Annotated in this window: 48 protein-coding genes (1 of these 48 running past the window's edge); 22 read left to right on the forward strand and 26 right to left on the reverse strand. The window is 44.5% G+C overall.

The annotated features are described in order from the left end of the window. Window positions 1-291 precede the first annotated feature (291 nt). The gene (locus tag D104_RS33280; protein WP_024025001.1) at window positions 292-1,554 is read left to right on the forward strand and encodes an MFS transporter; all 1,263 of its coding nucleotides are present in this window, start codon (window positions 292-294) and stop codon (window positions 1,552-1,554) included. Window positions 1,555-1,601: 47 nt separating this feature from the next. Here D104_RS33280 and D104_RS33285 read toward each other — a convergent pair whose 3' ends face one another. From D104_RS33285 to gap, 6 genes are all read right to left on the reverse strand, one after another. Continuing rightward, complete coding sequence (locus D104_RS33285; RefSeq protein WP_024025002.1) at window positions 1,602-2,075, reverse strand: Lrp/AsnC family transcriptional regulator; 474 nt, start codon at window positions 2,073-2,075, stop codon at window positions 1,602-1,604. A gap of 271 nt (window positions 2,076-2,346) precedes the next feature. Next, window positions 2,347-3,411: a 5-(carboxyamino)imidazole ribonucleotide synthase gene (gene purK, locus D104_RS33290; protein ID WP_024025003.1), complete on the reverse strand. Its 1,065-nt coding sequence runs from the start codon at window positions 3,409-3,411 to the stop codon at window positions 2,347-2,349. A 3-nt stretch (window positions 3,412-3,414) separates the two neighbouring features. Further along, window positions 3,415-3,906, reverse strand: a complete 492-nt coding sequence (gene purE / locus D104_RS33295; protein WP_031215233.1) for a 5-(carboxyamino)imidazole ribonucleotide mutase — start codon at window positions 3,904-3,906, stop codon at window positions 3,415-3,417. A 208-nt stretch (window positions 3,907-4,114) separates the two neighbouring features. Next, entirely contained in the window at window positions 4,115-4,585 is a 471-nt protein-coding gene (locus tag D104_RS33300; RefSeq protein ID WP_024025005.1) for a methylglyoxal synthase, read from the reverse strand. Between the two features lie 5 nt (window positions 4,586-4,590). Next, window positions 4,591-6,039: a pyruvate kinase gene (pyk, locus tag D104_RS33305; RefSeq protein WP_024025006.1), complete on the reverse strand. Its 1,449-nt coding sequence runs from the start codon at window positions 6,037-6,039 to the stop codon at window positions 4,591-4,593. Window positions 6,040-6,120: 81 nt separating this feature from the next. Beyond that, window positions 6,121-7,134: a type I glyceraldehyde-3-phosphate dehydrogenase gene (gene gap, locus D104_RS33310; protein ID WP_031215236.1), complete on the reverse strand. Its 1,014-nt coding sequence runs from the start codon at window positions 7,132-7,134 to the stop codon at window positions 6,121-6,123. A gap of 392 nt (window positions 7,135-7,526) precedes the next feature. Between gap and edd the strand changes: the two genes are divergently transcribed. Continuing rightward, complete coding sequence (gene edd / locus D104_RS33315; RefSeq protein ID WP_024025008.1) at window positions 7,527-9,341, forward strand: phosphogluconate dehydratase; 1,815 nt, start codon at window positions 7,527-7,529, stop codon at window positions 9,339-9,341. 183 nt (window positions 9,342-9,524) lie between these two features. Here edd and putP read toward each other — a convergent pair whose 3' ends face one another. Both putP and hexR read right to left on the reverse strand, forming a co-directional pair. Beyond that, window positions 9,525-11,021 (reverse strand): sodium/proline symporter PutP, encoded by a 1,497-nt coding sequence (gene putP / locus D104_RS33320; RefSeq protein ID WP_024025009.1) that lies wholly within the window; start codon window positions 11,019-11,021, stop codon window positions 9,525-9,527. A 438-nt stretch (window positions 11,022-11,459) separates the two neighbouring features. Then, entirely contained in the window at window positions 11,460-12,326 is an 867-nt protein-coding gene (gene hexR, locus D104_RS33325) for a transcriptional regulator HexR (protein WP_024025010.1), read from the reverse strand. A gap of 88 nt (window positions 12,327-12,414) precedes the next feature. On the opposite strand from hexR, the gene D104_RS33330 reads away from it, so the two are divergent. Beyond that, window positions 12,415-13,290 carry a phosphotransferase gene (locus D104_RS33330; protein WP_024025011.1) on the forward strand — a complete coding sequence of 292 codons (876 nt, stop codon included), beginning with the start codon at window positions 12,415-12,417 and terminating at the stop codon, window positions 13,288-13,290. A 33-nt stretch (window positions 13,291-13,323) separates the two neighbouring features. Continuing rightward, window positions 13,324-14,073, forward strand: a complete 750-nt coding sequence (gene ung, locus D104_RS33335) for a uracil-DNA glycosylase (protein WP_024025012.1) — start codon at window positions 13,324-13,326, stop codon at window positions 14,071-14,073. A gap of 58 nt (window positions 14,074-14,131) precedes the next feature. Here the strand turns inward: ung and ygfZ are convergent, their stop codons facing one another. From ygfZ to D104_RS33350, 3 genes are all read right to left on the reverse strand, one after another. Continuing rightward, window positions 14,132-15,049 (reverse strand): CAF17-like 4Fe-4S cluster assembly/insertion protein YgfZ, encoded by a 918-nt coding sequence (ygfZ, locus tag D104_RS33340; protein ID WP_024025013.1) that lies wholly within the window; start codon window positions 15,047-15,049, stop codon window positions 14,132-14,134. A 110-nt stretch (window positions 15,050-15,159) separates the two neighbouring features. After that, window positions 15,160-16,167 carry a response regulator gene (locus D104_RS33345; RefSeq protein ID WP_024025014.1) on the reverse strand — a complete coding sequence of 336 codons (1,008 nt, stop codon included), beginning with the start codon at window positions 16,165-16,167 and terminating at the stop codon, window positions 15,160-15,162. Continuing rightward, window positions 16,164-19,478 (reverse strand): MHYT domain-containing protein, encoded by a 3,315-nt coding sequence (locus D104_RS33350; RefSeq protein WP_235075948.1) that lies wholly within the window; start codon window positions 19,476-19,478, stop codon window positions 16,164-16,166. Before D104_RS33350 ends, D104_RS33345 begins: the two co-directional genes overlap by 4 nt. Window positions 19,479-19,798: 320 nt before the next feature. On the opposite strand from D104_RS33350, the gene xylB reads away from it, so the two are divergent. Continuing rightward, window positions 19,799-21,301 carry a xylulokinase gene (xylB, locus tag D104_RS33355; RefSeq protein ID WP_235075949.1) on the forward strand — a complete coding sequence of 501 codons (1,503 nt, stop codon included), beginning with the start codon at window positions 19,799-19,801 and terminating at the stop codon, window positions 21,299-21,301. 100 nt (window positions 21,302-21,401) lie between these two features. On the opposite strand, the gene D104_RS33360 is transcribed toward xylB, so the two are convergent. The 6 genes from D104_RS33360 to D104_RS33385 form a co-directional block, all read right to left on the reverse strand. Beyond that, window positions 21,402-22,298: an AraC family transcriptional regulator gene (locus tag D104_RS33360; protein ID WP_024025017.1), complete on the reverse strand. Its 897-nt coding sequence runs from the start codon at window positions 22,296-22,298 to the stop codon at window positions 21,402-21,404. A 136-nt stretch (window positions 22,299-22,434) separates the two neighbouring features. Continuing rightward, complete coding sequence (locus tag D104_RS33365) at window positions 22,435-23,865, reverse strand: mannitol dehydrogenase family protein (protein ID WP_024025018.1); 1,431 nt, start codon at window positions 23,863-23,865, stop codon at window positions 22,435-22,437. 1 nt (window position 23,866) lies between these two features. Beyond that, a complete protein-coding gene (locus tag D104_RS33370; RefSeq protein ID WP_024025019.1) occupies window positions 23,867-24,961 on the reverse strand; it encodes an ABC transporter ATP-binding protein in 1,095 nt (364 codons plus the stop codon). An 18-nt stretch (window positions 24,962-24,979) separates the two neighbouring features. Then, complete coding sequence (locus D104_RS33375; protein ID WP_024025020.1) at window positions 24,980-25,810, reverse strand: carbohydrate ABC transporter permease; 831 nt, start codon at window positions 25,808-25,810, stop codon at window positions 24,980-24,982. 10 nt (window positions 25,811-25,820) lie between these two features. Beyond that, window positions 25,821-26,681 carry a carbohydrate ABC transporter permease gene (locus tag D104_RS33380; protein ID WP_024025021.1) on the reverse strand — a complete coding sequence of 287 codons (861 nt, stop codon included), beginning with the start codon at window positions 26,679-26,681 and terminating at the stop codon, window positions 25,821-25,823. Window positions 26,682-26,779: 98 nt separating this feature from the next. Then, a complete protein-coding gene (locus D104_RS33385; protein WP_024025022.1) occupies window positions 26,780-28,099 on the reverse strand; it encodes an ABC transporter substrate-binding protein in 1,320 nt (439 codons plus the stop codon). A 323-nt stretch (window positions 28,100-28,422) separates the two neighbouring features. Here D104_RS33385 and D104_RS33390 point away from each other — a divergent pair, with 323 nt between their 5' ends. Next, window positions 28,423-28,698, forward strand: a complete 276-nt coding sequence (locus tag D104_RS33390) for an FAD assembly factor SdhE (RefSeq protein WP_024025023.1) — start codon at window positions 28,423-28,425, stop codon at window positions 28,696-28,698. Beyond that, window positions 28,670-29,131 (forward strand): hypothetical protein, encoded by a 462-nt coding sequence (locus D104_RS33395; RefSeq protein WP_024025024.1) that lies wholly within the window; start codon window positions 28,670-28,672, stop codon window positions 29,129-29,131. Before D104_RS33390 ends, D104_RS33395 begins: the two co-directional genes overlap by 29 nt. On the opposite strand, the gene nadB is transcribed toward D104_RS33395, so the two are convergent. Beyond that, complete coding sequence (gene nadB, locus D104_RS33400) at window positions 29,128-30,723, reverse strand: L-aspartate oxidase (protein WP_024025025.1); 1,596 nt, start codon at window positions 30,721-30,723, stop codon at window positions 29,128-29,130. The genes D104_RS33395 and nadB overlap by 4 nt on opposite strands. Window positions 30,724-30,953: 230 nt before the next feature. Between nadB and rpoE the strand changes: the two genes are divergently transcribed. The 5 genes from rpoE (at window position 30,954) to D104_RS33425 (ending at window position 35,073) form a co-directional block, all read left to right on the forward strand. Beyond that, window positions 30,954-31,541, forward strand: a complete 588-nt coding sequence (gene rpoE / locus D104_RS33405) for an RNA polymerase sigma factor RpoE (RefSeq protein WP_024025026.1) — start codon at window positions 30,954-30,956, stop codon at window positions 31,539-31,541. Between the two features lie 2 nt (window positions 31,542-31,543). Then, window positions 31,544-32,164, forward strand: coding sequence for a sigma-E factor negative regulatory protein (locus tag D104_RS33410; RefSeq protein ID WP_024025027.1), 621 nt, complete (start codon window positions 31,544-31,546; stop codon window positions 32,162-32,164). A 3-nt stretch (window positions 32,165-32,167) separates the two neighbouring features. After that, window positions 32,168-33,142, forward strand: a complete 975-nt coding sequence (locus tag D104_RS33415; protein WP_024025028.1) for a MucB/RseB C-terminal domain-containing protein — start codon at window positions 32,168-32,170, stop codon at window positions 33,140-33,142. Then, complete coding sequence (locus D104_RS33420) at window positions 33,135-33,602, forward strand: SoxR reducing system RseC family protein (RefSeq protein ID WP_024025029.1); 468 nt, start codon at window positions 33,135-33,137, stop codon at window positions 33,600-33,602. The genes D104_RS33415 and D104_RS33420 overlap by 8 nt, the downstream gene beginning before the upstream one ends. A 61-nt stretch (window positions 33,603-33,663) precedes the next feature. Next, the gene (locus tag D104_RS33425; RefSeq protein ID WP_024025030.1) at window positions 33,664-35,073 is read left to right on the forward strand and encodes a DegQ family serine endoprotease; all 1,410 of its coding nucleotides are present in this window, start codon (window positions 33,664-33,666) and stop codon (window positions 35,071-35,073) included. A gap of 75 nt (window positions 35,074-35,148) precedes the next feature. Here the strand turns inward: D104_RS33425 and argA are convergent, their stop codons facing one another. Then, window positions 35,149-36,471 carry an amino-acid N-acetyltransferase gene (gene argA, locus D104_RS33430; protein WP_024025031.1) on the reverse strand — a complete coding sequence of 441 codons (1,323 nt, stop codon included), beginning with the start codon at window positions 36,469-36,471 and terminating at the stop codon, window positions 35,149-35,151. Next, window positions 36,452-37,636, reverse strand: a complete 1,185-nt coding sequence (gene argE, locus D104_RS33435) for an acetylornithine deacetylase (protein WP_024025032.1) — start codon at window positions 37,634-37,636, stop codon at window positions 36,452-36,454. Before argE ends, argA begins: the two co-directional genes overlap by 20 nt. 124 nt (window positions 37,637-37,760) lie before the next feature. On the opposite strand from argE, the gene D104_RS33440 reads away from it, so the two are divergent. From D104_RS33440 to D104_RS33450, 3 genes are all read left to right on the forward strand, one after another. Further along, entirely contained in the window at window positions 37,761-38,711 is a 951-nt protein-coding gene (locus D104_RS33440; protein WP_024025033.1) for a CYTH domain-containing protein, read from the forward strand. Window positions 38,712-38,772: 61 nt separating this feature from the next. Next, window positions 38,773-41,703 (forward strand): bifunctional [glutamate--ammonia ligase]-adenylyl-L-tyrosine phosphorylase/[glutamate--ammonia-ligase] adenylyltransferase, encoded by a 2,931-nt coding sequence (gene glnE / locus D104_RS33445; protein ID WP_024025034.1) that lies wholly within the window; start codon window positions 38,773-38,775, stop codon window positions 41,701-41,703. Between the two features lie 150 nt (window positions 41,704-41,853). Then, window positions 41,854-42,063, forward strand: a complete 210-nt coding sequence (locus D104_RS33450) for a hypothetical protein (protein WP_024025035.1) — start codon at window positions 41,854-41,856, stop codon at window positions 42,061-42,063. A 107-nt stretch (window positions 42,064-42,170) separates the two neighbouring features. Here D104_RS33450 and sbmA read toward each other — a convergent pair whose 3' ends face one another. Then, window positions 42,171-43,439: a peptide antibiotic transporter SbmA gene (sbmA, locus tag D104_RS33455; protein WP_024025036.1), complete on the reverse strand. Its 1,269-nt coding sequence runs from the start codon at window positions 43,437-43,439 to the stop codon at window positions 42,171-42,173. A gap of 218 nt (window positions 43,440-43,657) precedes the next feature. Between sbmA and D104_RS33460 the strand changes: the two genes are divergently transcribed. Continuing rightward, window positions 43,658-44,518 (forward strand): PhzF family phenazine biosynthesis protein, encoded by an 861-nt coding sequence (locus D104_RS33460; RefSeq protein WP_024025038.1) that lies wholly within the window; start codon window positions 43,658-43,660, stop codon window positions 44,516-44,518. Window positions 44,519-44,591: 73 nt separating this feature from the next. On the opposite strand, the gene D104_RS33465 is transcribed toward D104_RS33460, so the two are convergent. Beyond that, entirely contained in the window at window positions 44,592-45,815 is a 1,224-nt protein-coding gene (locus D104_RS33465; protein WP_024025039.1) for an aspartate aminotransferase family protein, read from the reverse strand. 50 nt (window positions 45,816-45,865) lie between these two features. After that, a complete protein-coding gene (locus D104_RS33470; protein WP_024025040.1) occupies window positions 45,866-50,683 on the reverse strand; it encodes an NAD-glutamate dehydrogenase in 4,818 nt (1,605 codons plus the stop codon). Window positions 50,684-50,978: 295 nt separating this feature from the next. Between D104_RS33470 and D104_RS33475 the strand changes: the two genes are divergently transcribed. The 5 genes from D104_RS33475 to D104_RS33495 all read left to right on the forward strand — a co-directional run bounded on the left by D104_RS33475 (window position 50,979) and on the right by D104_RS33495 (window position 55,227). After that, window positions 50,979-51,998 (forward strand): GlxA family transcriptional regulator, encoded by a 1,020-nt coding sequence (locus tag D104_RS33475; RefSeq protein WP_024025041.1) that lies wholly within the window; start codon window positions 50,979-50,981, stop codon window positions 51,996-51,998. 143 nt (window positions 51,999-52,141) lie between these two features. After that, a complete protein-coding gene (locus D104_RS33480; RefSeq protein ID WP_024025042.1) occupies window positions 52,142-52,909 on the forward strand; it encodes an ABC transporter ATP-binding protein in 768 nt (255 codons plus the stop codon). Between the two features lie 81 nt (window positions 52,910-52,990). Next, window positions 52,991-53,749, forward strand: a complete 759-nt coding sequence (locus tag D104_RS33485) for a transporter substrate-binding domain-containing protein (RefSeq protein WP_024025043.1) — start codon at window positions 52,991-52,993, stop codon at window positions 53,747-53,749. 74 nt (window positions 53,750-53,823) lie between these two features. Beyond that, complete coding sequence (locus D104_RS33490) at window positions 53,824-54,513, forward strand: ABC transporter permease (RefSeq protein WP_024025044.1); 690 nt, start codon at window positions 53,824-53,826, stop codon at window positions 54,511-54,513. A 3-nt stretch (window positions 54,514-54,516) separates the two neighbouring features. Next, the gene (locus D104_RS33495) at window positions 54,517-55,227 is read left to right on the forward strand and encodes an ABC transporter permease (RefSeq protein WP_024025045.1); all 711 of its coding nucleotides are present in this window, start codon (window positions 54,517-54,519) and stop codon (window positions 55,225-55,227) included. A gap of 88 nt (window positions 55,228-55,315) precedes the next feature. Here the strand turns inward: D104_RS33495 and D104_RS33500 are convergent, their stop codons facing one another. After that, on the reverse strand, window positions 55,316-55,654 hold the full coding sequence (locus D104_RS33500) for a P-II family nitrogen regulator (RefSeq protein WP_024025046.1): 339 nt from the start codon (window positions 55,652-55,654) through the stop codon (window positions 55,316-55,318). A 140-nt stretch (window positions 55,655-55,794) separates the two neighbouring features. On the opposite strand from D104_RS33500, the gene D104_RS33505 reads away from it, so the two are divergent. Further along, window positions 55,795-56,163: a hypothetical protein gene (locus D104_RS33505; RefSeq protein ID WP_024025047.1), complete on the forward strand. Its 369-nt coding sequence runs from the start codon at window positions 55,795-55,797 to the stop codon at window positions 56,161-56,163. 82 nt (window positions 56,164-56,245) lie between these two features. Here the strand turns inward: D104_RS33505 and hemE are convergent, their stop codons facing one another. Both hemE and D104_RS33515 read right to left on the reverse strand, forming a co-directional pair. After that, a complete protein-coding gene (gene hemE / locus D104_RS33510) occupies window positions 56,246-57,346 on the reverse strand; it encodes a uroporphyrinogen decarboxylase (RefSeq protein ID WP_024025048.1) in 1,101 nt (366 codons plus the stop codon). A 155-nt stretch (window positions 57,347-57,501) separates the two neighbouring features. Beyond that, on the reverse strand, window positions 57,502-57,671 hold the 3' portion of the coding sequence (locus D104_RS33515; protein ID WP_024025049.1) for a DUF2927 domain-containing protein. Its footprint extends 610 nt past the window's final position; the window shows 170 of its 780 coding nt (coding positions 611-780); its start codon lies beyond the right edge, outside the window; the stop codon is at window positions 57,502-57,504.

The following is a 57,671-nucleotide window of genomic DNA, read 5'->3' on the forward strand; positions in this document are numbered from 1 at the left end:
TGTCAGGGCTTTTTTACGTCTGAAATAAGGGTCTGAAAGCTGGATCAGAAAAGATCCATAAGCACTTATGACGAATTGAATGAGGTATTGGCCCAGTTTTTATAGTTTATCCAAACGAAATATGAGAAACCTTGATGGCACAGCCATCAAGGTTTTTTTGTTTTAGGGCTATGAAGGTCGGTATATGTGGCATGAAAGTAAATTGATCAATAGATTATCAAAGGCTTGGTTTCCTTGTGTATGATTGTACTATTTTGATTTGTAGGCCTAGCTGGTATTTTGGATGTTTGAATGTATAAAGACAATGCGGATACGTTGAAGAAAGAAGATCAATCTGAGGTAGATAAAACCAATATTCTTAAGTTAGTTATCTCTCAATTCTTCATCAATTTAGGTGATGCTTTGATTAATCCAAAAGTAACGTTGCCATGGATTATGCAAAGCGTGGGTGCGCCTCTTTATCTATTAGGGTGGTTGGTTCCAATTCGGGAGTCGGGGTCGCTGCTTCCTCAATTAATAATTGCTCATTTTATTTATAAGATAAAAACCAGAAAATGGGTTTGGGTTGCAGGAAGTATTTTTCAGTCTTTTTGTGTCGTGGTTATTGGCTATGCAGCTTTATTTCTGAAGGGTGCGAATGCTGGCTGGGTAATCATTGCAGCTTTAATTTTCTTTAGTGTGGCGAGAGGATTTAATTCGGTAGCTTCGAAAGATGTTTTAGGTAAAACCGTTGTTAAATCACAGCGCGGCCGAGTTGCCGGTTGGTCTTCAAGTATGGCTGGCTTCATCACGATTGGTATTGCTGTTGTGGTGTTGTCTTCCAATACAGACCTTTCTGGTCAAAGCTATTTCTATGTTTGGGGTGTTGTTGGAGCGGCGTTAATTTGGTTGTTTGCCGCTGGCATATACTCTTTGATAAAAGAACCTTTAAGCGAAGTTAGGGATAAGAGTGCACCTTTTCTGGGTGTGTTTAACGAATTGGCTCTCCTGCAAACAGATTCTGTATTCCGCAACTTTGTTATAGCTCGGTCATTATTTTTGTGTGCTGCATTGAGTGCGCCCTATTATGTTGTTATTGCACAGCATAAATTCGATAACCGTATTTGGGTTTTAGGTGTATTTGTATTGGCAAGTGGTTTGGCTTCTTTGCTCTCATCACCATTTTGGGGCTTGTTTTCCGATTACTCTAGTCGAAAGGTCATGATGGTGTCCTCATTGTTGAGTGCGTTGGTTGGGTGCGCTTTATTTCTTAGTGTGACATTTCTCTCTGACGATCTTTTTAGCCTGTGGCTTATTCCTATTTTGTATTTTTTACTTAGCATTGCTCATCAAGGGATGAGGATTGGTCGTAAGACGTATCTGGTTAATTTAGGAGAAGGGAATCAACGTACGAGTTATGTTTCGGTTAGTAACACGATTATTGGCTTTATTCTATTGGGCATGAGTAGTATTGGTTTACTGACTTATGCGATTTCCTTTGAGCTTCTTGTTCTAATATTTTCGATAATTACTGTGATTGGCGTTGTGATGGTTGTTCGTTTACCAGAGGTGTGATCAGAGGCGACACAATCGACGAGGACGCTCGGTGCCGCGATTTTAGGTTAGTTAGGAAGAGGTATTGATGGCGCGTGTTTTACACGGTTTAAAACGACGGTAGAAGTGAGGTCTCGTACACAAGGAAGACTGGCAAGTGATTCACCTAGAAAAGTAGATAAAGACGGTAAGTTTTCGCTGATGACTCGTAACCAGTAGTCTGCGTCTCCGCTTACGGAATAACATTCTAAAATCTGAGGAATGGCTTCTATGGCTTCTTTGAATTGTTTTTCAGAATTTTTGATGGTTTTATCGAGGGTGATGCTAACAAAAGCGGTGATTTGATAGCCTAATTCATTAGCATTGAGTTGTGTGAAATACGCTTCAATTAAATTGTTTTGTTCTAATCTTTGTAGGCGTCTTGAGCATTGAGATGGTGATAGGTTTACTTGTTCGGATAATGCGACGTTGGTCAGCCTTGCGTTCGTTTGAAGCGCTTTGAGTAAACGCCAATCATAGCTGTCTAGTTCGATATTGTTCATTCAAGGTTCCTTGTCAGTATCTTATATGTACTGCTTTTTTTATAGTAATTAAGCTGTTTTCAACTTGAGCATTTAGAATAAGGAGTTTTATAAAGTAAACAAGTTCAAAAACATGGTTTTTGCTAATTTCTAGACATTTTTTTGCATGATTGGTTATTTATTGTCTGTTTTTATGAAATTAATTGAAATGGATACGGCACATATAAAAAATGCCGCTAATCATTGCAGATAGCGGCATTTAATTGGTGCTTGATATTCGACGCGGTGCTGATTACTTAGGTAGGTTTTTAGCTAACCATGCCAATGCTTCTGGGTAAGGTTGAGGCAACGTTATCTCAGTTAAGGCATTTTGCAATACATCAATCTCTCCAGAGCAAAAATTCAAGTGACCAACTTTTCTTCCAGGTCGTACTTCTTTTTTATACCAATAAAGTTCTAAACCTTTGATGCTAAGCCATTGGTAGTCTAGGTCGACACCGATTAGGTTAATCATCATGCTTTGGTTTTTAACCTCTGCAGCGGCTAATGGTAAGCCTGTAACGGCACGAACGTGGTTTTGGAATTGGCAAACGCTTGCGCCGGCTTGAGTCCAATGACCACTGTTATGGACACGGGGAGCAAGCTCATTGATAAGTAGGTCATCGCCGATTCTAAAGCATTCCATCGCCATAACACCAACATAGTCTAAAGCGCCCATAAGTTTGCTGAGCATCGATTCTGCTTTGCTTTGTAAGGGCTTAAGGCGATCTAAGGGCGAAATGGAAGCATATAAGATACCATTAATATGCAGGTTAAGCGTCAAAGGGTAAAAATGCGTTTCGCCATTTTTTCCTCGCACACCAACTAATGAGACTTCTTCATCGAAGTTGATGGCTTGTTCCGCAATCGCATAGCCTTTCCAGTCATCAGGAATTTGTGTTGCTTCTGATTGCTTCAACCAATATTGGCCTTTGCCATCGTAGCCACCACGACGACGTTTCATTAGTACACGTTCGCCCAGTGCTTGATAAGCCTGCTGAGCACTTGAGTCACTTTCTACTGGAAACCATGGTGCCGTTGATAGCTCAAGGCGATCAATCCATTGTTTTTGAGTTAGGCGATCTGCAAGTTGGGGGAAGGTGCCTAAATTAACGAAATTATTGTGTGTTGCGAGCTGTTTGGTCGCGACCGTTTCTGGCCACTCTTCTCTTTCTGCTGTAACAACATCGGTTGGCTTTAGTGGTAACGTCTCTGTTGACTCTATATCAACAGGGCGAACATCAATGCCAAGAGGTGTACCTGCTTGTTTAAGCATTGCGCCAAGTTGTCCTGCACCTAATACCCATAAGACTGACATAGATTAAGCCTCTCTAGGGTCTGGGTTCGCTAAAACCGTTTCTGTCTGTTTTGCTCTAAACGCTTCAATTTTGTTTGCCAGTTCCGCATTGGTAATGGCTAAGATTTGGCATGCTAGGAGACCCGCATTGAACGCACCAGCGGTACCAATTGCTAATGTACCTACCGCAACGCCTTTTGGCATTTGAGCAATAGACAGCAAACTATCCATACCATTTAGCGCCTTACTTTGTACTGGCACACCAAGAACAGGTAGACGTGTATGTGCGGCCACCATACCTGGTAAGTGTGCTGCACCGCCAGCGCCACCAATAATGACTTTGAAGCCTTTATCTACGGCGCTTTCTGCAAACTCTGCAAGTTTGACGGGAGTTCTATGAGCAGAAACCACTTCTACATGATAGCTGACGCCTAGAGCGTCCATGATTTCAGCGGCGCCTTCCATTGTAGCCCAGTCACTTTTTGAACCCATTATTAGGGCAACTTCTGCTTGCAAAACATTTCTCCTGTCGGTGGCAATCAACGTGGTGCTAAGGGGCATAATACGTTGAGTAGATAAGTAATTCGTCTGGAATAACTGAGGCCTAACACAGTGATGCCAGAGAGATAATGGGCGCTAATATAGCCGATTTTGAAGAAAACAGCGAGTGTTCAGGTGATTTGAGCAGGGTTGAATGCGTAATAGTGAGATAAAAGAAGAGCGACTAAAGTCGCTCTTGAAGATATTTTTCATAATCAGGAATTTGTCTTTCAAACTCTGTCTCAAAAAGAGGAGACGAGACGAGAAAATTCGCAGAGGAAACGCTGCAAGCGATAGGGATGTTCCAGACGGCCGCAACACGAAGTAATGCTTTAATATCTGGATCATGTGGCATAGGTTCAAAGGGATCCCAGAAAAAGATCAAGACATCTATTTTTCCTTCTGCGATTAACCCACCTAATTGTTGATCGCCACCAAGCGGACCACTGATAAGCGACTTTACAGGCACATTTAATTGCTTCTGCATTAAATGGCCAGTTGTCCCGGTCGCCATTAGATTGTGTTTGATAAGCTTTTCTTTGTGCTTCTCTGCCCAATCTATCAGCGCTGGTTTCATGTTATCGTGCGCTACCAGAGCGACGTTTTTACGCTCTGGAGTCGTGATGGTCTTTTGCTGCAACGTTTTACTCTTCACTGGGCTTATTCCTCGGCAGCGCCGACTTTTACAACCTTCATCATGTTGGTTGTGCCGTAGCTCACTAAATGATCGCCTTTCGTCACAATGACAAGGTCGCCATTATTGATTAGGCCAAGTGATTTAACGTGTTCAACCAAACCAGTAACAATGGTGTCCACATTGAATTCTTGTGAAGAGAAAGCCACTGGTGTTACGCCGCGGTAAAGATTTACTTTGTTTAGCGTTGCTTGATTTGGAGACAATGCATAAATCGGCAAACCAGAGCTAATACGAGACATTAGAAGCGGTGTTGTGCCAGACTCTGTCAAACTGATGATCGCTTTTACGCCTTCTAAATGGTTCGCTGCATACATTGCAGACATGGCAATGGTTTCGTCTACACTGGTGAAAGTAACGTCGATACGGTGTTTTGAACGATTGATTGCAGGTTGCTTTTCAGCGCCCAAACAAACTCGATTCATCGTATGGATAACTTCTTCAGGGTATTTTCCGGCCGCCGTTTCAGCAGACAACATAACCGCATCGGTGCCATCAAGAACTGCATTGGCGACGTCAAACACTTCTGCGCGCGTTGGCATTGCACTGGTAATCATGGTTTCCATCATTTGTGTTGCCGTGATAACCGGACGGTTCAACTGGCGGCAGCGCTTGATCATGTGCTTTTGAACGCCAATCAATTCTGCGTCACCAATTTCAACGCCCAAATCACCACGAGCAACCATGACTGCATCGGAGGCAAGAATGATCGCATCCAGTGTTTCGTTGTCGGCAACAGCTTCGGCACGTTCTACTTTAGAAACGATTCCAGCTTTAAGGCCAGCGGCTTCCGCTAAAGCGCGAGCTTCATGGAGATCTGCGGCACTGCGAGGAAACGAAACAGCAAGGTAATCGGCTTTTAATGCTGCCGCTGTTTTGATGTCTTCTTTGTCTTTTTCTGTCAATGCTGCAGCAGAAAGTCCACCGCCTTGGCGGTTGATGCCTTTGTTATTCGACAGCGGGCCACCAACAAGGACTTTGGTAATGACTTCTGTGCCTTTTACTTCAAGGACTTCAAGAACCACACGACCGTCATCTAGAAGTAGTACGTTTCCAGGTTGAGAGTCTGATGCTAGTTGAGGGTAATCAATACCAACGCGACTTTCGTCACCTGCGTTTTTATCAAAGCCCACATCTAGGATAAATGTCGCGCCATCTTGAAGTTCAACTTTCGTCTCTTTAAAACGAGCAATTCGTATCTTAGGGCCTTGCAGGTCGCCAAGAATAGCGACATGGCGGTTGTTCTTTTTCGCCATCGCTCGAACAACTTCTGCTCGATTAATGTGGTCTTCTGGTTGACCATGAGAGAAATTTAATCGAAAGACATTGGCGCCAGCCAGAATCAATTTTTCAATCATTTCTGGAGTGCTAGAAGCGGGGCCTAAAGTAGCAACAATTTTAGTTCTACGAGTCATTTTATTTACCAAAGATTAGAAAGCTTGAAGTGAAGTATAAGAGACGACGAAGGCTGCGTCAGCAGCCTTCGTGTATTTTGACTATTTAGCAGTCATTAATGCGATAGTATTGTCGAGCATTCGGTTTGAGAATCCCCATTCGTTGTCATACCAAGCCATAATTTTCACTAGTTTGCCCTGAACACGAGTTTGCGTAGCGTCAAAGTTTGAAGTGAAAGCGCTGTGGTTGAAATCAGAAGACACTAAAGGCTCGTGATTAACGTGCAACACTTCAGCAAGAATTGGGTCTGCTTTAATGGCGTCTTCGATGATTTTGTTTACTTCTTCAGCCGTTGTTTCACGCGGTGCTAAGAAGGTCAAATCGACTAAAGAAACGTTGATCGTTGGTACGCGAACAGCCATACCATCAAACTTACCTTGAAGCTCAGGAACCACTAAACCAACTGCGGCCGCGGCACCGGTTTTGCTTGGAATCATGTTCATGGCAGCAGCACGAGCACGATAAAGGTCTTCATGGTATACATCTGACAGACGTTGGTCGTTTGTGTAAGCATGAATCGTTGTCATTAGGCCACTTTCAATGCCCAATTTGTCGCTCAATGGTTTTGCAACAGGCGCTAAGCAGTTTGTTGTACAAGATGCATTGGAAATAACCGTCATAGCAGACGTTAATACATTTTGGTTAACACCGTAAACAACGGTTGCATCAACATCTTTACCTGGTGCTGAAATGATAACTTTTTTAGCGCCCGCAGTAATGTGTGCGCTGGCTTTTTCTTTTGTAGTGAAAAAGCCAGTGCATTCGTAAACAACATCTACACCTAGCTCTGCCCAAGGAAGGTCAGCAGGGTTACGTTCTGAGAATGTGCGGATTTTATCTTTGTTGATATACAGCGCTTCATCATCAAAGGTGACTTCTTCGTTAAAACGACCATGGACCGTATCGTATTTTGTTAAATGAGCATTGGTTTTTGAGTCGCCAAGATCATTAATTGCAACTATTTGAATTTGGTCGCGCTTACCTGATTCGTATAGCGCTCTAAGTGTGTTGCGTCCAATGCGTCCATAACCGTTGATAGCTACCTTAATCGTCATACTCACCTCTAAAATAGTGCGGGAATTACAAAGTGTTCGAATTCGAACACTTTGCGTTCAATAATGTTCTTTGATGTAAAAATACTACATAAGTAAATTTCTAAGCAAGGATTAGTAACAAATCCATCTTAATATGGCTAAGTTTTGATCAAATAATGATCGTTGTCTAATATTGTACAGAGATATGTTACAAACGTTCGATTATTTTAACTGAAATAGTGGCTCTTTCGAATCTTTTATGTAAAAAAATTACAAGAAAGCGGTTTTTTATCACTTTACCTGCGTTTTAAGCGTGAAATAAATTAAAAATGTAGTAATATTACATAAATTATTATATTCAACTGCACAGTCAGGCAGCTGAATAAAAAAACGAATAAGCAGTGGAGAGAAGCATGAACCCGATTGTTGCTAAGGTAACGAACGACATAATTGAACGAAGCAAAGTGTTGCGCGATCAATACCTTAAAGATATGAAAAAAGCGCAAGAGCAAGGTCCACATAGGGGAACATTGTCTTGTGGTAACTTGGCTCATGGCTTCGCGGCATGCAAACCTCAAGACAAACAAAAGCTGACAATGATGGAAGAGGCCAATATTGGTATTGTATCTTCTTACAATGATATGTTGTCGGCGCATCAACCATACGAACATTATCCAGATAAAATTCGTGCGGCGGTCCAAGAAATGGGTTCCATTGCGCAATTCGCAGGCGGTGTGCCAGCGATGTGTGATGGCGTTACTCAAGGGCAAGATGGCATGGAACTGAGTTTGTTCAGTCGTGACAATATTGCACAGGGTGCCGCAATTGCTCTTTCCCATAACATGTTCGACTCAGCTATCTATCTCGGAATTTGTGACAAGATAGTGCCTGGGTTATTGATTGCCGCTTTACGCTTTGGCCATTTGCCTGCTTTGTTTATTCCAGCAGGGCCTATGCGTTCCGGTATCACGAATGCGGCAAAGTCAGCTGTTCGCCAACGTTTTGCTCAAGGTAAAGCATCACGTGATGAATTGCTTGAAGCCGAGTCTGCTTCTTATCACAGTGCAGGTACTTGTACTTTTTATGGAACGGCCAACTCAAATCAGCTTTTGGTTGAGATAATGGGTCTTCAATTGCCCGGTTCGTCCTTTGTTAACCCAGATGATCCATTGCGTGACGCACTAACAAAATACGCGGCTCAGTTATCGACGAAAATCACCGCATTGGGTCGAGATTATCGTCCTCTTTATGAGATTGTCGATGAGAAAAGCATTGTAAACTCGATCGTTGGTTTGTTGGCGACAGGTGGTTCGACGAACCATACGATGCATATTGTCGCGTACGCACGAGCGGCGGGAATTATTGTCAATTGGGATGATTTTTCTGCGCTATCGAAAGTAGTGCCTTCAATGACGCGTATCTACCCTAACGGGCAAGCAGATATTAACCACTTTCATGCCGCTGGCGGTATGACATTTTTGGTTAAGCAGCTGCTGAAAGGCGGTTTGCTGCATGAAGACGTAAATACAATTGTCGGCAAAGGCTTGTCTCATTACACGAAAGAACCTTTTCTAGATGGCGATACATTGATTTGGCGTGATGGTCCGGAAGAAAGCCTGGATTTGGATGTTGTACGTCCAATTGAAAACCCTTTCAGTAAAGAAGGCGGCCTGTCTTTATTGAAAGGCAATCTTGGTCGTTCTGTTATTAAAGTTTCTGCGGTAGCCGAAGAGAATCGTATTGTAGAAGCGCCAGCGGTTATTTTCCACAGCCAGAACGCTCTAGCTGAAGCGATTGCGAGCGGTGAACTTAAGCGAGATTGTGTTGCGGTCGTACGTTTTCAAGGTCCAAAAGCGTTAGGTATGCCAGAACTGCATAAATTGACCCCGTACCTGATTAATTTACAGGATCAGGGTTATAAAGTGGCATTGGTAACCGATGGCCGTATGTCTGGAGCGTCAGGTAAAGTGCCTGCGGCGATTCATCTTACTCCGGAAGCGTTGGCTGGCGGTTTGATTGCCAAATTGAAAGACGGTGATATGGTTCGGCTTGATGCGGTTGAAGGCACGTTGTCTGCGCTTATTTCTGATGAAGAGTTAAACAGTCGCGAAGCAGCACAGCACGATTTAACAGATTCCCACCAAGGTATGGGGCGCGAGCTGTTTAGTGCTCAACGTATTTTAGTAAGTGGCGCCGAGCAAGGTGCTTGCAGTTTGTTCAATGATTAAACCTTTCCTCTGACTACTAACGTTTGTTAGTAAATGGTGTTTGGGGGCTTGTTTCAAGCCCCATTTTTTTGCCTGAAATTTGTTTTTATGGACATAAAAAAGCCGGAATCTATTGCAAGATTCCGGCTTTTTTAGTGATGCATTCGATGTGTTTACACCGAGTACATAAGATACAAGGGATTATTAATCCATGGTATCTAGGGCTTTCTCGTATTCATCAAATGATTCTGTCACTGCGTCTTCTGGTGCGCCAGAAGCAATACTGACAACAATGATTGAGATAGTCGCAAGAATGAAACCAGGTACGATTTCATAAACATCGAACCACCCACCACTGAGTTGTTTCCAGATGACAACCGTTACACCACCGACAATGATACCTGCAAGGGCACCGTTTCGATTCATGTTACGCCAGAACAAGCTAAGTAGAATAGCCGGTCCGAATGCCGCGCCAAAACCAGCCCAAGCGTAAGACACTAGGCCAAGTACAGAGCTTTTTGGGTTCAGTGCGAGAATCAACGCAAGGATAGAGATAGCAACAACCGCGAAACGACCAACGTTAACGATTTGTTTTTGAGTCGCTTCTTTGTTGAATAACGTTTTGTAAAAATCTTCCGCTAGAGCAGAGGATGAAACAAGCAGTTGAGAATCTGCTGTACTCATAATCGCCGCAAGAATAGCCGCAAGTAGAATGCCGGCAACCACAGGGTGGAAGATGGCGTTTACAAGAACCATGAAGATTTTTTCACCGTCGGCTAGGTTTCCAGCCAGGTTGTTATCAACATAAACAATACCGACTAAACCAATTAGCAATGCGCCCGTCATCGAAATGAAAGTCCATGCAACTGCGATGCGGCGAGCCGTTGTGATGTCTTTGTTTGAGCGAGATGCTTTGAAACGCGCCAATATATGAGGCTGACCAAAATAACCCAAGCCCCATGCCACTAAAGAGATAATACCAATTGTGCTTAATGGTTGGCCTTTTACATCATTCCAAATGGTCAGTAGTTCAGGGTTCTTTGCCGCTAATGTGTCTGAAAGTTGAGACCAGCCACCGTCCATTGCTACCAAAGGAACAATGATCAATGCCGCTGACATCATCAAGCCTTGAATTAAATCCGTCCAAGCAACCGCAAGGAAGCCACCAAACAAGGTGTAAGACACAACACAAACGGTACCAATGATGACCGCGTAGGTGTAATCCAAACCGAAAACGGTTTCAAACAATTTACCGCCAGCCACTAAACCAGAGCTTGTGTAGAACAAGAAGAACAGCAAGATGAACAAAGCCGCAATCGTTTGAATAAGTTTGGAGTTGTCGTTAAAGCGAGCAGAAAGGAAGCCCGGTAACGTCAGGGAGTTGTTGGCTTTGATGCTATAAGTACGCAAACGTTTTGCGCAAATCAGCCAGTTCAACCAGGTACCAACAAGCAGGCCACCAGCCAACCAAATCGATTCAAGGCCTGCGGCAAAAGCATAACCAGGAAGACCAAGTAGCAACCAGCCGCTCATATCGGAAGCGCCTGCTGATAATGCAGTAGGCCAAGGGCCTAAAGAGCGTCCGCCTAAGAAATAATCTTCTGAACTTGATGTGTTTTTGTAAGCGTATAGACCAATTCCTAGCATCACTACTAAGTAGGCTAGGAACGTAAAGCTAATCGCGTAACTGCTTTCTATCATTATTATTGTCCTCTCGTTGAAAAATCTGGATGAAGTAACCGTGGCCTTAAAGTCAGCAGGAGTTCAGTTTCGATGGATGTTTCTCCAACAGATTGCTGGAGCGATCCTATCGATAGACTTAAAAACAGCGCTTAAATAAAGTGGCGGTTAGTTCGTATCCGAACGTATTTGTATTTATTAAATTTTTACTGTGAAGGTCTTAGAGTTTAGGTGTGAAAAAACACATAGTCGTAAAGAGAATGAATCTTATTTGACTTATTTCAAGACTTGATCCGATTCTAAGTGGCTAAGGTGGGATAATCTTTCAAAATACTCTTACAAAATTACAAAAAAATCTGATGCTCTTACAAAACGTAGCGGATTGGTTGATTAAGTTTTCTTTCAGTGGGGGTGGAAAGAAGGAAGACGAATACCTAAGGCCTTCCTTCTGTCGAGATGCTATTTCTTTTCTACTTTAGGCAAACGAGTGTCTTGCACGCTTTGCTTAAGTTTTTTTAGATGCGCATTAAACTCTGGGCCACGCTTCAGAAGAACACCCGTTGCCAAGGCGTCGATCAAGGTCAGATAGACAATACGAGAACTCATCGGCGTATAAATGTCGGTATCTTCCGTTTCTTCGATTGGCAATACAATGGAGCAATGTTCCGTTAAGGGTGAGCCAGGGTTGGTGATTCCGATGACAGCAGCACCCGCTTCACGAGCGACGCGTGCGGTTTCTATCAACGGCAATGTGCGTCCTGTATAAGATATGATCACTACTGCATCACCGGGATGCGTTCCTGCCGCCGCCATGCGTTGTACCAAAATATCGGTATAAGCAACCACAGGCATATTCAAACGGAAGAATTTATGATGAGCATCTTTGGCAACAGGGCCTGATGCACCTAAGCCATAAAACTCAATTCGACGAGCTTGCGCCAACACATCAACCGCTCGGCTAATGAGAGCTTCAGGTAGAATATCTTGTGCGCGCGTTAGATTGTTTTTAGCGGCTTCGAAAATTTTCGCGGTGACAGCACCTGGTGCATCGTCAGGTTCTACGTTTAAGTTAACGTAAGGTGTTCCTGTGGCGAGGCTTTGGGCAAGTGACACTTTAAAATCAGGGAAACCACTGCCAATAAGGCTGCGACAAAAACGGTTCACTGTTGGTTCACTCACTTCCGCTCTGGCGGCAAGTTTTGCGATACTTGAGTGGATGGTTGTTTTTGGGTCGGCAAGAATGGCTTCCGCAACTTTTCGTTCGGATTTGCTCAAGGTGCTCAGTCGTTCTTGTATTTTACGAATAATGTCTTCGTGTTTATTCATTGATCTGCTTCAAGTTGTCTATTGACTCGGATGGTTCAGTTGTCCATTCTGACAGCCACTTACAATTCTGGCAATAAAATGATTAAAAATGACGAGACTATCTGAGTATTTCGTAAAAATGGCGGACATATTGCCATCCATTACGGACGTTGAAACCACTTTATTTGAAGAAGGTTTTTCAAATAAAGTGTATTTGGTTCATTGGAGTGGCGTTTCTCGTTATGTATTGCGTATTCCTTATATTGATAGTGAGGCGTTTTACATCAATCGAAATGAAGAAATGCATGTTTTAAAGAGTGCAGCGGCAATTGGATTATCCCCCAAGGTTGTGTGGAACGATGACGAAGGCGGTTTTGCTTGCGAGTTTGTGCATCAACCTTCTCTTGATTGGGCGGTTGTTCACCAAGATAACGAGGTTGAGCGAATTGCTGGTGCGTTAAAGAAGACCCATCAACTGCCAAAAGGCAATCATGAGTACTCGATATTTAAAGTGATTACACATTACCTTGATGGCATCAATGCTTATGGGAAAGGCAATGTGGAGTTTGAGCGTGAATACGATTACCTCCTTTCTCTTTTTAAACAACTAACGCCGCCGAAAGAAATTGTACCGCCCGTTCTTTGCCATAATGACTTAAACCCTAAAAATACACTCATCGATAGCGAACAGCTTTGGTTGATCGACTGGGAGTATTCAGGCGTTGGCGATCCTCTTTTTGATCTCGCGGTTGTTGCAAAGTCTCATAATTTGGACGCCAGGCAAACTCGGTTGTTATTGAATACGTATTCTCCTGACTTGCCTGAGCAAGCGTCGCTAAACGCGATTCAAGAATATGTGAAAGCCTATGGATTAAGGGAAATGGCGTGGTTGTTACTCAAGCATGTGATTACGCCTGAAGACACGCTGTCGTTGTCGTATTATTATGAATTTAAAGCCACACCAACGCTTAACCCGTTTGCGTAAGATCAGACTAGGCGCATAAAAGAGAGCGAAATAATGAACATTACCAATGATTGGAAAGAATGCTTAGCGGATGAATTTGAAAAAGACTACATGCAGTCTTTACAGAAATTCTTACAATCAGAGAGAAAAGAAAAAACGATATACCCTGATGAGTCTGATTATTTTGCAGCGCTGAATGTTACGCCTTTTCGTGACGTGAAAGTGGTGATACTGGGGCAAGACCCTTATCACGGAGAGGGGCAGGCACACGGTTTGTCTTTTTCTGTCAAACCGGGGGTAAAAGTTCCACCATCCTTGATGAATATGTATAAAGAGCTGGAAATTGACTTAGGTATTCCACCGGCGGGTCATGGCTTTTTACAGTCATGGGCCGAACAAGGTGTTTTATTGCTTAACAGCGTCTTGACGGTAGAGGCGAGCAAAGCAGGCTCGCATCAAAATAAAGGTTGGGAAACGTTTACAGATAAAATAATCGAATGCATTAATGCTGGTCACCAAGGTGTTGTCTTTATGTTATGGGGGGCTTACGCTCAAAAAAAGGGACGGCATATTGATCGTGAAAAACATTGTGTACTAGAAAACGTTCATCCTTCGCCCTTGTCCGCTTACCGTGGATTTCTTGGGTGCCAGCACTTCTCCAAAGCAAATAGCTACTTAAACCGCCATCATAAAACGCCCATAAAATGGGAATTGGATCCGATTGATGGAGACTCTAATTATGACGGTGCTAAGCATGAAGGTACAGAGCCAAAAAGTAGCGGCCAAATAACCTTGCCATTCTGAGGTGTTGTCGATAAAAAATGGCGTCTAATGAGACGCCATTTTATTTTATACACGGTGTTTATTTCTTCATGTCTAACGGATAAGGGAGTGGCAACAACGTGACCTCTTGATTATCCAATAAAATGTTATCCACTTCGTTTGGTTCAACATTCAAAATGATTTGGGCAAAGTGAGTTTCTTCGATATTCGCTACAGCAAATACGTGGCCAATATTTTTGCCTTGTTTGTCTGTGATATCCAATGAGGTTTCTCTATGTCCGTCCCATGTGGCCAAAATAAGCTGTTTCTTAGACTTACCTCGATACTGCATTCGCGCAACAATTTCCTGTCCGGTGTAACAACCTTTGGTAAAGCTGATGCCGCCGATGCTTTGCATGTTCAGCCATTGTGGCAAGATGTTTTCGCTTTGTTCTAAGGTTATAAGAGGGCGAGCGGATAGCAATGTCAAAGCATCCAGTTCAGTATGTTTTTCTTCAATCATGGCCTGACCTGTTTGCGTAATAAACCACTGTATTGTCAGTGGATTATGACAAAGTGTCAGTGTAATAGTGTCATCGTCATGTCGCGTGTTAAAAAGCTCAGGCTGTGCATTTTCTGTGCTGCCGCTTTGTGACGGCGTCAATTTCGAGTGAATAACAAATGAGTCGCTGTCGTTTATGAGTTCAGCCTTGAAAAACACCGCGTATTTTTTTAAGTGCAGTAAGGTTTTTTCTACTAAGTCTTTGCTCATCAACATGAGGATGTCCTCGCCTTTTTGGGCAAGGTAGAAGTTCGTGATGATGCGACCTTTAACACTGCAAATAGCACCGTACAGACCATGTTCAGCAGACAGTTTATTAATGTCGCAGGTTATTTGGCCTTGTAGGAACTTTCGAGCATCTAAGCCAGTAATACGCAAAACACCTATGTTTTGCAGTCTCACGACGACGTCTTTGTTCTGTAGTGTTGAATCAATTATGTCTTCAAGTGAGGTCATAAAACTTTCCATAAAAATAGAGGGCATGAGGTTACGTCGCAGTTGTTCTGCATGAATAGCCTATCAGTAATGCTCTTTCTTTTATTTTCAATGGTGAGTACGTAAAGATTTTAATTTACTGTCTGTTCGGCAAACTGAAGCTGAATCTCAAGTAACTTAGGGAGCTCTTGTTCAAGCAGCGGAGGCAGAGCTGGATCAAAGTGCTTGCCGCTTTGCTCTTGAATATAATGAATGGCTTCTTCTGTCGACCATGCTTTTTTATAAGGCCGCTGACTGGTTAGAGCATCAAACACATCAACTAAGGCAACGATTCGTCCTTCAATTGGGATATCTTCACCTGCAAGGCCATTAGGGTAACCAGAACCGTCCCATTTCTCATGGTGTGTCATTGCAACAGAGTGAGCCAGTTCGATCAGATGTGAGCTTGGATTTGATAGAATCTCTCCTCCAATCTGAGCGTGGGTTTTCATTATTTCGTATTCTTCTTCAGTTAGCTTTCCGGGTTTCAATAAAATATTGTCCGCAATGCCTATTTTGCCTATGTCGTGCATGGGGGCAGCCATCATTAAGTCGTCTGCGGATTCATCACAAAAGCCGTAGGCTTTGGCTATCACTCTTGCGAAGCGACTCATGCGTTGGACGTGCATACCGGTTTCATTGTCTTTGTATTCTGCGGCTCGACCCAACCGATGGATTAAGTCGACGTGAGTTTCGAGAAGTTCATCAGCTCTGATTAAAGAGAGATGCGTTTTTACTCGCGCGAGAACAATGGCAGGTACGACGGGTTTGACTATGTAATCCACCGCGCCAATCTCAAAGCCTTTTTCTTCATCAATACTGTCTTTTAATGCTGTGACAAAAATGACGGGAATATGAGCAGTAGCGGGATTCTGCTTTAGTCGCTTGCATACTTCTAATCCTGTCATTTCAGGCATCATAATGTCGAGTAGTATGAGATCAACTGATTCTTTTTCAACCAGTTTAAGGGCATCTTGTCCTGAACGTGCAAACGATAAACGGTAACGAGCGGGTTGTAGAACCTGCTTTAAAACGCGTAAATTTGTAGGCTCGTCGTCTACCAATAGGATTCTAGGGGCTTGTTTGCTGCCTATTCTCATTTATCGGCTTCCTTTGCTATTTGCACTTTTAATTGTGTCAATGTTGTAACGGCGCTGTCGAAATCAAAATTAGCGATCGCTTTACTTATCTCAATGGCGTGTATTTTCATAGATTGTGGCACGTTACGAATGAGCAACTCTATTTTTTCGTCGTCAATTTCACCTGAGTTTGCCGACAGCATAAGAGCATTCAATAAAGAGAGTAATCCTGTTTTTGATAGGGTAACTCTGTAGTCAACGGGTTGACTTTGCTCATCGGAAGAGGACTTATCCGCCAATTGGCTTAATTCAGTAAAAAATTCTGTCAGTGACGATGTCAGCCACTGAATGCCTTTTTCACATTGCTTGCGGTTCTTTTTTTGTGCGGCACGTTCTATGGTTGCCATTACGTTTGATATGTTCAGTAATGCAAGGTTCCCCGAGGTTCCTTTCACAGCATGTGCTAACGCATGAATGTCATCGTACGCTTGGATCGATAAGTAGTCAGATAGTCTTTTGGGTAAGTCTGAGTTGAGCGAAGAAAACGTAGAAAGCTCAGTAATATAGAGGGGCATTTCGAGCCATAATGACAAGCCTTTACTGATATTTATCTGCGTATTTTTGACGCCAGTTGTTTGAATATCGGCGCCCTTTTCCTGATGAGCAGGAACGAGGGGCTCTTTTAAGACTCTGGCCATTTCAGCGACTAGAGCGTGAATGTCAATGGGTTTGTTAGCGAATCCATCCATCCCTGATTGTTGAGCTTCTAATTTGTCTTCAACCAATACGTTTGCTGTTAAGGCTATTACAGGAGTGTGAGGTCGTTGGTTTTCCTTCTCGTACTGTCTGATAATTTGGGTGGCCATTAAACCATCCATATTTGGCATTTGAATGTCCATTAAGATGAGATCTGGCTTTATGGTTTTAAACTGTTCAATGGCTTCAATACCGTCTTTTGCTAAGAAGACAGTGTGTCCTTGACGTTTTAATAACAAGGTAAGCAAGGTTAGGTTTTGCTCTATATCATCCGCGATTAATATTTTTTGTTCTTTGATTACCGGTAACTGAGACAGGGTGGCTTCAGGAGGTGCTTCGGACACTTCTAGAGGCAAATCAAAATAGAAACAACTGCCAACACCTAAAACGCTTTCAGCATGAAGCTCGCCACCCATTAGTGTTATCAGTTGTTTTGATATGCTGGTGCCTAATCCTGTGCCGCCAAAGCGTCGGCTCATCGATGCGTCTGCTTGTGTAAATGGGTCAAAGATACTTTTCATACGCTCCGCTGGAATGCCAATACCTGAGTCTTGAACGCTGAAGCGCAGGCTGTGGTTGCTGTTTTTTGAAACCGTTAGTGTGACGTAGCCTTTTTCAGTGAATTTAATGGCGTTGCCTAAAATATTCATTAGGACTTGTCGGATGCGATCCTCTGCACCGAGAAAGGCTTGCTCAACCTCTGTTTCAATTTCAAAATTTAACGCCAAACCTTTGTTTCTTGCTTGTAGCCACAGCGTTGATATCACGGTATCCACCATGTTTGCCAGTACGAATACTTGGATATCAAGTTCGAGCTTATTTTTTTCTAATTTGGCACTGTCTAATATATCGTTAAGAAGGTGCAACAACGATCTGGCTGATTTACTGATGGTGGCGAGGTGCTTTTTATTGTCACCTGATACATCAGAGTCTAATAAAATATCGGAAAAACCAATAATAGCGTTCATCGGAGTGCGTATTTCATGGCTCATGTTGGCTAAAAATGAGGCTTTACTCTCTGCCGATTCTTCCGCTTTTTGCTTCGCTAGACGAAGTTCATTTTCCATCTCAATGCGTTGTGAAATGTCTAAAATAACGCCATCTATCCATTCTGCTTCACCAGCATCGTTATGGATAATTGAACCATTCTCTAATACCCAAACATAATCCCCATCTTTGTGTTTTAAACGATACTCAACGCTGTATGTTTTGTTTTTAGAGGATTCATTCTCGGGATCCAGCATGAACTTTAGATCGTCTGGATGAATCAATTGAGAAAAAGACGTGGTGTTGTCGTAAAAGTCCGATGGCATCCAACCGGCCACATCGTAGATTGCGTCACTCACAAAAAGCGCAGTCCAATGTTCATCCATTAAACATCGGAAGGACGCACCTGGAATATTTTTAATCAAAGAGCTGAACTGCTTTTCACTTTTTCTGATGGTTTCTTCCATCGCTTTTCTGGTGGAGATATCACTGATAAAGGCGACAAAGAGCGTCTCGTCACCAATAATATCAACACGACCGACGCCTATTCTTATTGGAAACGTCTGGCCATCGTTGTTTAGTGCGCAAATTTCGCGTTCGGTACCCGAAATATTCGTTTCACCTGTGTCTCGAAATATACCTAAAAATGCATGAAACTCCTCTGTGTGCTTTTTAAGGAATAAGCGATCGAAGGGCTGATTGATGATATCTTTTTCTTGCCAACCAAAAATACTAGATGCGGCTTTATTGAACTCTTTTATGATGCCATGGCTGTCTATAGTGATGATGCCATCAACAGCGGTGTCTAAAGTGGTCTTCAAACGGACTTCACTCGCAGTTTTTTCCAGTAATAACTGGCGGTAGCGTAACTGTGAGGCAATGTTGCTTGCCAAAATCGAAAGCAATAACGTAATGGTTGCGACGACAAAAGAGAGGTAACTGTTGGATGCGGTAGACATATGTGACATGTCTGAACCGCCAATTGAAATAAAACGCGCTCCCGCCATGCCCGCATAGTGCATTCCAGAAATGGCAGCGCCCATAATCAAAGCACTGATACAACTGACCCACTTCTGACTCAGCCCTGTCCAAATCTTCCCAACATAGTACTGTGTTGATATGGCAATAAAGGCAAGCACAACCGCAATGACAATAGAAAAAATAAACCAAGCTGGGTCATATCGAAGTTCAACATGCATCTCCATTGCTTCCATGCCGATATAATGCATCGCACCAATGCCGCCGCCTACCAACACACCATTAAGGAGTAATTGCCAGATGCTTAGATTCGGCTTGATTAATCGCTTTAATGTGATGTACGACGCTAAAATACTGGGTATTAATGACAAGACCGTTAGGTAAGGGTCATAAGACACTGTATGGCCCATATCGAATGCAAGCATGCCAACAAAGTGCATACTCCAAATTCCGCCAGCCATAATGAAAGAACCAGATACAAGAGCAATTGATTTGTACTTTTCAATCACGATATGTTGTGCCACTGAGGCGAAATGCAGAGCGAAGAAAGACGCCATGGCCGCCAATGCGATAGAGAGAGCCACAAGCCAGTAGTTGTAGTCGCTTATCATTAGGTTACTTTGATCTACTTGTGTGACAAAAAAATTATGAAGCCATTGCATTAAATTACGTATTACCTATGTTGTTTTCTTAGTTGAAAAATGGTGTTTTACCAGCGTGTTTTTGTTTACAGTGGCCAATTAAAGTTCGTTTACACTTTCTCTTTTAAAGGGAAAAACTAACTTTTTTTATGATCTAACGGTACGAAAAAGGCCAATGTAGCGTATTTCGTTGACTCTGTTTCCCATTCTTTCGAGTATGGAAAGATTAATAATAATATGTGCATAGAATGCCATACTCAAAAACAAAACCAATAAGAAATTTTAATAGAATGAGTAACAAAATGTATTTAGGTCTTGATCTTGGAACATCGGGTTTAAAAGGTGTCGTTATTGACGACAAAGGGCAAGTATTGGCGCAGGAGTCGATTTCTTTGTCAGTCAGTAGTCCACAGGCGACGTGGTCTGAGCAAGACCCTTTGTCTTGGTGGCAGGCTTGTGTTGACGTTATCGGGCAACTGCAATCACGTTTAGACTTGAGCAAGCTAAAAGCCATTGGATTATCAGGGCAAATGCATGGCGCGACCTTGCTGGATCGGCAAGGCGATATTTTGCGACCTTGTATATTATGGAATGATGGACGTAGCCAAGCGCAATGCCAAGCTTTGATGGCCGAATTTCCAGATTTAATTAAACGCTCAGGCAACCTTGCCATGCCGGGCTTTACTGCGCCTAAAATACGCTGGGTTCAAGAAAATGAACCAGCCATTTTTGAAAAACTTGCGTTTGTGCTCTTGCCTAAAGATTATCTGGCGTATCGTTTAACAGGCGAGATGTCCTCAGATTGCTCGGATGCTGCAGGCACCTTATGGCTGAATCCTGAAACACGTCAATGGGACGATGCTTTATTGGCTGCGACAGGCTTAACGCAAGCCAATATGCCGACCGTGTATGAAGGCTGTGATCTTGTGGGCGTGTTATCAGAAGGCGTTGCTCAACAGCTTAAACTGCCTCAACTACCTGTCGTCGCGGGCGCTGGCGACAATGCCGCTGGCGCGGTGGGCATGGGTGTAACCAATCCGGGCCAAGGTTTTATTTCGTTGGGCACATCTGGTGTGTACTTCACCGTCAGTGAATCTCACAAAGCGAATCCAGAAAATACCGTGCATGCGTTTTGTCACGCATTGCCGAACCGTTGGCACCAAATGGGCGTGACATTAAGCGCTGCAAATTCTCTTTCTTGGTTTGCGAAGCTGGTGGGAAAAACCGTTCCTGAATTATTGGACGGGCTAGAAGATTCAGGCCTTAAGCGCACCAGCGTTCTATTCTTACCGTATCTGAGTGGCGAACGGACACCACACAATGACCCATTAGCAAATGGTCAATTTGTCGGGCTGACGAATACAACAAACGTAGACTCGATGACATTGGCTGTGCTTGAGGGTGTCGCGTTTTCTTTATTGGATTGTCAAAACGCATTGGACAGTGCAGGCAGTGTGGCCGATGAGTTATCACTGATTGGCGGTGGAGCACGTAACGCGATGTGGCGTCAGATTATTGCTAACGTTTTGGATAAGCGTCTTACGTATCGCGATGGTGGCGATGTCGGTCCCGGTCTGGGAGCTGCACGTTTGGCGTTGTTGGGCGAGCAGCAAAGCCAAGGAAAAGACATCGAACTGTTGATTACAGAATATTGCACCTTGCCAGACGTATTGGCTGAGCATCAACCCGACGCGTCAGTTAGGGCTTACTATCAAGAAAAATACGCCTTGTACCAGACGCTTTATCAAGCGACCAAAAACCTAAACGACCGATTGGCTCAACTGTCCTCTTAATAGAAAACGGTTTTCTGAACTACGCACTTTTCTTATATAAAAACGCCGCGAACAAAAAAATGTCCGCGGCGTTTTTTTTGGTTCTAAGGAGGAGGGAGCATTAAGACAGTGGCATCACGCCTTCAATATGAATGTTGCTTTGCGTGCGAAAGTCTCTGGGTGTAACGCCTTTTAATTCATGAAAACGGCGGTTGAAATTGGCCACATTATTAAAGCCAACCTGAAAGCAAATGGTCGCAATTTGTTGATCGGTTTCCGTTAGCAGGCTGCAAGCACGGCTGATTCGAACGCGATTTACAAACTCAATGAATCGGTTTCCTGTGGCTTTCTTAAAAAAGCGCGAAAAGTGACTGTCCGACATACCAATTAAGCCTGCAACGCCTGAAAGTGTAATGTCTTGGCTGTAGTTTTGTGACACATAATCCACGACAGTGTTGATCTTTCTCTGCAATGTTTCACTGGATTTCAAGTCAATCTGAACGGTTGAAAGTAAGCGGTAACTACGGCTTTTGGCAAGCGTTTGCAAGAGAGGGAGCGAAAGAATCAATCTAGATAAACCGCTTGAGTCGCGTACTTTTTGAAACACTTCTTTGAGGTATTGATGGTCTAGGTCGAAGAACTCAATGCCGGATTTTGCTCTGGCGAGCATGGGAAGAATCTCAGCCAATTCAGGGATGATTTTCATGCCATTTGAAAACGATTCATGATCAAAGCGAATCACCATATCACGAAGGAGAACGTCTTCTTGGTCATTTTGACAGATCCAATTATGAGGCAGCCTTGGTCCGGTTAAAATAAGCTGACCTGGAGAATAGTTACCAATGTAGTCGCCTACAAATACCTTACCAGAAGTCGCTTCTATAAAATGCAACTCATAGTCATCATGGGCGTGCCAGCGAATCAAATCACTTGGATAGCCGTGCTCTAAATATCGAATGGTTTCGTTGTCTTCAACGATCTCGTATTCAGGCGTGATACGTTTGGCGGTATTAGGCATAGTCTTTCTCACGGAAGCGCAGAGGGCAGTACAGTGTTGATAGTTGCGATCTGATGCTTCATTTATTTATAAAACAGGTTCAAGAAAAAAGGCAAACGGCCGGATTGTCTTTCTTCTCGAACCAGATTGCCGTTATCTAAGTATATCGTTTCATGTTCGCCTGAATTTCTTGTGTCAGTTGATCCACGAAAGCAGGGAATTCAGTCGGTATATTACCCCATAAAAAGCGATCATTGGCAAAAGCTTTGATGCCTGCATCGTCGTTCGTGAAGGAAGCAAGCGCGGCTTTATTTGGCTCATGGTAAGGCGTACTCAGTTTCGCTTCATTCGACAGTTGAATGAAGGTGAACCAGCTTGCAATACCTTGAATCGTTTTCGTTGGAGTGCGGCCCTTTCGGTAAGCGCCTTCCAATGTAGGGAAAACGAAAATCGGAAATTTTGCATAACCATCCGTACAAATTCGTTCTACCGTATCGCCAATGTTTGCGTTGCTAAAGCGTTGCGCAATGATGTCGAAATACGCAGGCAAATCGACCACAGAGTCACCAATGGCTGGAATAGAGTCTTGTAAAATAAAGTCAGCAAAGTACTGCTTTAACTCAGCATCGCGCATGGCTTCGTCGAAATACGTTAAGCCTTTCAACGCCGCTTGATACGTCACGCAAGTATGGCCTGCATTTAAGATGCGAATCTTGGCTTCTTCAAATGGCACAACGTCTTTCACAAACTGCACGCCAACAAGATCCAACGCAGGTTTTTGGCCCGCAAAGTTGTCTTCCACAACCCATTGAATGAAATCTTCACCCATGACAGTCATGTCATCGTCAACGCCGAATCGAGTTTGCACGTCATCGACGTGTTTTTGGCTTGGTTTCGGTGTGATGCGGTCGACCATGGAGCAAGGAAAAGACGCATTTTCTTTTAGCCATTCTGCCAACTCAGGGTCTTGTTTGGCGGCAATGAACTGCAATAAACCGGTTTCAAGCAATTCCCCGTTGTGGCGAAGGTTATCGCAGCACAACAGCGTGATTTTCGCTTTTGATGTTTCACTGCGTTGTTTTAATCCTGCATAAAGGAAGGCGTACAAGGTGTTTCGAGCGCCTTCGATGTCGGCTTTGATGGCAGGGTGATCCAACATCAAGGCGCGGTTTTCATCGAGGTAATAGCCACCTTCGGTCACGGTGGATGTCACCAATTGTATGTTGGCATCCGCCAGCGCTGAGTCCACGGCTTGTGGTGCTTGTGCGCCGTCAATTTGCTGAACAATAGAGCGTATGTGTTCGTACTTGGTGGCGCCATCGGCGGCCATGGTTTTCAACACATATTCGCCCTTTTGCTCGATGAAGCGGGAGAATACTTGGCTGTCTTGTGGGCGAATATTAACGCCAATAATGCCCCAGTTTTGTTCGCCGGCTTGAGCGAGCAAACGGTCAAAATACACGGCTTGGTGAGCGCGATGAAACGCGCCCACGCCGAGGTGTAAAACACCCGCTTGAATGGCGTCTTTTTGGTAGCCTTGAACAGCAAGCTGTTCATTATTCAGCGAAGCTTGTAGATGGTTTGCCATGTTACGCTTCCTCTGGGATCACAGAAATAACTTGATCTTGGTCGTTGAATAAAATGATTTCTTGAACATCGACTTTGATGCTGACTTCTTGACCATCTTTCAGTTCGGTACGTGCGCCCGCTTTGACGATGATGGTTTGATCGTTTTGCAATTGAATGTGCGCGTAAGCTTCTGACCCTAGGTGTTCAACCAATTCAATGCGACCAGTTAAATCGCCACCTTCCGACACTAAACTCAAATGCTCAGGACGAATGCCCACAATTGCAGTATCAGGCTGTGCGCCTTTCAAGCGGTTCGCAGGGAAATGAATGGTGTGTCCAAATAGATCAAAGACAAGTTCGTCTTCTTTGTGTGTGATTTTGTCCGCAGGAATAAGGTTCATCTTCGGTGTGCCAATGAACTCGGCCACAAAGCGGCTGTTTGGCTTGCGGTACAGTTCCAATGGCGTGCCCACTTGTTCGATTTGACCCGCGTTTAAGATCACCACGCGATCGGCCAGTGTCATCGCTTCCACTTGGTCATGGGTTACGTAGATCATGGTGGTGCCCAGTTTTTTGTGCAGGCGTGCCAATTCCAAGCGCATTTGCACACGAAGCGCAGCGTCTAGGTTGGAAAGTGGTTCATCAAACAAGAAGACTTTTGGTTGACGCACAATGGCGCGGCCAATGGCAACACGTTGACGTTGACCACCGGACAATTCTTTAGGTTTGCGTTCCAACAATGGATCAAGCTGCAAAGATGCAGAGACTGAGCGGACTTTTTCTTGGATTTCTGCGTCTGGTACTTTCGCAAGACGAAGCGCGAACGATAGGTTGTCTGCCACGGTCATGTGTGGGTACAAGGCATAAGATTGAAACACCATAGCCAAATCACGTTTCGATGATGCCAGCTCAGTAATATCTCGGCCGTCTAGTTCAATGCTGCCGCCCGTGCTAGTTTCAAGACCGGCAATGGTTCGAAGTAGAGTGGATTTACCACAACCTGATGGTCCAACGAACACCAAAAACTCGCCTTCAGTAATGGACAGGTTAATACCGCGTAGCGCGTGGTAGTTGTCGTAGTGTTTTTGTAAATCTGTAATCGTTAAATATGACATGTGAAAGCTTCCTAATAATTATTTTACGGCGCCGAATGTAAGGCCTTGGACTAATTGTTTTTGACAGAACCAACCAAAAATGACGATTGGAGCACACGCTAATGTTGATGCAGCAGACAGTTTTGCCCAGAACAAACCTTCAGGGCTTGAGTAGGACGCAATCATGGCGGTAAGCGGTGCGGCTTCTGACGCGGTTAAGTTAAGAGACCAAAAGGCTTCGTTCCAACAAAGAACGATCGACAACAAAGCAGTAGAAGAGATCGCGCCAACGGACAATGGCATAACGACTTTCACAACTTCGTCCCACGGGGTTGCGCCGTCCATTCGCGCGGCTTCAAGAATCTCTTTTGGCAAATCTTTGAAGTAGGAGAACAGCATCCAGACCACAATAGGCAAGTTCATCAGAGTGAAAATGATGACCAACGCTGTGCGAGAATCGAGTAATCCGTAGTCTCGGCACAAAATGTAGATTGGTACCAATACGCCCACAGCAGGCAGCATTTTGGTGGAGAGCATCCAAAGCAAAATGTCTTTCGTGCGTTTGCCAGGAAAGAATGCCATGGAGTACGCCGCAGGAATGGCGATGATCAATGCCAAAATGGTGGCGCCAAATGAGGTAACGACCGAGTTCCAAGCGTGATGAATGTAATCACTGCGCTCTTGAACGATTTCAAAGTTCTCCAACGTTGGTTCAAAAAACAGCGTGGGCGGAATGGAAATGGCCTGCAGCTCTGTCTTGAACGACGTAATAAACATCCAAAAGATAGGGAAAAATAACACCAAGGCAATGGTCCAAGCGAACAAGCCGGTCAGAATGGTTTTGAGTTTTCGTTGTTGATTAAGAGTCATCGTATTTACCTCACACCGTTAGGTTTTTGCCAACGGCACGAATTAAGAAAAAGGCGACGATATTGGCCAGCAATACAGCGAACAAACCACCCGCAGAAGCCACACCAACGTCATATTGAAGAAGCGCTTGGTTGTAAATTAAGTACGCCAAGTTGGTGCTGTCGTACCCTGGGCCACCACCGGTCGAAACGAAGATTTCGGCAAACACGGCCAATAGGAAAATGGTTTCGATCATCACCACAACGGCTATTGGGCGCGCTAAGTGAGGAATGGTTAGGTAGCGGAAGATGTGAAGGCCCGTTGCGCCATCCATTTGAGCCGCTTCTTTTTGTTCCGTGTCTTGGGATTGCAGCGCGGTCACAAAGACCAAAATAGCAAACGGAAGCCACTGCCAGCTCACCATGATAATCACGGACATCAGAGGATACGACGACAACCAGTCAATGGGTTCGAGCCCCAGAGATTGCGAGATCCACGCAAAAATACCGTAAACCGGATTCATCATCATGTTCTTCCAGATTAAGGCGTTCACGGTAGGCATGATGAAAAATGGAGAGATTAACAATACACGGACGATGCCTTGTCCGAAGAAAGGCTTGTCAATCAAGGCGGATAAAACGACACCAATAACCACGGTGATGATCAGTACTGAAAGTAACAGTATTAATGTGTTCGCCACCGCGGGAATAAAGCCGGGATCGGTGATGAAGAACTCAAAGTTCATCAGACCGACGAAGTTATTCTGACCTGGATACAATAGGTTGTAGCGTATTGTAGAAAAGTAAATGGTCATGGACAAAGGGATGATCATCCAAACCAGGAGCAGGATGACAGACGGCGCCATTAATAAGCGAGTGATTGAGCGCTTCATGTTTTGTGTCTCTTATTATAAGCAGGAGTGTTCGCCCTTAAATGGGCGAGTTAGAAATAAGAAATAGGGCAAATGCCCTATTTCTTTGTCAGCTGGGGTTAGTAATAACCCGCTTGACGCATTTGACGATCTGCAGATTTGTTCGCAGATTTCAACGCTTGATCCACTGTCATTGACCCAGCAAGTGCACCGGAAATCATTTGACCAGCCGTTGTACCAATTGCTTGGAACTCAGGAATCGCAGCAAACTGAACACCAACATAAGGCGATGGTTTTAGTGTGCTGTCGTTTGGATTGGCAGAGTTGATTGCTTTTAGCTCAGCTTCAGCAAAAACGGCCGCTTTTTGGAACTTAGGATTTTGATACGTACTAGCACGAGTACCTGTTGGTACTGCAGCCCAGCCGTTCGTGTTACCCACTAGCTGAATGTACTCTTTAGACGTCGCCCAGCGAACGAATTTTTGCGCCGCATCGGCGTTTTTCGTTGCGGCTGGAATGCCTAGTGCCCAAGCCCAAAGCCAGTTCGCGCCTTTTTCTGTAACAGAAATAGGAGATTGAGCGAAACCTACTTGGTCAGCGACTTTACTTTGCTTAGGATCGGTTACGAAAGACGCCGCGATAGTGGCGTCAATCCACATACCACATTTGCCTTCGTTAAATAATGCTAGGCTTTCGTTAAAGCTGTTGCTGCTTGAACCTGGAGGACCGTATTTAGTTAGCAAATCAACGTAGAAAGTAACCGCGTCTTTCCATTCTTTTGTTTCCAACTGAGGTTTCCAGTTTTCATCAAACCAACGAGCACCAAAAGAGTTCGCCATGGCTGTCATAAACGCCATGTTGTCGCCCCAACCGGCTTTACCACGTAAACAAATACCGTAGATGCCTTTGCTTGGATCATTAACCGCAGCGGCCACATCACGGATGTGTTCCCAACTATCACGGTCGTTGATTTCCATACCAGCGGCTTTTACAAGGTCTTTGCGATACATAACCATAGAGCTTTCGCCGTAGAATGGTGCTGCGTACATAGTACCTTTATAAGAAAGACCACCACGAATGGATGGAAGAATGTCATTTGCGTCGTAGTTACCGCTTGTATCAACAGCTTGCAACCAGCCACGTTCGCCCCAGATAGGCGCTTCGTACATACCGATGGTCATGACATCATAAAGACCACTTTTATTAGCGATGTCTTGAGTCACGTTTTGGCGCAATACACCTTCTTCCAAAGTCACCCATTTTACTTTGATGCCTGGGTTGGCTTTTTCAAATTGTGGTGTGAGTTTTTGCATTTCGATCATGTGACCGTTGTTCACGGTGGCCACGGTGATTTGAGTTTCTGCGAAAGAGCTAGCGGCTGACATAGCAGCAGTAATGGATACTGCGTACGCTAGAGTGTTCTTAGTAAGGCGTTTCATAGGTTTTCCCCATTGTGGAGTTTCTTTGTTTTTATAGTCGTACCTAATTCTTAATAATTACTTATCAAGCGAATGTAAATATAGGCCATGTGATAATTGACCCGTTAATACATAAATTGCCAATACTAGTACTATTCTGTTCCATTTTCCTGTTCTTGATGGAAAATGAGTCAATATAATACTCTTTTGACTTTGCTTTCTTTGCAGTATCTCCTTGTATAATAAGGTTTTGTGTGACAAATATCAGATAATTGCACTAAGCCGTTTTCGTTTTTTTTGTTTAAATGGCTATAATGACGAAATTTTCTTTAAAGGGTAATTTCATGAATGAGACATCGGATTCAGTGCGTTTTAAGCGTCTAAAATGGCAATGTCGTCGTGGCATGTTGGAATTGGATGTACTTCTAGAGCCATTTCTTGATGAGGTTTATTTAACCTTAGAAGAGGAAGACAAGCTGCGCTTTCTGAAATTGCTGGAATGCGAAGACCAAGAACTCTTTCCGTGGTTTATGCAAAAAGAAGTACCTGAAGATCAGGATCTTGCCCGTATTGTTAATATCATCGTGACCCGTGTTCAGCCTGAAAGCCACCGAGCTTAAACGCTCATGGGTGGGCATTGGATTAGGGGGGATTATCGCCTTAATCTATGTGGCTCTGCTTCAACTGTATTGGATGCCTGCCTGGTGGCGGGCATTGTTGTTTTTATGCATCGGCTTTGTTGGTGTTGGGTTGTTGCTGCGGTCAATTCGACAACCTAAGCGAAAGATTGGTATCGATGAGCAGGGCGCATTTTTACTAGCGCGTGAGCACTATATAAGGCTTGTTTTTATACGAGTTAATGCCGTGCAATTGATCGCAAAAGAAGCAACGTCGACGAGTTTTTATGATAGGTTTTGGCCTACACATTACGTTGTTTATCGTGACAGCCTTAATGAACATTCATACCGAACGCTTCGCTCCTTTGCTGCGCAACAAATGTTGCTAGGTCGCAGCGAAGAAGCAAGAAAACGTACAATCAGGCGGGCCGACTAATCCGTGTTTTTCGGCGTTAATATGGTTGGTGAACTGGTGGTTTGTTTATTCGGGTAGTCCAATGTGAAATGCAGTCCGCGACTCTCTTTGCGCGACATGGCCGAGCGTATGATCAAATCCGCCACCATGGCTAAATTACGCAGCTCGAGTAAATCATTAGAGATTTTGTAGTTCGTATAAAATTCTTGAATCTCAGACAGTAATAAATCCACCCGATGCTTGGCTCTGAGCAATCGTTTATCGGTTCGGACGATGCCAACGTAATCCCACATAAAGCGACGCAATTCTTGCCAGTTATGAGTGATAACCACGTCTTCGTCTGAATCCGTTACTTTACTTTCATCCCAATCAGGAATGGAAATGTCGTTGGTTAGGGCATGGTTTTCAGAAATATGATGCGCCGCTGAGCGCGCAAAGACGATGCATTCCAATAAAGAATTACTCGCAAGACGGTTCGCGCCATGAAGTCCTGTGTAAGCCGTTTCACCAATGGCATACAAATTTTCAATGTCGGTCGCACTGTGTCGGTTAACCACCACGCCACCGCAAGTATAATGTGCTGCTGGCACCACAGGAATTGGCCCCTTGGTCATGTCGTGACCGTATTCTAAGCAGCGTTTATAAATGGTGGGGAAATGTTCTTTAATGAATTCAGGGTCTTTATGGGAAATGTCCAGCAATACGTGATGTACGCCGAGGCGCTTCATTTCATGATCGATTGCGCGCGCGACAATGTCTCGGGGCGCGAGTTCTTCCCTTTTATCGAATTTCGCCATAAAGCGTGTACCGTCTGGCAATAAGAGCTTGCCGCCTTCGCCGCGTACTGCTTCAGAAATTAAAAATGTCTTGGCTTTGGCATCGTATAAGCAGGTCGGGTGGAATTGATTGAACTCCATATTGGCCACTCGACAACCTGCGCGCCACGCCATCGCAATGCCGTCGCCCGATGCGGTATCTGGATTGCTGGTGTAAAGGTAAACCTTACTGCTGCCCCCGCAAGCCAGTGATACGAAACGCCCATGAAAAACTTCGATGACATCGTCGTCAGAATTCAGAGCATATACGCCGACGGCACGATTTGGACCCGCAATCCCCAGCTTTTTTGTGGTGACAACGTCGATGGCGACACGATCTGGAAAAAATTCAATATTAGGGTGGTTGCTGGCGTTTTTAATCAATGTTTTGGAAATGGCGAGCCCAGTCGCATCGGCACTGTGAATAATTCGTCTGTGGCTGTGTCCGCCTTCTTTGGTTAAATGATATTCCTCGCCTTCACCATAACGCGTGAAAGGCACGCCTTGCTCGATGAGCCAATCAATACTTTCTTTTGAGTGTTCGACGGTAAAACGAATGGCCTCTGGATCGCCTAATTCAACACCGGCATCAATGGTGTCATTAATATGCGAGTCAATGGTGTCTTTGTCGGACAACACAGCGGCGACTCCGCCTTGAGCGTAGAGTGTCGATCCTTCGCGAATGTCTGCTTTTGTCAAAATAGCGACGCGATGGTGATCGGCAAGCTCAAGGGCAAGTGTCAGCCCTGCAGCGCCTGCGCCAATAATGACGATGTCGTGTTTATAGTGTCGACTCATTGTATTGATCTAATTATGACTAAAAAATTAATGTTACTATTGTTGATAGTAAATAGTGAATACTTTCTGAGATTCCATTTCGAATATTCGCCATACTTTTTGATGCATAACCACGTGCATTTATTGCCCGTGTGGTTTGATCGCTAAGATGGGAACTCACTTGGTTAATTGTTGTCTTCTCTTGTAACAAGCAAGGGCGCAGATAAATACGGTTTTAGTAAGAGGTGCCTATGCCGCACGAAACGTCTTCCGATCAGGCGTTGGTTGAGAAAGTACAGCAGGGCGATAAACGGGCGTTTGATCTGTTAGTCGTCAAATATCAATACAAGGTCATTGGCCTCATTGGACGTTATGTTCAAGATAGAAGTGAAGTACTGGATGTAGCCCAAGACAGCTTTATTAAAGCGTATCGTGCCATTGGAAGTTTTCGAGGGGAAAGTGCTTTTTATACTTGGCTCTATCGAATTGCCGTTAATACGGCCAAAAACTACCTTGTGAGCCGTTCGCGTCGCCCTCCAGAGTCAGATGTTGAGCTGGATAATGAAGAGGTTTTCAGTGTCTATGAAGCCTTAGCCGATATTGACACACCTGAAGCAAAGCTAAACAGCGAGCGACTTGAAGCGTCAATTAATTACGCCATTCAACATTTGCCAGAAGAATTGCGTAGCGCATTAACCTTACGAGAATTTGATGGTCTGAGTTACGAAGATATTTCGTTGATCATGGAGTGTCCCGTTGGAACGGTTCGGTCACGAATTTTTCGTGCCCGTGAAGCGGTAGAAAAACACATACGTCCGTTAATGGATGGAGGAGAGTAGCCATGGCAGATTTTAAAAATAATTCCCCAGAAATGTTTTCTAGTCTGTCGGCTATGTTTGATGGTGAAGCGTCAGGTCAAGATATTGAACGTCTATTAAAGGCCGATCAAGCAGCGCTGAGTCATCAATTAGAAAGCTTCCATTTGGTGCAGCAAACGCTTCACAAAGATTCTAATGTGGCTGTTGGTTTGCAGGGCGATTTGGTCTCCCGTATTCGAACCAAAATAGATGCCGAGGACGCAGCGCTCGACCGAGAGCAGGGCACACTTAAAAATGCGCCTCTGCCATTTCTGTTGCCAGAAAAAAATAAAAACCGCCGTCCTATTTGGCAGGTCATGTTGTCTAGTGTAGCGGTCGCGGCCAGTGTTACCTTTGTGGTTATATTTGGTGGCAATGTCTTGCTGGCGCCAGACGCCATCGCGCCGAACCTCATGGCGAATGTGCATTCACCGGTCGATAATTTGGTGGTGACGCCTCTGGCGGAGCTAAACAAAGACGCGTTATTAGTGGATAACGTTCGACTGCAAAATTACCTTCGACAGCACGCTGAACAAGCGGCGATGACCGTAGGGCAAGGTATGATACCGATGGCTCGGGTCGTTAGTTACCCCATAAAAGAGTAGTTTATGAGAGTGTTTTATTCATTACGTATTATCTTCATGGCGTTTTGTTTGGTCTCAACTGGCCTTGTCATGGCAAGTGCGTCTACCTCATCGGATGCATTGAACCTATTGAGAAGTATGACCCAGTCCTTTTCAACGCTGAGTTATGATGGTGTGTTTGTGCATTCTGAAGCCATGAATATGAACAGCATGCGTGTTCGTCATGATTTGATGTCTGGCGTCGAATATGAAAGCTTGGTTGACCTAGACGGCGACAAAGTGGAAGTTTTACGCATTGATGACAAAATTATTTGTGTCTATCCCAATGCCCATATTGCGAATATGCGTACGCCACGAATCCCCCCTTTTAAGCGTTTTAAAAATGTTGAAAGTAACCGACTCATAAAAGGCTACGAGATGGTTGTGGGCACCGATGTGACAAGGATTGCGGGTCGCAATGTGGAGTCAGTAAAACTGGTTCCAAAAGACCAGTATCGTTATGGTCATCAATTCTGGATCGACAAAGAAAACCACTTTCTTCTCAAGCACGACATGATGAAAATGGACGGGCAGCTGCTGGAAAGAATTCAATTTACCTCGGTCAATTTTTTGCCCGACTTGAAACACGAAGACTTTGTCCCAAAAGAGGGTAGTTACTCGGAGCCGGTCGTAGAAGTTCAGCCTAGACGCGTTAAAAATCTTTGGCAGTTTGATTGGTTGCCCGACGGTTTTTCGCTTGTTTGGCCTGAAGCACGATCTTTGAATCACGGCACAAGTATGTTGCTTTTGTCTGACGGTATGACAACGGTATCTGTGTTTGTCGAGCCAACTTTGAAGCCGAAAGCGATGTCGATTTTAAGCATGGGTGCAACCATGGCGGGAGAGCGCAGTATTAAAGTGAAAGATCAGCTGTACCTACTAACCATGGTCGGCGAAGTACCGGAAGTGACGATAGAAAAATTGATGAGTGTCTTTATGCCAAGGTCTGATCATGATTGAAGAAACGGGAAAAGTACTGTCTGTTGAAGCGGGCTTTGCGGAGGTTGAAACCATTCGTACAAGCACCTGTACTTCTTGTCGTGCCCGTCATGGTTGTGGTCATCATGCTATTGCTCAAGTGTCTGCTGCGAATCGAATGCGCATGCGCGCTATTGATCCTCTGACGGTTGAAGTCGGCCAGAGCGTCGTGGTTGGCATTCCCGAAGATACCTTGCTGCAAGCGTCTGTTTGGATGTACCTCATTCCTCTTCTTGGGTTGGTCGGCGGCGCTGTTTTGCCTTCTATCTGGGGTGGCGAGTCTGGTATTGCTGTGATGCTTTCTATTATCGGTTTTGCTGGTGGCTTATTGTTGGCCAGAAAAAAATCCAAACAAGAAATGAATAATCTGGATTATTATCCAAAAATTTTAAGAATTGAATCGCTTGAGGGTGAACAAGTGCCTTTGGTATTTGCCCCGTAAGCGTCTAATCGTCTTCACCTGGCACTGTAATGAATTTGATACGTCTTAAGGAGACCAATCAATGAACAGATTGCTTAAACAAGTCAGCATGGTCGTTGTCAGTACGTTTATTATGACCTCTATGCTTACTCACGCGGCGTCACTTCCTGACTTTACCGAGTTGGTCGATGATGCTTCTCCCGCTGTTGTGAATATCAGTACGGAACAAGCTGTTACCACAAAAACGGCCAACGAAGGAGGTCAACAATTAGGGCCTAATAGTGAAGAGCTCAACGAGTTCTTTAAGCACTTCTTTGGTCAGCAGCCTTTTGGTCAGCAAGCACCGCAACAGCAGGGACCGCGAAGCTCATTGGGATCGGGTTTTATTATTTCCCATGATGGGTACGTGTTAACCAACAATCATGTGATTGATGAAGCGGATGTGATTCATGTTCGTTTAAACGATCGTCGTGAATATGTGGCTAAATTGGTGGGAACCGACCCAAGAACCGATTTGGCGTTGCTGAAAATAGACGCTGACAATTTGCCTATCGTAAAAATGGGCGATTCAGACAAGCTAAAACCGGGTCAATGGGTGCTGGCGATTGGTTCACCTTTCGGTTTTGATTACACGGTAACCGCCGGTATTGTCAGTGCAACGGGTCGAAACTTACCATCTGACAGCTATGTGCCATTTATCCAAACGGACGTTGCGATTAACCCAGGCAATTCGGGTGGTCCTTTGTTTAATCTAGACGGTGAAGTGGTGGGGATTAACTCACAAATCTACACGCGTTCTGGTGGGTTTATGGGTGTGTCTTTTGCTATCCCATCTAAGGTGGCTATGTCCGTTGTGGATCAGCTGAAACAAGATGGCAAAGTCTCTCGAGCTTGGTTGGGCGTGTTGATTCAAGACGTCAATAATGAGTTGGCGGAGTCTTTTGGATTGGATCGACCGAGCGGTGCGTTAATAAGCCGAGTGTTACCGGATTCACCCGCTGAAAAATCAGGCCTGAAATCTGGCGATATCATCATGAAGTTTAATGGTGAAAAAATCGAACACTCAGGCGAATTGCCTTATGTTGTCGGCCAGATGAAAGCCGGAGAAAAAGTCGATGCGAAAGTGTATCGAGATGGAAAAGAACAAACCATTTCGGTGACATTAGAAGCAAGACCAAATGATCCAAAAGTACTGGCTCAATCTCAACAAGATCAGAATCGTTTAGGCATGATCGTTGGGGAATTGCCTGCTGAAATGGCGAAGCAATTTGATATCGAAAACGGTGTGGTCATTGAGCAAGTCATTGGTGGTACCGCGGCTCGTAACGGTCTTCAGCAAGGCGATGTGATTACCATGCTAAATGGTCAGCGCATTGAAGGTGTGACGGACTTTAGTCGTATTGCGAAGGACATTCCGAGCGGTCGTTCAGTACCAATGCGTGTGATAAGACAAGGCTATCCAATGTTTATCCCATTCAAAATAATGGAATAAACAACGAAACAAAAAAAGGCGACCCAATGGTCGCCTTTTTTATGACGTTTGTCCCGTCCTGAAATAGGTTAACGCCTACAGTGCTTTGGCAAAAATCTTAGAGTTACGCTGGTAGTTATACAGCGCTTGTTTTTGCGTCGGTAAACTGGCTAGGGTGGTTTCGCTAAACCCGCGCTCAATAAACCAATGCGCGGTTCGAGTTGTTAACAAGAAAAGCGTATTGAGGTTCTGGTATTTTGCGGCCTGTTCGATGCCTTTTAGTAAGCGTTCACCTCGGTTTGATCCACGATAATCAGGCGATACCGCCAAACAGGCTAATTCGCCAGCGTATTCTTGTTCAAACGGGTACAGTGCCGCGCACGCGACGATGGCGCCATCTCGTTCAATGACTATGAAACGGTCGACTTCGTTCTCTAATAATTCACGCGAACGTCTCACTAAGACACCTTTTTCTTCCAGTGGGGCGAGCAAAGCCATCATGCCGCCAACATCATCGATATGCGCGGGGCGTAATTTTTCATAACTGTCTTCGTCGATCATGGTGCCAGAACCTTCACGTGTGAAGAGTTCTCTCAGTAAGCCACCATTTTCATGATAAGAAATCAAATGTGCTCTTGGTACGCCTTGACGAACCGCTTGCACACAAGCGTCCAACGCTGCGTGCGTTACTTTTGGCAGTGACTTTTCTTTCAGAATGACTTCGGCGTCTTTTGTTAACAATTCCGAATACAGTTCGCCGTTGCTTTTAAAGACACCTTCTTCTTCCGAGTAGATGACAAGCTTGTCCGCTTTTAACTGGATGGCAGCCTGGATCGCAACATCTTCACTTTTTAAATTAAAGACTTCACCCGTGGGAGAAAAGCCCAGATGAGGAAGTAACACCATGTTGTCGTCTTCTAGTAAGCGGAAAATGGCCTCAGTATCAATGCGACGCACCTCGCCGGTGTGTCCATAATCGATGCCGTCGACCACGCCGAGCGGTCTGGCGATGACGTAATTACCGCTACAGACTTTTAGACGAGCGCCGTCCATTGGTGTATTGGATAAGCCCATGGAAAGCTGCGCTTCAAGTTGAACTCGCACCGCGGCAGACGCTTGAATAACGTCTAGCAATTGGTCTTGCGGCGTCACACGGTAATCGTCTTCAACGCGGCTGGGTAAATGGCGATTGGATAATATTCTGCTGATTTGTGGTCGAGCACCTTGAACTAATACCAAGCGAATGCCCAATGAATCCAACAAGGCAAGGTCATGAATAATGCTTGAAAAATGCGCACATTCAACCGCTTCACCTGGAATCAAGATGACGAAGGTTTTTTCCCTATGGGCATTAATATAGGGGGATGAATGGCGAAACCAATCCACATAGTTAAGTTCTTCAGGCACGCTGTTCCTCATTTTTTTGCTCGGTTGGCTGAAGGCAAAAACGCTCAATTAATCCGCGAATTACCTTTTGCATGGGTTGAATTTGATCCAGCGCCATGAACTCATTTGGCTGGTGGGCTTGATCGATAGAGCCAGGCCCTAGTATTAAGGTTTCCATTCCCATTTGATTTAGGAAAGGGCCTTCTGTTGCAAAGGCAACCGTACTGGCCTGACGTTGAGTTAGTGCTTCACAGGCTTTGATAATGTCCGACTCAATAGGGGTATAAAAAGACGGCACATCGGGAAAAAGACTGTTTAGTTGAATTTTTGTGCCGGTTTTTTCTTCGATTTTAGGCAGTAGTTGAGCAACTTCTGCCATGAGAGATTGGTTGCTCATGCCGGGCAGTGCTCGTAAGTCGAATTCCAGTTCACAACGTCCGCAGATCCGGTTAGGGTTGTCGCCGCCGTGAATGCAGCCAAAGTTCATGGTTGGGTAGTCGATGACGAAATTAGCGTCACGATATTGCTTTTTGAGTTGCTTGCGAAACGTCATTAATTCCGACATCACCGCGTGCATTGCATCCATCGCGTTGTTTCCCAATGCGGGATTGGATGAATGTCCTGCTTGCCCAGTAACTTGAATCCGCTCCATCATAATGCCTTTGTGAGCATGGATGGGCGTGAGAGAAGTGGGTTCACCAATTAACGCGTAGCGGGCTTTTAGTGAACCTTGCTCAGCGAGTACGCGTGCACCAGACATGGAGCTTTCTTCGTCTGCTGTGGCGAGAATAATCAGAGGCTGTTTTATATTTGAAAGCGCCATATCTCGGATAGTGTCGAGCACTATCGCGAAAAAACCTTTCATATCACAGCTGCCAAGCCCATAGAGTTTCTGATCTCTTTCTTCCAGTGAAAAAGGGTCCGACTGCCAACGACCTTCATCGTAAGGCACTGTATCTGTGTGCCCAGATAATACCAATCCACCTTCGCCATGACCGAGTGTGGCAATCAGGTTGAATTTGTTCGGTTGGTTTGGCAAAGGCATGACGTCACACTGGAAGCCTTGTGAGCTTAACCAACTTTCAAGCAATTGAATCACGCCTTTATTTGACTGATCCCAGTGCGCTTGACTACAACTGATAGATGGCGACGCAATAAGTTGCGACATCATGCTAATAAGAGATGGAAGTACGGGCATATGGATGCTCCTCGAGTTATTACCTAATATTACTACTGTAAGCTAGGCATCTGGTACACTTGCTCGCACATTATTTTTTCTTTGTTGTTTGCTCAACGACAAAGGTTGTAGAGGTTTGTAAATTATGGCTATTGAGCTAGAGCTTAAGTTAATGGTTCAGTCTGAGTATCTCAAGTCCGCAAGCGACTTTCTCGATGAAATTTGTACTCTTTCTAATACGGACGGACAATCTCGTCAGCCTACCTTAGCGTTAATGAACGCATACTTTGACACCGAAGACGCCAGCTTGATGAAAGCAGGAATGGCGTTACGTATTCGATCAGTGAATAGCGAACGCTATATTCAAACCGTAAAAACACGTGGTAGTAGCCGTATTGGTATGCACGCTCGTGGCGAATGGGAGTGGTTTCTCACCAAGGATCAGCTGGATTTGTCTTTATTAACAGAAGTGCCATTGCCTGAACCATTACAGGATATGTCATGGGCAAATGCACTAATTGAAGTATACCGTACGGATTTTGAGCGACAAGTGTGGAACATTGTTACTCAAGAAACCAAAATGGAAGTGGTTTGTGATCGTGGTTTAGTCACGTCGCCGTACGGTAAAGATGCCATTTGTGAATTAGAACTAGAATTAAAAAGTGGTAACGAAGCGGGGTTGTATGATTTTGCCTTAAACATTGCCGAGCATGTTCCTGTTCAAGTCAGTGTGGTGTCTAAAGCCCAAAAAGGGACTCGATTAAAATACGGAAAAATCAAGTTTCCTAAAAAACCACTCAATACATCCAATGAGTTGGAGTTGGCCGCGTATTGGTATGAAGTGTGGTTAGTGTATTGGGAAGCGATGTATTTCATGAAAGACGAGGCGCTCATGCAACCCGTTCGTCATTCTATGTCTCAGTTGACCTTGTGTTTACCAAGTGAACTGGCCTACTTATTGGAATGTTTAGACAATGAATTAGAGCAGTGTTTAGTCGAAGATGAAAGCATGCTGCTGGGATTGTTAGCCAGTATGACGTCAGTCGGAACAGTGATGCTGCGTGTTGGGAAATGGCTAAACCGACAAGCGTTTTAGTGTTTGATAAGCCCTGTTGTCATGAAAAATAATAAGACGATTATTTAAAAGGAAGGCCTCTTTGACACTCCCGAATTTGAATCCAAATTACGCACTTTTTTGTGATCAATCGCAGCATCGTTCTTTGTTATTGGAACGAGTTCAAGAGGCTAGGCAAAGGCACAATCTGGAGGCATTGCATCAAGATCAGATCGCGATATTAGAGCCTTTGTGGATGTTAAGCGATTATCTTCATCAGCAATGGACACGCTTTCCAGAATGGCTAGACGAGGTATTGTTACTAGAAAGTTTGCCAGAACGACCTTCTCAAGCCGCATTAATGTCGGGCGAAGCGTTTTTTGCCTGTGATGCGAGCGCTTGTCCGAGCGACCCTCAAGAACACCTGGATGAATCAACTTTTCTGAAGCGTTTGCGGCTGTATCGGCAATGGTGGATGGTGCGCCTTATCGCTCTGGATATTCAACAACGACTAACATTAACGGAGCTGACGTCGCGTCTAAGCGGTTTGGCTGATGCTTGTGTGAATGCAAGCTTGGCTTGGTCAGAGCAGCAGTACCTATCTTTGTATGGGCGTGCGTTGGATCGTAACGGCCTTCCTCAATCGATGATCGTCATTGGTATGGGGAAATTGGGTGGGAACGAGCTCAACTTATCCTCGGATATTGATTTGATCTTTGCATTTCGCGAGCACGGCGATACACAAGGCGGTAAAAAAAGCCTTTCCCATCAAGAATACTTTACGAAATTGGGTCAAAAACTTATTCAGCATTTGGATCAAGTTACCGCCGATGGCTTTGTCTTTCGGGTGGACATGCGCTTGCGCCCTTTCGGGCAATCTGGCGCGTTAGTGCTAAACATGGATTCGCTCGAAAACTATTACCAAGATCAAGGCCGAGACTGGGAACGGTACGCCATGATCAAAGCGCGTGTTATGTCTGGCAGTACGCTCGACATTCGTGAATTTGAAGCGTTGCGAAAGCCTTTTGTTTATCGTAAATATCTCGATTTTGGCGCGATAGGCGCGTTACGTGACCTTAAACAAATGATTGCAAAAGAAGTTCGTCGCAAAGGCATTGAGCACAATATCAAGCTAGGTGAAGGCGGGATTCGTGAGGTGGAATTCATTGTTCAAGCTTTGCAAATATTGCATGGCGGACGAGATCAAAGGCTGCAAACGCCCGCGCTGCTGAAAGTGCTGCCTTACCTTGCACAACAAGATTACCTTTCGCATGAAAAAGTCGATGCGTTACACGATGCGTATTTATTGCTGCGACGTACAGAGCATGCTCTACAAGCCCTAAACGATGAACAAACACAATTGCTGCCAGAAGACAGTATCACGCGAACACGGATTGCCTTGATGGTGGGTTTTGCTTCTTGGGAAGAGCTGGATCAGCGTTTATGGGAAGTGCGAAAAAACGTACACAGTGCATTCGTGGCGTTAATTGATGATGGTGAAGAAACCAGTGAAGAAGTGAAAAGCCAAGAAGCGTGGCGCTTATTAATCAAGCACCCAGAAGACAAAGAAGCAATATTGGACGCGATTGAGTTGATCGCTTGGGAAGACACAGACGCGAACGTAACTCGTATTACGCAATTGCTTAGTTCTCGTGCAGTGGTCTTTATGCAACCGATTGGTCACGAGCGACTCGCGGTTTTCCTTGCGGATCTTATGATAAAGCTGACGGAAGAGGCGAATCCTGATTTGGTATTGGAACGTGTTTTTCCAATATTAGAAGCGGTGCTGCGACGAACGGCGTATTTGGTGCTATTAAGTGAAAACCAAACAGCTTTAACACACCTTATTCGATTGTGCCGAGAAAGTGTTTGGTTTACGGAAGCGATTTCGACCACGCCTGCGCTGCTCGATGAATTACTCGACGCACATACGTTATTTTCTCCACCCGACAAAACCATGCTGGAAGATGAGCTGCAGCAAATTTTACTGCGTCTACCAGAAGACGACGAAGAAGCGCAAATGGACGCGATGCGCCGCTTTAGACGCTCGATTATTTTACGGATTGCAGCGTGTGATATCACCGAGATTTTGCCAGTAATGAAAGTGAGCGATCACTTAACTTGGTTGGCGGAAGTCTTGCTAGAGCAGGTATTGCAGCAGTCTTGGCACTATTTGACTAAGAAACACGGCTTTCCGGTAAGCCAAGGAGACACGGCTTACACGCCGCAGTTGGCTATTATCGGTTATGGTAAATCCGGTGGATGGGAGCTGGGTTACGATTCGGATCTCGATTTGGTGTTTATTCATGACGCTCAATCATCGGGGAGCACTGATGGCAATCGCAGCATCGACAATTTGACGTTTTACACGCGCCTTGGCCAGCGCTTGATCCATATGATTACCAGCTTTACAGCGGTTGGCCGGTTATATGAAGTGGATATGCGTTTACGTCCTTCTGGTAATTCTGGCTTGCTCGTGTCGAGTCTTGAGGCGTTCAAAGATTATCAGCAAAAAGAAGCGTGGGTGTGGGAGCATCAAGCCTTGACACGCTCCCGAGGTTTGGCAGGCGAGCCAAATTTATTGATCAAATTTGAAGACTGCCGCAAGGCAATTATTGCATCGGCTCGAGATCGAAATGAACTGAAAGCGGAAGTCATTAAAATGCGCGAAAAAATGCGAGCTCACCTTGATACCGGCGGAAAAGAAAAAGGCTTCGACCTGAAACAAGGCGCTGGTGGCATCATAGACATTGAATTTATGGTGCAATATCTTGTTTTGGCATGGTCACATAAGTTTCCTGAGTTAATGCGTTTTTCCGACAACGTGCGCCAATTAGAAGCCGCGGCGTCTGTTGGTTTAATAAAAGCGGAGCAGGCGGAAAAAATGATTGATACGTATACCCTTTACCGATCTCATACACATCGATTGAGTTTGCAGCAACAAGGTCGCGTTGTTCAAGACGATGCATTGATCGATAACCAGACCTTGGTGAGCCAATATTGGGAACAGTTTGTCACGGACGATAACATATAGAGAAGCGATCTAGCTTACAAAAAGGTGTTCGTAAATTGATCAAAGAGCCGCTATACTTTATAAATTGATGTATTTATGAGCGATAGTTTACGTTTAATTTTCTTACGCTCTTAGTTGGCAACTTCTATTGAGAAATAGAGAGGGGGAAAAATGCCAAGTGTTAATGGTGTGAGTAGTCCTGCGATGGATTATGCGAGTGAAGTCTACAGTGCAAATTTGGCGAAAGCCGCTCAGCAGCAGAAAGCGGAACAAGATCTTGCGTTGCTAGAAGAAGCAACCAAAAATGTGACGCCTGCCGCAAGCAGTGGGTCACATACGACAACAGATAACCTAGGGCAAAACATCAACATCAACGTTTGATAAAGCGTTTGATTGCCTCATTAACGTTATATAAAACACAAAAAAGCCCCGCAGAATTTGATTCTGCGGGGCTTTTTAACATCGAAATGGTGTTTTTCGAATGATGCCTATGAGGTCTGCTGGTCTTCTTCGGGTAGTGGTTCATTATCGATGACCGCTTCAAACGCTTTTAGGCGCTTGTAAATGGACAGTAGTTCTACGATAGTCGTCCAAGAGTTGATCAAGTATTGAAAGGAGTTTTCTACCTGGTTAAAGGCGTTTAAAACTCGTTGCATTACACCTAATGTAAAGGCACCTGCAACAATGGATGGGGCTAATACAATTAAAGGGACAAATTGACCAACATTCAAATAGCCATAACGAACCACATTGAAATACAGATAATTAGTGTATAAGCGGAAGTAGTTTTTACGTACATTGTTGAATAATGCATCAAGAGTGATGGGCGTGGCTCGGTCTGCATGATCTTCACCGTATACCAATTCCTTTCGGTAAGCGGCTTCGACACGCTGATTTTTAAACTCTAACCCAGGCAGCTTTATACCTGCTAATGCGAGTAGTAATGTACCGACAATTGACCAAACAATGGCGGTAAACACCAAGGCTTGAGGCACTTCGCCTATTAATGGAAGCTCTTTTACGTAACCAGAAAGTCCCCATAAGATCGGTAAAAATGCGATGAGTGTCATCACAGATCGTAGTAGACTGACACCTAAGCCTTCGACTATTGAAGCGAATCGCATGGTGTCTTCTTGGATCCGTTGTGATGCACCTTCTATGTGTCGAACTTGATCCCACTTTGATGTGTAATAGCTCGTCATTGCTGTGCGCCAGCGGAAAACGTAGTGGCTGATGAAAAAATTACTGAGAACCGATACCGTGATAGCGACCATAATGATAATGGCGACGGTGGACAGCTGCGCATAATAATCAGAAAGAGGAATGCTGTTGGGTTCTGCTAAGGCTTTTTGAATAAGGTCGTAGAAGCTACCGTACCATTCATTCAGCATTACACTGACTTGTACTTGGAACCAAGTGATAAAAACAATTAAAGCGGATCCTAGTACGGACCATTTTGCCCATTTCTGGCCGCCATAGACAATCCAAGCACTGACAAATATGAAATAGCACAGAATCATGTATTGATAGAGCCAAATGTTTAATGCGCTTTTTTGTGCCGCTTCAAAGGCAGCTTGTGCCGCCGCATCCACGCCTTCCACTAACGCTTCAGGGAAATACACGCCAAACAATGAACCCAAGCTTAAGTTGGCGCCAAGATCTTGGACAAAAAAGTACCAACCGAGAACGCAGGCGAGTGCCCATAAAGCAAAGCTGAGAAAGAATAGTCTGGGATTAGGAAAAAAGGATTGAAACACAGTGTCGTTTCTCTATATCAAATTGAATGGTTCGTAAGCCATTGATGTACGCAATGTTCTTTAATGGCACTTTACGGCAGCTTAAACCAGTGATGTGATAATGACAATCAAATGGCCGTTAAGGAATCAGTAAAAAAAGCGATAATCATCATGATGTTAAAGCATATTTTAATATGTCAGACTGTTGTCTTAGGGAAACATGCAAAAAGGAGCCTTACATGAGACAGGTGGATGTGTATTTAGTTCGTGCGTTTTCTATATCTGGTCAAGGGGGAAATTTGGCTGGTGTGGTGCTAGACGCAGATGACTTAACAAACCAGCAAAAACTGTTGATTGCAAACGCTGTGGGCGTTCCTGAAACGGCCTTTGTTTGTCGTAGCGACGTCGCAGATTACGCCCTTTCTTTTTTCACCCCCATCACAGAAGTCGACTTTTGTGGTCATGCTACTTTGGGGGCATTCTGGTTATTGCATCATCTAGAGCGAATCTCGACTGGTGGTTATAAGCAGGAAACCAAAGCGGGTATTTTATCCGTGGAAGTGGCGAAAAACGGCCATGTATTGATGAGTCAAAGCCTTCCTGTTTGGAAATCTGAATTTAAAGCTGAAGACATTGCGGCCATGTTGGGAATTCAAGCGCAATTGATTCTTCAGTCATCTTTGCCGATTCAGGCGATTTCGACGGGATTGGTGGATGTGTTTATTCCTGTTCCCTATGGGGTGCTGGACTGTTTAGAGATCGACAGCGATGCCATTGCGCGTTTTTGTATGGAGCATGATTGTGTTGGTTTTCATGTGTTTGAAATGAACCCTCCTGACGCGCCCTATACCGCCAGCTGTCGTAATTTTGCACCTGCGGTTGGTATCCCTGAGGAATCGGCCACGGGGAGTTCGAGCGGCGCTCTAGCGTGTTATTTGAATAAGCACTTTGGTTATCGGCATTCCATTTTAGAACAAGGGCGAGCCATGAAAATGTCCTCGCGTATAGCGACTCAAATAACGTTAAGCGATGGTGAGGTGACGCAGGTTCAAGTGGGAGGCGAGGGCATTTTTGATAAAATCATCACCATTGATGTGTGATCAAATCAAAAAAAAAAATCGGGCCGAGGCCCGATTTTTACTGTCTTACGTCTTATGATGCCGTTATTACAAATTACGCTGCTTGGTTTGCTGCAACAACTTTAGCAATGGCTTTATCAAGACGAGCAAGGCCATCGGCGATGTCTTTCTCAGGAATGATAAGTGAAGGTGCCAAACGTAACACATTTGGACCTGCAACCAAGACAAACAAGCCTTCTTCTGCAGACGCTTTGACCATTTCTCCTGCTTTACCAGCAAGGCTGTCGATGACTTCTGCGCCAATTAATAAACCCATACCGCGAATGTCTTTGAAGACATGGTATTTTTCATTGATGGCTTTTAGGCCTTCAACAAATAGGTCGTGACGCTTTACGACACCGCTAAGTACTTCTGGAGTATCAACGATATCAATCACCGCTTCAGCAATGGAGCAAGCCATTGGGTTGCCACCGTACGTGCTACCGTGTGTACCAAACGCTAAACTTTTAGCGGCTTCTTTTGTTGCCAGCATGGCACCAACAGGGAAGCCATTACCCAATGCTTTAGCCGTTGTTAGTACGTCAGGAGTAACACCCAATTGCTCGTAAGCGTATAACGTCCCCGTACGGCCAACGCCGGACTGTACTTCATCAAAAACAAGCAGGGCGTTATGTTGATCACATAACTCACGAACTTGTTTAGCGAACGCTTTATCGGCCGGAATGATTCCGCCTTCGCCTTGAATCGGCTCCATGACAACCGCACAGGTTTTGTCTGAAATTAAAGACTTAAGCTGTTCAATGTCATTGTAGTCACAATGTTTAATCCCGCCTGGTGTTGGTTCAAAGCCTTCTTTGTATTTGGCTTGTCCACCAACAGACACGGTAAATAATGTGCGACCGTGGAACGACTTATTAAATGCGATGATTTCGTGCTTTTCTGGACCAAAGTGATCAAACGCGTAACGACGAGCGAGCTTGAAAGCGGCTTCGTTGGCTTCTGCGCCACTGTTTGCAAAGAAGACACGGTCAGCAAAGGTCTTTTCCGTTAACTTTTTTGCTAGTCGCAGTGCAGGCTCATTGGTCATGACATTGGATAAATGCCAAATTTGCCCAGCTTGCTCGCGCATGACGTTGACTAAAGTCGGATTGGAATGACCCAATGCAGTCACGGCAATGCCGCCTGCAAAGTCGATGTATTCTTTGCCTTCTGTGTCCCATACGCGAGAGCCTTCACCACGCACAGGGATGATCGCTGATGGCGCGTAGTTAGGAACCATTACTTCATCAAAGGTTGCTCTCGTTACTTGTTCTGTCACTCTCGTATACCTCTTAAAAATAGGTGGCCGAAGTGACGGCCACCGTTGGTTTATATCAGATTTCTCAACTCACGAATAGCAACAGTGATCATGGCAAGCGTTAATTCACTTTCGACTTTTATTTCGCTAAAAGTCGTGCGGTAATGCTTGATGCTATCGCTGTTTAATTCGCGCCAATGGGTCAGACGTTGGTCCAGTTTTTTGATATCCAAACTGGATTGAATGACTTCTTGGGTGAGGGTTCTTAAGCTGTTGTCGACTTCGTCACCAAGGCCCGCTTTCGCACGTCGTTGCCACATGTCGTCCGCAGACAACTCGCTGGCTTTGTGACGTAACCAATGCAGTTCCAAGTCCATTTCAAGGGCGAAGTAGGTTTGCGCTACGTCTAAAACTTCTGTTTCTGTATTCGCGGCAACACGAATAATATCCAAACCGTAGAACAGGTAATGGAGAGAAGATAGGCTTTCGGCAATGTCCGCAGGGATGTTTTTCGTTACCAAATCCGCAGCAATGTCAGCCAAATGTGCTTGGCTAGGTTCTGTCAGAATGGCTTGCATGTTCGCACGGATAATTTCAACGCCTGGTTTGTAAGTCTCTTTCAATCGTTGGATTGATAGGCTTTCACGAGTGTTGCGTAATAACCAAAGTGTTGCGCGTTCAAGTAGTCCTTGAATGCGAATCAACAAACCATTCAAAACGTCATTGGATACTTGGAAATCTAAGCCATTGATCGCATCCCACAGTGCAGGAATACCAAAAATGTCTTCGGCCGCCATGTAAGCACGAACCACATTTAGTGAAGACGCACTGGTTTCTTCTTGCATGTACGTCGTGAACGTTGGCCCCATGCGGTTACCAAGGTTATTCGTTACATGGCCAGCAATGATTTCTTGCACCAATGGGTGTGATGCCATTTGGTCGCCAAAATGTTTGGTTAACTGCGTTGGGAAGTATTCATTGATTTGAGTAATCAAATCCGTGTCTTCGCCAATGCCGTCTTCTACCAGTTGCTCGGACAGTTTGATTTTTGAATACGCTAACAAGACAGAGATTTCAGGACGTGCAAGGCCAAGACCTTTATTCAAACGTCGTTTGATTTGCGTGTCGTTTGGTAAGTATTCAATCTCACGATTTAAGCGACCTTCTCTGACAAGCGATTGAATCAAGCGCCAATGGTCGGCTAAACGTTCTGGAGCCTGAGCATTTGCCAAGGACAAAACATGACTTTGGCCGCGGTTATGGCGCAATACCAAGCTACCCACTTCGTCGGTCATTTCTGCCAATAAACTGTTGCGTTGCTTCTCGGTTAAATCGCCGTTTTCAACCACACGGTTTAATAGGATTTTGATGTTTACTTCGTGATCCGAGCTGTCTACACCGGCCGAGTTATCGATCGCGTCGGTGCTGATTAAGCCGCCTTTTTGAGCGAACTCAATACGACCCAATTGAGTCAGACCTAAGTTACCGCCTTCGCCAACGATTTTGCAGCGCAGCTCTTTACCATTTACGCGCAGACCGTTGTTTGCACTGTCACCTGCATCAGCGTGGGATTCGCCTTCAGACTTCACGTAAGTACCGATGCCGCCATTCCAAAGAAGATCGACCGGTGCTTTCAAAATCGCGTTGATCAAATCCGTTGGTGCCATCGATTTGATGTTGCCTTCAATGCCAAGCGCTTTGCGAATGTCCGCATTGACGGGAATCGATTTCGCTGAGCGATTGAAAATACCGCCGCCTTTTGAAATCAACTCTTTGTTGTAATCTTCCCAAGAAGAGCGCGGCAATTTGAACATGCGATCACGTTCAGCAAAAGACGTCGCTGCATTTGGCGTTGGGTCAATAAAGATGTGCATGTGGTTAAAGGCGGCAATCAAACAAGTGTGTTCAGACAGCAACATACCGTTACCGAATACGTCACCAGCCATATCACCAACACCGACCGCTGTGAAGTTGGTCGTTTGGCAATTGACACCGATTTCTTTGAATTGGCGTTTAACCGATTCCCATGCACCACGTGCTGTGATGCCCATTTTCTTATGGTCGTAACCATTGGAACCACCAGAAGCGAAGGCGTCACCTAACCAGAATCCGTATTTCTCAGAAATACTGTTGGCTAAGTCAGAGAAAGTCGCTGTGCCTTTGTCCGCTGCGACGACCAAGTATGGGTCGTCTTCGTCATAACGAAGAACAGACAACGGAGGAACCACTTCGTTTTGCACAAGGTTGTCAGTGATGTCGAGCAAGCCGCTAATGAACGTGGTGTAACAATGGATGACTTCTGCTTGTACTTCTTCGCGAGACGCGTTCTTTTTCAATTGTTTGGCGACAAAGCCACCTTTTGCACCAGATGGAACAATAACGGCGTTTTTCACCATTTGTGCTTTTACTAGACCAAGGACTTCAGTACGGAAATCTTCCATACGGTCAGACCAACGAAGTCCACCACGGGCCACTTTACCGCCGCGCATGTGAATACCTTCGACCCAAGGTGCATAAACGAAAATCTCGAACTTCAATCTCGGTAGCGGTACCGCAGGAATCATTGACGGATCAAGTTTGAAAGAAACGTAGTCTTTAACATCGCCTTCTGGGCCAGCTTGGTAGAAGTTGGTGCGCAACATAGCTTGAATCACAGACAAGTAGTGTTTCAAGATGCGATCTTCATCAAGGTTAGCGACCTGATCCAATTCTGCTTCGATTTTTTCAAGCAGTTTTTGGACTTTTTCGCCACGTTTGTTTTCTTGGCTTGGGTCGAAGCGTTGTTCGAATAACTGAACCAATAGACGAGCGATGCCTGCGTTTTTCTCTAGGGTTTGTTGCATGTATTGCAAAGAGAAAGGCAATTGCAGTTGCATCAAGTATTTCGTTAATGCGCGCAACATAGTGACTTGGCGCCATGTCAATGACGCGCTCAATACCAAGGCGTTAAAGCGATCGTTTTCAACACGACGGCTGAAGACTTGGTTAAAGGCGTCTTGGAAGGCTTCACGCTGTGCATTTTTTTCAAGGTTGACGTCGGCGTCCACACTGATGGCAAATTCGACCACCCAAGTGTTGGCTGTGCCGTCTCCATTTTGATCCAACTCATAAGGGCGTGCTTCTAGTACACGCAGCCCCATGCATTCCAAAATCGGCAATACATCAGACAAAATAAGCGTTGTTCCAGCGCCATACACTTTGAAGTAGTAGTTGTTTTTGGTTTGCCCAACTTGGCGGTAAATGTGAGTGGAAATATCACCTTCGTCACCGAGTTGGCTCAAGCGCTCAATATCAAGTACGGCGGCATTTGGTGAAAAGTCTTCACGGTAGGCTGCAGGCAAATAAGGGACATAGTCATTGTATAAAATGTTGCCGCTTTCTTCGCCGTGACTTTTATGAAGGGCGCTTAATAGCTTGTCTTCCCATGAACTCATCGCATCTTGCATTTTACGCTGAATCTCTTCTGCGTCGATGGTTGGGCTCTGTTTTGGATCCGCTATTTGAATGGTGAAGTTGACACGAGCCAAGACAAGTTGTGAAAACTGAACGTTGAACTCCGAGCTGGTGCCATTACAGGCGTTCATCAAGATGTCTTGCATCTTCATGCGCAATTCGGTGTTGTAGCGATCACGAGGCACGTAAACCAACGCGTTCAGGAATCGACCGTAGATGTCTTTTCGTAAGAATACACGTAGCTGGCGGCGTTCTTGAATGGCGAGAATACTTTCAATGGTTCCGAAGAGTTCTTCTACCGGCGCTTGCAACATCTCATCGCGAGGGTAGCTGTTCAAAATGTGCTTAAGGTTTTTGCCTTTGTGGCTGTTTGGATCCACGTTGGCTTTTTCAACAATAATATCGAGTTTTTTACGAAGCAATGGAATGTCTTGCAGACGAGCAATGTAAGCGGCAGAAGAATATAAACCAAAGAAACGCCATTCGCCAATGACATTGCCTTTTTTATCGAAGCGCTTGATGCCTAGATAATCAAGGTGAACAGGACGGTGAACCGTTGAAATGGCAGTGGACTTGGTCAAGATCAAAATGTTGCTACGATCGACGGCTAGCTTGGCAAGGTTGTCGTGTAAAACAATGTCGCGTTTTACTTTCTTGTCATTGATGTCGCGGAACGTGCCTAGGCCAGAACCATCGACGAGCTTCAGATGAGTTTCTTTGCCTTCAACAGACAGATCGTAAGCGCGGAAGCCAATGAAGGTAAAGTGGTTGTTGGCAACCCAGTGTAGAAAATCTAGGATTTCTTGGTGTTCTTCGTTGCCTTTTAAGTGTGCCAGCTGCTCTGATTCGCTAATGATGTCACTTAGCTTGGTTTTCATTGCAGGCCAATCGGCAACGGTTTTGTTTACATCCGCTAAGCTAATTAGAAGCTCTTCTTTGATTTCATCCAATAAATTGATATCGGATAGGCGATCAATTTCGAATCGCATCAAGGCTTCATTGGATCTAGAAGGTGCTCCAATGCTGAGTAACTCGCCTTTTTTGTTGCGTTCTACTGGAACGGCTGGATGAGCTGTCATGTGAATTTTGTAGCCGAGACGAACCAGTGCCATGTTGAAAGACGATACAAGGAAGGGCATGTCTTCCGTTAGAATTTCAATAACGGTATGCGTAGATTGCCAGCTATGTTCTTCATAGTTTGGGTTGTATACGCGAATCTTGGGTTGGTTTGTTGGTCGTTGTTGTAAGAAGTCCCATAGACAGATAATCGTGCCGTATAGGTTCTCGATAGATTCATTGACCAAGTCTTCAGTCAGAGAGTCCTTGAAGTAAAGGTGCGCAAGTTGTATTAAATTCTTTGCCTCGGCAGCATTAAAGTTTTCGTTTATCTCTACTTCAACGCGTTCGATTAATTCGTTTTTTTTGTAATCAGTCATTAGAACTCATCCCTCGTGAGTGGTGTTCTTAATAAAACTAGTTGTAAATGCAATTTTACGAAAGTATTGGGTTTGGACTCTGTGTACGATTATTATGAAAAATTCACTCCTTTGATAGCAGGCAACTTATCTAATAGCGACATATTGTTGTCATGCTTGGTTAATCGGGTTAAAAAAGTCTTGCTCAATACGAAAAAAACCTTTGTTATCCATTTTAAACGAAATAAACTCCTTTTTTGCCTATAGTTCGCAGGATAATATTTTGTACAAGACTGAATTCGCATCAAGAGAAATCATGCAGGCGAGTAAAAAGCCATTAAAATACGGTTTTTTACTCTTGCCTCATTATTCTATGCTGGGTTTTTCATCGGCTATAGAAACATTGCATATGGCAAACTGGGTGACTGGGAAAGAGCTTTATTCTTTCTGTACCATAAGTCATGAAACAAGAGAAACGCCTTCAAGTACGGGGGTTGTGACGGTTTCAGACTACCTGACAAATGAGGCTCCAAGCGATTTAGACGCTATTTTTGTCTGTGGTGCTTCTCCTGTGATAAAAAACGAAAGTCAGACTTTAGAAAATTGGATAAAAAAACAAGCAAAAAGAAATGTTGGATTGGGTGGGGTTTGTACAGGAAGCTATTTATTAGCCAAAGCAGGCCTGTTAGATGGTTATCGAGCGACGATTCATTGGCGCAGTCTTGCCAACCTTCGGGATGAATTTTTGCAAACGATTGTCTCTAACCACCTTTTTGAAGTAGATAGAGACCGTTATACTTGCAGTGGTGGAACGGCAGCCATGGATATGATGCTTTTTCTTATTGGTAAGCAGCATGGTATGTCTTTGGCCAGTAATATTTCAGAGCAATTTGTTTGTGAGCGCATTCGGACACATGAGGATCCGCAGAGGATACCTTTGCAGGCTCGGATTGGTACAGGCCAACCAAAGCTGGTTGAGGCGGTCCAGTTGATGGAGGCGAACATTCAGGAGCCACTGTCATCGGATGACATTGCGTATCATGTTGGTGTGTCCAGGCGTCATTTAGAGCGTCTTTTTAAGAGCAATTTAGATATAGTGCCCTCGCGTTACTATTTAGAATTGCGTTTACAGCACGCTAAGCAATTGATTGTTCAGACAGATAAAGCAATAACAGAGGTTGGCGTGGAGTGCGGGTTTGGTTCTGCGCCCCATTTTAGTACAACCTATAAAGGTTTTTTTGGCGTGTCGCCGAGAGAAGAGCGTAATAAAATCCATAATAAAAGCCCTGCTCCTGTCCAAATGGATAAGAAAAAGAGGCGGCTTTGGAAAAAGTAACTTAAAATACGGGCTTAATTATTCTTGGCGTGATTCTTGTATTCTACTTGATAGCGTAAGCTGGTTGCCTTTATTAGGTTAAGTGTTGTGCTGCTATTACGTTAAAAATAATAAGTTATATACTATAAATAAGGTGAGAGAGCATGTCGAAAGTCCCGGCGTTAGAGCTGATAGATATTCACAAAACGTTTGGCGATATTGAAGTGTTGAAAGGTATTTCTCTAAAAGCCTATGATGGTGACGTCATTTCAATTCTTGGTTCCAGTGGCTCAGGTAAAAGTACGTTTTTACGCTGTGTTAACTTGCTTGAAAACCCAACGAAAGGCGACATTGTCTTTAATGGTAACAAGCTTGATTTGATCCAAGGTGAGTCCGATTTAGTCGCAAACAACATGAAGCAACTTACTCAAATGCGTCAACAGATTGGCTTTGTGTTCCAAAGTTTTAATCTGTGGCCGCACATGACGATTTTGCAAAATGTGATGGAAGGGCCGTTACATGTATTAAAGCGACCTAAGCATGAAGTGGCTGAATACGCTGAGCACCTATTGCGTAAAGTAGGCATTGCGGAAAAGAAGGACATGTATCCTAATCAGCTGTCTGGTGGACAGCAGCAACGAGTGGCGATTGCGAGAACACTCGCGATGGATCCGCAGGTTATCTTGTTTGATGAGCCAACATCCGCTTTAGACCCTGAGTTAGTGGGTGAAGTATTGGGTGTTATGCGTAACTTGGCAGAAGAAGGCCGTACCATGCTGATCGTGACACATGAGATGAACTTTGCTCGTGAAGTGTCCAGTGAAGTTGTGTTTCTGCATCAAGGTGTCGTAGAAGAAAAAGGTACCCCAGACCAAGTGTTTGGTGCGCCAAAATCTGAACGCTGTAAAGCGTTTATATCCAGCGTGTTTTAAGTGTTAATTACACAAGCAATGCATTAATAAAAATATAAAAGAAATAATGAGTAAATAAGCAAATATACCAAGGGGATTATAATGAAATTGAAAAAAATGGTTTTAGGGTCAGCTTTGTTGCTAACGGCGGCATTGTCATCTGTGTCTGTTCAAGCGGCGGATAAAGTACGTTTTGCGACGGAAGGTGCTTGGGCGCCATTCAACTTTATTGATTCGGCAGGCAAACCACAGGGTTTTGACGTTGATATCGCGCGTGCCCTTTGTGCCAAAATGGCCGCGGATTGCGAAATCGTTACGCAAGATTGGGATGGTTTGATTCCTGGTCTGAAAGTACGTAAATTCGATGCGATTATTGCGTCTATGTCTATTACTGAAGAGCGCCTGAAAGTGGTTGATTTCACTAACAAATACTACTCTGGCGGTTTGCGCTTCATGGGTCGTGTTGGTGAAAAGTTTGACCTTACAAATCTTAAAGGCAAAACAATCGGTGCACAGCGTGCAACATTGGGTGCTCAGTTCCTAGAAGATAACTTCACTGGTAAAGCAGATCTGAAATTCTACGATAACCAGGACAATGTTTACCTAGATCTTGAATCAGGCCGTTTGGACATTGTGTTGTCTGATGAGTTGCCAACGTACAACTGGTTGAAAACATCAAAAGATGGCGCCAAATTTGAGTTTAAAGGCGACGCGTTCATGAAAACAGATAACATTGCCGTTGCGGTTCGCAAAAACGACAAGAAGCTGAAAGATCAAATCAACAAAGCACTTGATGCGATTTTGGCTGATGGTACTTACCAGAAAATCAACGCAAAATACTTCCCGTTCTCTATCTACTAACAGTAGATTTTCTTAAAGTTTCTCGGTGCGTTTGCACCGAGAAACTTACTTTAAGCTTACTCTGAGAAAAAACTATGATTGATCTTCATGGATTCGGTGATCAGCTGCTGCAAGGGGCTGTTATTACCTTAGAGCTAGCGCTGTCTTCGCTGTTTGTCGGTTTAATTCTGGGATTATTGGGCGCGTCTGCTAAGTTGTCTTCCGTCAAAGCGTTTCGATGGATTGCTCATGCTTATACCACCATCATTCGCGGTATTCCTGAACTATTAACCGTACTGATCATTTACTTTGGTGCTACCACTGTATTGATGGCAATCGCAGGCTTATTTGGCTACGACGACTATATTGAAGTTGGGGCATTTGCGGCCGGTGTCACCGCGCTTGGTTTGACATTTGGCGCGTACGCAACAGAAGTGTTTCGTGGTGCGTTACAGTCTATTCCAACAGGCCAGCATGAAGCGGCTATTGCGTTAGGAATGGGACCTATTCGAAAGTTTTACCGTATTATTTTGCCGCAGGTATGGCGAATTGCTTTGCCTGGGCTTGGAAATCTATTTCTGGTGTTACTGAAAGATACTGCGTTGGTGTCGGTGGTAGGGCTAGAAGATATCATGCGTAAAGCAAATATAGCGGTGAGCAGTACCAAACAAGCGTTTTTGTTTTATTTGGTGGCGGCGTTTATGTATTTGGCGTTAACCATTATCTCTATGGTGCTCGTTTCCTATATGGAAAAACGCGCAAGCCGTGGTTTAACTAGGGGATAATGTATGGATTTTTCGGTTGTTGTTGAGTACTTTCCTCGTTTATTAGAAGGCACTTGGGTTAGTCTGCAGTTGGTGGTTATTTCCATCGTGCTCGGTGGGGTATTTGCTCTACCAATCGCGCTGGCTAGAATCTCTCCCGTTGGTTGGATTAGGGCGATTCCTTTCGCTTATATCTTCTTCTTTCGTGGAACGCCTTTGCTGGTGCAGATTTTCTTGGTGTATTACGGCGCGTCGCAGTTTGATGTCGTTAGAGAGAGTTTCTTGTGGCCCATTCTTAAAGAGCCATTTTGGTGTGCCATTATTGCCTTTACACTAAATACTTCTGCGTATACGGCGGAGATCTTTCGTGGCGCGATTCAGGCTATCCCTGAAGGCGAGGTGGAAGCGTGTAAGGTGGTTGGTATGTCGAAGTATCAGATGTATCGTCGCGTTCTGTTGCCTCGTGCATTCGGTATCGTTTTACCGGCTTATGGCAATGAAATTATCTTGATGCTTAAGGGCAGTGCGTTGGCGAGTACAATCACTATTTTGGATCTAACCGGAATGGCGAGAACCATCATTGCGAGAACGTATACGCCGATGGAGATATTCTTAGCCGCTGGCGCCATTTACTTGGTGATTAGTATTGTGATTATTGCTATTTTCCGTCAAATCGAATTGCGACAAAATCGTTATTTGGGAACCTTATCCATTAAGGTGCCAGATAAAGGCTAGTCATGTAGATGATGTAATAAAAAAAGAGGCCTAGGCCTCTTTTTTTACGTTAACGCGAACCCTTTATGAGTCCGATGTTTTCGTCTGCTTAAATGGCCTCAGCGCCTGTTTCACCTGTACGGATACGGATGATTTGCTCTAGTGCCGTGACGAAAATTTTGCCGTCGCCAATTTTTCCTGTGTTGGCGCTGTGTTGAATGGCTTCAATAGCGCGTTCTACTTGGTCTGATTCTACAGCAAGTTCCAATTTTACTTTTGGTAGAAAATCAACAACATATTCAGCACCACGATACAGTTCTGTATGGCCTCGCTGACGCCCAAAACCTTTTACTTCAGTGACGGTGATGCCGTTAATACCAATTTCAGACAGGGCTTCACGCACTTCATCAAGTTTAAAAGGCTTAACAATGGCCGTAATTAGTTTCATTTCTTTTCTCCATACAAATAAAGCATTATTTATCTTAAAAATACCACTCTATTGTAAAAGTCGCTACTGGATCGATGCTTATGATCTATATTTAATAAAGATATCAACGCTGTTAGTGATGGAAAACAGGAGTAGTTGAAATGAAAATGACAAGATTAAGTGAGTCTTTTGCGGTCGGTTCCATGCCATTTTTTTCGGAGCTGGCGGCCTTTTTGTCGCGCCGAATTGGATCGCATTTATCGAGTGTTTCTACACCTCAGAGTCTGGCTTGTTACCAAGTAGATAAAAAAGATGCGACTTTACGACTGAGGTTAGTGTTGATCCCATTTTCCAATGGGCAGTTGTTAGGTCGGCTATCTTGGTTGGATTGGCGCGGGGTGGACCATGTGTGTTGTTACGTTAACGAAGCATTTGATTGTTTGGCGTTGGCTTCCAATGGGGTGTGGAAAAGGCAATCGAAGTGTGCAGAGGCGTTGTGCTTAGAGCGATACTACTCTTTGATGGCATGAAAGTAGCTTTAACAAACCGATAATGTTGTGATTTTATTAAAGCTACTTTTCTTGCGATTTACGCTAAATGCCAGATCTTTTTTTACAAGCCATTCAAGGCATCTAGATCATCAAACTTTGGTTCGTGATATTTTCTTCCTAGTTCATGAACGGCATCGATCAAATACTTAGGGTGATCAGGGTTAACGAATTGGTGGATGCCGTGTCCTAAGTTAAACACATGGCCTGTGCCATCGCCGAAACCAGACAATACATTTTCCACTTCACGTTCTATCACATCTTTATCTGCATACAGAACACATGGATCAATGTTGCCTTGTAACGCAACGTCGTGGCCAACACGAGCGCGCGCTTCCGCAATGTCTGTCGTCCAATCTAAACCAATGGCATCTGGCCCTGTTGCTGCCATATTTTCCAACCATTGACCGCCGTTTTTGGTGAACATAATAACAGGAATTTTTTTACCTTCGTGTTCACGAATAAGGCCGTCCATAATTTGCTTCATGTAGAGCAAAGAGAACTGCTGGTACATTGGGCCGCTTAGAATGCCTCCCCACGTATCGAAAATTTGCAGCGCTTGAGCACCCGCTAAAACTTGACCGTTAAGGTACGCCGTTACCGATTTTGCTAGCTTGTCTAATAAAGCATGCAGCGTTTCAGGAGATTGGTACATCATCGCTTTGATATGGCGAAAATCTTTGCTAGAGCCGCCTTCAATCATGTAGGTCGCAAGTGTCCATGGGCTTCCCGAAAAACCAATCAGCGGCACATCACCATTTAACGCATGACGAATCGTCGTGACGGCTTTCATCACGTAATCTAGGTCGTTTGCGGTAGTGACTGGTAAGGCATCGACATCGGCTTTGTTGCGAATTGTGTGTTTGAATTTTGGGCCTTCGCCAGCTTCGAAATACAACCCTAATCCCATTGCATCAGGAATGGTTAGTATGTCTGAAAACAAAATTGCAGCGTCCAGATCGTAACGCTTTAATGGCTGCAAAGTGACTTCGCAAGCAAACGCATCGTTTTTACAAAGACTCAAAAAATCGCCCGCCGTGGCGCGACTTGCACGATATTCTGGAAGGTAGCGTCCAGCCTGTCTCATCATCCATACTGGGGTTGTATCGACAGGTTGTTTGAGTAATGCGCGCAAGAAGCGGTCATTTTTAAGCTCAGGAAACATTTTGGACTCTCCAGTGTAAATTTTCAGTTGGCGCATTTTACCTAACTTGTGAGGGAAAAGCAGAGCGAATAAGCACAATTTATGAGAAGGCGAGTAAAAAGGCCAATAAGATTGATCTATGGCAGGAGATGGTAAATTACTATTTTGCTGTGAAATCAGTCACCTAAGTACGCTTTCAAACTGTATTTTTGCACCCGCGGAACGGCATTTTCTATGTCTTGGTTTTCGTGAAGTGCCTTTAATACTTTTGGGAAAGCCGCTTTGGTTTGTTGGACGTCCATCCCAGGAGTTAAGTCATGGGAATACAGCGCTTTCAGCAATAGAT

The sequence above is a fragment of the Marinomonas profundimaris genome, from assembly GCF_000508165.1.
Classification (GTDB): domain Bacteria; phylum Pseudomonadota; class Gammaproteobacteria; order Pseudomonadales; family Marinomonadaceae; genus Marinomonas; species Marinomonas profundimaris.

Excerpts from the sequence above, each read along its gene's own strand:
- D104_RS33330 (WP_024025011.1), top strand. The coding sequence starts at position 12,415 with ATGACGAGACTATCTGAGTATTTCGTAAAAATGGCGGACATATTGCCA.
- D104_RS33480 (WP_024025042.1), top strand. The coding sequence starts at position 52,142 with ATGTCGAAAGTCCCGGCGTTAGAGCTGATAGATATTCACAAAACGTTT.
- purK (WP_024025003.1), bottom strand. The coding sequence starts at position 3,411 with ATGTCAGTCTTATGGGTATTAGGTGCAGGACAACTTGGCGCAATGCTT.
- D104_RS33425 (WP_024025030.1), top strand. The coding sequence starts at position 33,664 with ATGAACAGATTGCTTAAACAAGTCAGCATGGTCGTTGTCAGTACGTTT.
- D104_RS33390 (WP_024025023.1), top strand. The coding sequence starts at position 28,423 with ATGAATGAGACATCGGATTCAGTGCGTTTTAAGCGTCTAAAATGGCAA.
- xylB (WP_235075949.1), top strand. The coding sequence starts at position 19,799 with ATGAGTAACAAAATGTATTTAGGTCTTGATCTTGGAACATCGGGTTTA.
- hexR (WP_024025010.1), bottom strand. The coding sequence starts at position 12,326 with ATGAATAAACACGAAGACATTATTCGTAAAATACAAGAACGACTGAGC.
- D104_RS33475 (WP_024025041.1), top strand. The coding sequence starts at position 50,979 with ATGCAGGCGAGTAAAAAGCCATTAAAATACGGTTTTTTACTCTTGCCT.
- argA (WP_024025031.1), bottom strand. The coding sequence starts at position 36,471 with ATGAGGAACAGCGTGCCTGAAGAACTTAACTATGTGGATTGGTTTCGC.
- D104_RS33495 (WP_024025045.1), top strand. The coding sequence starts at position 54,517 with ATGGATTTTTCGGTTGTTGTTGAGTACTTTCCTCGTTTATTAGAAGGC.
- D104_RS33490 (WP_024025044.1), top strand. The coding sequence starts at position 53,824 with ATGATTGATCTTCATGGATTCGGTGATCAGCTGCTGCAAGGGGCTGTT.
- D104_RS33375 (WP_024025020.1), bottom strand. The coding sequence starts at position 25,810 with ATGACTCTTAATCAACAACGAAAACTCAAAACCATTCTGACCGGCTTG.
- gap (WP_031215236.1), bottom strand. The coding sequence starts at position 7,134 with ATGACGATTAAGGTAGCTATCAACGGTTATGGACGCATTGGACGCAAC.
- D104_RS33415 (WP_024025028.1), top strand. The coding sequence starts at position 32,168 with ATGAGAGTGTTTTATTCATTACGTATTATCTTCATGGCGTTTTGTTTG.
- edd (WP_024025008.1), top strand. The coding sequence starts at position 7,527 with ATGAACCCGATTGTTGCTAAGGTAACGAACGACATAATTGAACGAAGC.
- D104_RS33280 (WP_024025001.1), top strand. The coding sequence starts at position 292 with ATGTATAAAGACAATGCGGATACGTTGAAGAAAGAAGATCAATCTGAG.
- D104_RS33460 (WP_024025038.1), top strand. The coding sequence starts at position 43,658 with ATGAGACAGGTGGATGTGTATTTAGTTCGTGCGTTTTCTATATCTGGT.
- D104_RS33410 (WP_024025027.1), top strand. The coding sequence starts at position 31,544 with ATGGCAGATTTTAAAAATAATTCCCCAGAAATGTTTTCTAGTCTGTCG.
- D104_RS33365 (WP_024025018.1), bottom strand. The coding sequence starts at position 23,865 with ATGGCAAACCATCTACAAGCTTCGCTGAATAATGAACAGCTTGCTGTT.
- D104_RS33470 (WP_024025040.1), bottom strand. The coding sequence starts at position 50,683 with ATGACTGATTACAAAAAAAACGAATTAATCGAACGCGTTGAAGTAGAG.
- nadB (WP_024025025.1), bottom strand. The coding sequence starts at position 30,723 with ATGAGTCGACACTATAAACACGACATCGTCATTATTGGCGCAGGCGCT.
- D104_RS33420 (WP_024025029.1), top strand. The coding sequence starts at position 33,135 with ATGATTGAAGAAACGGGAAAAGTACTGTCTGTTGAAGCGGGCTTTGCG.
- D104_RS33350 (WP_235075948.1), bottom strand. The coding sequence starts at position 19,478 with ATGATAAGCGACTACAACTACTGGCTTGTGGCTCTCTCTATCGCATTG.
- hemE (WP_024025048.1), bottom strand. The coding sequence starts at position 57,346 with ATGTTTCCTGAGCTTAAAAATGACCGCTTCTTGCGCGCATTACTCAAA.
- D104_RS33485 (WP_024025043.1), top strand. The coding sequence starts at position 52,991 with ATGAAATTGAAAAAAATGGTTTTAGGGTCAGCTTTGTTGCTAACGGCG.
- D104_RS33345 (WP_024025014.1), bottom strand. The coding sequence starts at position 16,167 with ATGAGAATAGGCAGCAAACAAGCCCCTAGAATCCTATTGGTAGACGAC.
- D104_RS33500 (WP_024025046.1), bottom strand. The coding sequence starts at position 55,654 with ATGAAACTAATTACGGCCATTGTTAAGCCTTTTAAACTTGATGAAGTG.
- D104_RS33505 (WP_024025047.1), top strand. The coding sequence starts at position 55,795 with ATGAAAATGACAAGATTAAGTGAGTCTTTTGCGGTCGGTTCCATGCCA.
- D104_RS33385 (WP_024025022.1), bottom strand. The coding sequence starts at position 28,099 with ATGAAACGCCTTACTAAGAACACTCTAGCGTACGCAGTATCCATTACT.
- argE (WP_024025032.1), bottom strand. The coding sequence starts at position 37,636 with ATGCCCGTACTTCCATCTCTTATTAGCATGATGTCGCAACTTATTGCG.
- D104_RS33450 (WP_024025035.1), top strand. The coding sequence starts at position 41,854 with ATGCCAAGTGTTAATGGTGTGAGTAGTCCTGCGATGGATTATGCGAGT.
- pyk (WP_024025006.1), bottom strand. The coding sequence starts at position 6,039 with ATGACTCGTAGAACTAAAATTGTTGCTACTTTAGGCCCCGCTTCTAGC.
- ung (WP_024025012.1), top strand. The coding sequence starts at position 13,324 with ATGAACATTACCAATGATTGGAAAGAATGCTTAGCGGATGAATTTGAA.
- D104_RS33370 (WP_024025019.1), bottom strand. The coding sequence starts at position 24,961 with ATGTCATATTTAACGATTACAGATTTACAAAAACACTACGACAACTAC.
- D104_RS33360 (WP_024025017.1), bottom strand. The coding sequence starts at position 22,298 with ATGCCTAATACCGCCAAACGTATCACGCCTGAATACGAGATCGTTGAA.
- putP (WP_024025009.1), bottom strand. The coding sequence starts at position 11,021 with ATGATAGAAAGCAGTTACGCGATTAGCTTTACGTTCCTAGCCTACTTA.
- D104_RS33380 (WP_024025021.1), bottom strand. The coding sequence starts at position 26,681 with ATGAAGCGCTCAATCACTCGCTTATTAATGGCGCCGTCTGTCATCCTG.
- ygfZ (WP_024025013.1), bottom strand. The coding sequence starts at position 15,049 with ATGACCTCACTTGAAGACATAATTGATTCAACACTACAGAACAAAGAC.
- rpoE (WP_024025026.1), top strand. The coding sequence starts at position 30,954 with ATGCCGCACGAAACGTCTTCCGATCAGGCGTTGGTTGAGAAAGTACAG.
- D104_RS33440 (WP_024025033.1), top strand. The coding sequence starts at position 37,761 with ATGGCTATTGAGCTAGAGCTTAAGTTAATGGTTCAGTCTGAGTATCTC.
- D104_RS33285 (WP_024025002.1), bottom strand. The coding sequence starts at position 2,075 with ATGAACAATATCGAACTAGACAGCTATGATTGGCGTTTACTCAAAGCG.